General features: G+C 71.4%; 53 protein-coding genes (1 of these 53 running past the window's edge). 22 read left to right on the top strand and 31 right to left on the bottom strand.

The window, feature by feature from the left end; translation table 11 throughout:
* Positions 1-447: the 5' end (the start) of a YncE family protein gene (locus ACFYX0_RS12505; protein WP_388969630.1), read on the bottom strand. The gene continues 1494 nt to the left of window position 1, outside the view; the window shows 447 of its 1941 coding nt (coding positions 1-447); the start codon lies at positions 445-447; the stop codon falls past the left edge of the window.
* 187 nt (positions 448-634) lie between these two features.
* Positions 635-1126 (bottom strand): SseB family protein, encoded by a 492-nt coding sequence (locus ACFYX0_RS12500; protein WP_388969628.1) that lies wholly within the window; start codon positions 1124-1126, stop codon positions 635-637.
* 144 nt (positions 1127-1270) lie between these two features.
* Between ACFYX0_RS12500 and ACFYX0_RS12495 the strand changes: the two genes are divergently transcribed.
* The 3 genes from ACFYX0_RS12495 (at position 1271) to ACFYX0_RS12485 (ending at position 4915) form a co-directional block, all read left to right on the top strand.
* On the top strand, positions 1271-3097 hold the full coding sequence (locus tag ACFYX0_RS12495; protein ID WP_388969828.1) for an acyl-CoA dehydrogenase: 1827 nt from the start codon (positions 1271-1273) through the stop codon (positions 3095-3097).
* 132 nt (positions 3098-3229) lie between these two features.
* On the top strand, positions 3230-4528 hold the full coding sequence (locus ACFYX0_RS12490; RefSeq protein WP_388969626.1) for a M18 family aminopeptidase: 1299 nt from the start codon (positions 3230-3232) through the stop codon (positions 4526-4528).
* A gap of 144 nt (positions 4529-4672) precedes the next feature.
* Entirely contained in the window at positions 4673-4915 is a 243-nt protein-coding gene (locus ACFYX0_RS12485; protein ID WP_311693652.1) for a DUF6458 family protein, read from the top strand.
* 34 nt (positions 4916-4949) lie between these two features.
* On the opposite strand, the gene ACFYX0_RS12480 is transcribed toward ACFYX0_RS12485, so the two are convergent.
* Positions 4950-6797 (bottom strand): NHL domain-containing thioredoxin family protein, encoded by a 1848-nt coding sequence (locus ACFYX0_RS12480; protein ID WP_388969624.1) that lies wholly within the window; start codon positions 6795-6797, stop codon positions 4950-4952.
* Between the two features lie 505 nt (positions 6798-7302).
* Between ACFYX0_RS12480 and ACFYX0_RS12475 the strand changes: the two genes are divergently transcribed.
* Positions 7303-7554, top strand: a complete 252-nt coding sequence (locus tag ACFYX0_RS12475; protein WP_311693659.1) for a hypothetical protein — start codon at positions 7303-7305, stop codon at positions 7552-7554.
* Between the two features lie 87 nt (positions 7555-7641).
* Here the strand turns inward: ACFYX0_RS12475 and ACFYX0_RS12470 are convergent, their stop codons facing one another.
* Positions 7642-8055: a cupin domain-containing protein gene (locus ACFYX0_RS12470; RefSeq protein ID WP_388969622.1), complete on the bottom strand. Its 414-nt coding sequence runs from the start codon at positions 8053-8055 to the stop codon at positions 7642-7644.
* Positions 8056-8107: 52 nt separating this feature from the next.
* Between ACFYX0_RS12470 and ACFYX0_RS12465 the strand changes: the two genes are divergently transcribed.
* The gene (locus ACFYX0_RS12465; protein ID WP_388969620.1) at positions 8108-9106 is read left to right on the top strand and encodes a GlxA family transcriptional regulator; all 999 of its coding nucleotides are present in this window, start codon (positions 8108-8110) and stop codon (positions 9104-9106) included.
* Entirely contained in the window at positions 9103-9597 is a 495-nt protein-coding gene (locus ACFYX0_RS12460) for an LURP-one-related family protein (RefSeq protein ID WP_311693665.1), read from the top strand. Before ACFYX0_RS12465 ends, ACFYX0_RS12460 begins: the two co-directional genes overlap by 4 nt.
* Positions 9598-9680: 83 nt before the next feature.
* Here the strand turns inward: ACFYX0_RS12460 and ACFYX0_RS12455 are convergent, their stop codons facing one another.
* Positions 9681-10505 carry a maleylpyruvate isomerase family mycothiol-dependent enzyme gene (locus ACFYX0_RS12455; protein ID WP_388969618.1) on the bottom strand — a complete coding sequence of 275 codons (825 nt, stop codon included), beginning with the start codon at positions 10503-10505 and terminating at the stop codon, positions 9681-9683.
* A gap of 177 nt (positions 10506-10682) precedes the next feature.
* Here ACFYX0_RS12455 and ACFYX0_RS12450 point away from each other — a divergent pair, with 177 nt between their 5' ends.
* Entirely contained in the window at positions 10683-11477 is a 795-nt protein-coding gene (locus tag ACFYX0_RS12450) for a carbon-nitrogen family hydrolase (protein WP_388969616.1), read from the top strand.
* A gap of 31 nt (positions 11478-11508) precedes the next feature.
* Here ACFYX0_RS12450 and ACFYX0_RS12445 read toward each other — a convergent pair whose 3' ends face one another.
* Both ACFYX0_RS12445 and ACFYX0_RS12440 read right to left on the bottom strand, forming a co-directional pair.
* On the bottom strand, positions 11509-12825 hold the full coding sequence (locus ACFYX0_RS12445) for a nitrate/nitrite transporter (protein ID WP_388969614.1): 1317 nt from the start codon (positions 12823-12825) through the stop codon (positions 11509-11511).
* Entirely contained in the window at positions 12822-13505 is a 684-nt protein-coding gene (locus ACFYX0_RS12440; protein ID WP_388969612.1) for a GntR family transcriptional regulator, read from the bottom strand. Before ACFYX0_RS12440 ends, ACFYX0_RS12445 begins: the two co-directional genes overlap by 4 nt.
* Before the next feature lie 206 nt (positions 13506-13711).
* Between ACFYX0_RS12440 and ACFYX0_RS12435 the strand changes: the two genes are divergently transcribed.
* Entirely contained in the window at positions 13712-14605 is an 894-nt protein-coding gene (locus ACFYX0_RS12435) for a serine hydrolase (protein WP_355906457.1), read from the top strand.
* Positions 14606-14677: 72 nt separating this feature from the next.
* Here ACFYX0_RS12435 and ACFYX0_RS12430 read toward each other — a convergent pair whose 3' ends face one another.
* From ACFYX0_RS12430 to ACFYX0_RS12410, 5 genes are all read right to left on the bottom strand, one after another.
* A complete protein-coding gene (locus ACFYX0_RS12430; protein ID WP_388969610.1) occupies positions 14678-16087 on the bottom strand; it encodes a dihydrolipoamide acetyltransferase family protein in 1410 nt (469 codons plus the stop codon).
* 10 nt (positions 16088-16097) lie between these two features.
* Entirely contained in the window at positions 16098-17075 is a 978-nt protein-coding gene (locus ACFYX0_RS12425) for an alpha-ketoacid dehydrogenase subunit beta (protein WP_355906463.1), read from the bottom strand.
* A 1-nt stretch (position 17076) separates the two neighbouring features.
* On the bottom strand, positions 17077-18267 hold the full coding sequence (gene pdhA, locus ACFYX0_RS12420) for a pyruvate dehydrogenase (acetyl-transferring) E1 component subunit alpha (RefSeq protein WP_355906466.1): 1191 nt from the start codon (positions 18265-18267) through the stop codon (positions 17077-17079).
* Between the two features lie 625 nt (positions 18268-18892).
* The gene (locus tag ACFYX0_RS12415; protein WP_388969608.1) at positions 18893-20464 is read right to left on the bottom strand and encodes a protein kinase; all 1572 of its coding nucleotides are present in this window, start codon (positions 20462-20464) and stop codon (positions 18893-18895) included.
* Between the two features lie 770 nt (positions 20465-21234).
* Positions 21235-21780 (bottom strand): bacterial proteasome activator family protein, encoded by a 546-nt coding sequence (locus tag ACFYX0_RS12410; protein WP_388969606.1) that lies wholly within the window; start codon positions 21778-21780, stop codon positions 21235-21237.
* Positions 21781-22006: 226 nt separating this feature from the next.
* Between ACFYX0_RS12410 and ACFYX0_RS12405 the strand changes: the two genes are divergently transcribed.
* On the top strand, positions 22007-22741 hold the full coding sequence (locus ACFYX0_RS12405) for a hypothetical protein (RefSeq protein ID WP_388969604.1): 735 nt from the start codon (positions 22007-22009) through the stop codon (positions 22739-22741).
* Positions 22742-22781: 40 nt separating this feature from the next.
* Here ACFYX0_RS12405 and ACFYX0_RS12400 read toward each other — a convergent pair whose 3' ends face one another.
* The 6 genes from ACFYX0_RS12400 to pdhA (ACFYX0_RS12375) all read right to left on the bottom strand — a co-directional run bounded on the left by ACFYX0_RS12400 (position 22782) and on the right by pdhA (ACFYX0_RS12375) (position 30146).
* Positions 22782-23762, bottom strand: a complete 981-nt coding sequence (locus tag ACFYX0_RS12400; RefSeq protein ID WP_355906478.1) for an NAD(P)H-quinone oxidoreductase — start codon at positions 23760-23762, stop codon at positions 22782-22784.
* A 163-nt stretch (positions 23763-23925) separates the two neighbouring features.
* Entirely contained in the window at positions 23926-25467 is a 1542-nt protein-coding gene (locus ACFYX0_RS12395) for a molybdopterin molybdotransferase MoeA (RefSeq protein ID WP_388969603.1), read from the bottom strand.
* The gene (locus tag ACFYX0_RS12390; protein WP_388969601.1) at positions 25464-26420 is read right to left on the bottom strand and encodes an NTP transferase domain-containing protein; all 957 of its coding nucleotides are present in this window, start codon (positions 26418-26420) and stop codon (positions 25464-25466) included. Before ACFYX0_RS12390 ends, ACFYX0_RS12395 begins: the two co-directional genes overlap by 4 nt.
* 101 nt (positions 26421-26521) lie before the next feature.
* Entirely contained in the window at positions 26522-28000 is a 1479-nt protein-coding gene (locus ACFYX0_RS12385) for a dihydrolipoamide acetyltransferase family protein (RefSeq protein WP_388969599.1), read from the bottom strand.
* Positions 28000-29004, bottom strand: a complete 1005-nt coding sequence (locus tag ACFYX0_RS12380) for an alpha-ketoacid dehydrogenase subunit beta (RefSeq protein WP_388969597.1) — start codon at positions 29002-29004, stop codon at positions 28000-28002. The genes ACFYX0_RS12385 and ACFYX0_RS12380 overlap by 1 nt, the downstream gene beginning before the upstream one ends.
* A complete protein-coding gene (gene pdhA, locus ACFYX0_RS12375; protein WP_388969594.1) occupies positions 29001-30146 on the bottom strand; it encodes a pyruvate dehydrogenase (acetyl-transferring) E1 component subunit alpha in 1146 nt (381 codons plus the stop codon). The genes ACFYX0_RS12380 and pdhA (ACFYX0_RS12375) overlap by 4 nt, the downstream gene beginning before the upstream one ends.
* Before the next feature lie 189 nt (positions 30147-30335).
* Here pdhA (ACFYX0_RS12375) and ACFYX0_RS12370 point away from each other — a divergent pair, with 189 nt between their 5' ends.
* Positions 30336-30821 (top strand): Lrp/AsnC family transcriptional regulator, encoded by a 486-nt coding sequence (locus ACFYX0_RS12370; protein ID WP_388969826.1) that lies wholly within the window; start codon positions 30336-30338, stop codon positions 30819-30821.
* Positions 30822-30899: 78 nt separating this feature from the next.
* On the opposite strand, the gene ACFYX0_RS12365 is transcribed toward ACFYX0_RS12370, so the two are convergent.
* A complete protein-coding gene (locus ACFYX0_RS12365) occupies positions 30900-31490 on the bottom strand; it encodes a TetR/AcrR family transcriptional regulator (protein WP_388969592.1) in 591 nt (196 codons plus the stop codon).
* Positions 31487-33001: a 3-hydroxyacyl-CoA dehydrogenase gene (locus tag ACFYX0_RS12360; RefSeq protein ID WP_388969590.1), complete on the bottom strand. Its 1515-nt coding sequence runs from the start codon at positions 32999-33001 to the stop codon at positions 31487-31489. Before ACFYX0_RS12360 ends, ACFYX0_RS12365 begins: the two co-directional genes overlap by 4 nt.
* A gap of 148 nt (positions 33002-33149) precedes the next feature.
* Between ACFYX0_RS12360 and paaN the strand changes: the two genes are divergently transcribed.
* On the top strand, positions 33150-34841 hold the full coding sequence (gene paaN, locus ACFYX0_RS12355; RefSeq protein ID WP_388969588.1) for a phenylacetic acid degradation protein PaaN: 1692 nt from the start codon (positions 33150-33152) through the stop codon (positions 34839-34841).
* A 7-nt stretch (positions 34842-34848) separates the two neighbouring features.
* Here the strand turns inward: paaN and ACFYX0_RS12350 are convergent, their stop codons facing one another.
* The 3 genes from ACFYX0_RS12350 to ACFYX0_RS12340 all read right to left on the bottom strand — a co-directional run bounded on the left by ACFYX0_RS12350 (position 34849) and on the right by ACFYX0_RS12340 (position 37784).
* The gene (locus ACFYX0_RS12350) at positions 34849-35619 is read right to left on the bottom strand and encodes a TrmH family RNA methyltransferase (RefSeq protein ID WP_388969586.1); all 771 of its coding nucleotides are present in this window, start codon (positions 35617-35619) and stop codon (positions 34849-34851) included.
* 120 nt (positions 35620-35739) lie between these two features.
* On the bottom strand, positions 35740-36963 hold the full coding sequence (locus tag ACFYX0_RS12345; RefSeq protein ID WP_388969584.1) for an HTTM domain-containing protein: 1224 nt from the start codon (positions 36961-36963) through the stop codon (positions 35740-35742).
* Complete coding sequence (locus tag ACFYX0_RS12340; protein ID WP_355906509.1) at positions 36960-37784, bottom strand: DUF5819 family protein; 825 nt, start codon at positions 37782-37784, stop codon at positions 36960-36962. Before ACFYX0_RS12340 ends, ACFYX0_RS12345 begins: the two co-directional genes overlap by 4 nt.
* 288 nt (positions 37785-38072) lie before the next feature.
* On the opposite strand from ACFYX0_RS12340, the gene paaA reads away from it, so the two are divergent.
* The 6 genes from paaA (at position 38073) to ACFYX0_RS12310 (ending at position 42990) form a co-directional block, all read left to right on the top strand.
* The gene (paaA, locus tag ACFYX0_RS12335; protein WP_388969582.1) at positions 38073-39125 is read left to right on the top strand and encodes a 1,2-phenylacetyl-CoA epoxidase subunit PaaA; all 1053 of its coding nucleotides are present in this window, start codon (positions 38073-38075) and stop codon (positions 39123-39125) included.
* Positions 39126-39127: 2 nt separating this feature from the next.
* The gene (paaB, locus tag ACFYX0_RS12330; RefSeq protein ID WP_388969580.1) at positions 39128-39415 is read left to right on the top strand and encodes a 1,2-phenylacetyl-CoA epoxidase subunit PaaB; all 288 of its coding nucleotides are present in this window, start codon (positions 39128-39130) and stop codon (positions 39413-39415) included.
* Positions 39412-40131, top strand: coding sequence for a 1,2-phenylacetyl-CoA epoxidase subunit PaaC (gene paaC / locus ACFYX0_RS12325; RefSeq protein ID WP_388969577.1), 720 nt, complete (start codon positions 39412-39414; stop codon positions 40129-40131). Before paaB ends, paaC begins: the two co-directional genes overlap by 4 nt.
* On the top strand, positions 40125-40661 hold the full coding sequence (gene paaD, locus ACFYX0_RS12320) for a 1,2-phenylacetyl-CoA epoxidase subunit PaaD (RefSeq protein WP_388969575.1): 537 nt from the start codon (positions 40125-40127) through the stop codon (positions 40659-40661). The genes paaC and paaD overlap by 7 nt, the downstream gene beginning before the upstream one ends.
* The gene (locus ACFYX0_RS12315) at positions 40661-41725 is read left to right on the top strand and encodes a 2Fe-2S iron-sulfur cluster-binding protein (protein ID WP_388969573.1); all 1065 of its coding nucleotides are present in this window, start codon (positions 40661-40663) and stop codon (positions 41723-41725) included. The genes paaD and ACFYX0_RS12315 overlap by 1 nt, the downstream gene beginning before the upstream one ends.
* 125 nt (positions 41726-41850) lie before the next feature.
* Positions 41851-42990 (top strand): acyl-CoA dehydrogenase family protein, encoded by a 1140-nt coding sequence (locus tag ACFYX0_RS12310; protein WP_388969571.1) that lies wholly within the window; start codon positions 41851-41853, stop codon positions 42988-42990.
* Positions 42991-43035: 45 nt separating this feature from the next.
* Here the strand turns inward: ACFYX0_RS12310 and ACFYX0_RS12305 are convergent, their stop codons facing one another.
* From ACFYX0_RS12305 to ACFYX0_RS12290, 4 genes are all read right to left on the bottom strand, one after another.
* Complete coding sequence (locus ACFYX0_RS12305) at positions 43036-43365, bottom strand: rhodanese-like domain-containing protein (RefSeq protein ID WP_311693947.1); 330 nt, start codon at positions 43363-43365, stop codon at positions 43036-43038.
* A gap of 86 nt (positions 43366-43451) precedes the next feature.
* Positions 43452-44420: a hypothetical protein gene (locus ACFYX0_RS12300; protein WP_388969824.1), complete on the bottom strand. Its 969-nt coding sequence runs from the start codon at positions 44418-44420 to the stop codon at positions 43452-43454.
* 217 nt (positions 44421-44637) lie between these two features.
* The gene (locus tag ACFYX0_RS12295; RefSeq protein WP_388969569.1) at positions 44638-46116 is read right to left on the bottom strand and encodes a DUF2252 domain-containing protein; all 1479 of its coding nucleotides are present in this window, start codon (positions 46114-46116) and stop codon (positions 44638-44640) included.
* Between the two features lie 184 nt (positions 46117-46300).
* On the bottom strand, positions 46301-46915 hold the full coding sequence (locus tag ACFYX0_RS12290; protein ID WP_388969567.1) for a calcium-binding protein: 615 nt from the start codon (positions 46913-46915) through the stop codon (positions 46301-46303).
* A 432-nt stretch (positions 46916-47347) separates the two neighbouring features.
* Here ACFYX0_RS12290 and ACFYX0_RS12285 point away from each other — a divergent pair, with 432 nt between their 5' ends.
* Entirely contained in the window at positions 47348-47713 is a 366-nt protein-coding gene (locus ACFYX0_RS12285) for an MmcQ/YjbR family DNA-binding protein (RefSeq protein WP_355906534.1), read from the top strand.
* A 699-nt stretch (positions 47714-48412) separates the two neighbouring features.
* On the opposite strand, the gene ACFYX0_RS12280 is transcribed toward ACFYX0_RS12285, so the two are convergent.
* The gene (locus ACFYX0_RS12280; RefSeq protein ID WP_388969565.1) at positions 48413-49414 is read right to left on the bottom strand and encodes a hypothetical protein; all 1002 of its coding nucleotides are present in this window, start codon (positions 49412-49414) and stop codon (positions 48413-48415) included.
* A gap of 107 nt (positions 49415-49521) precedes the next feature.
* On the opposite strand from ACFYX0_RS12280, the gene ACFYX0_RS12275 reads away from it, so the two are divergent.
* Positions 49522-50094, top strand: coding sequence for a TetR/AcrR family transcriptional regulator (locus ACFYX0_RS12275; RefSeq protein ID WP_388969563.1), 573 nt, complete (start codon positions 49522-49524; stop codon positions 50092-50094).
* 142 nt (positions 50095-50236) lie between these two features.
* On the opposite strand, the gene ACFYX0_RS12270 is transcribed toward ACFYX0_RS12275, so the two are convergent.
* Together ACFYX0_RS12270 and ACFYX0_RS12265 are read right to left on the bottom strand one after the other, a co-directional pair.
* Positions 50237-50455, bottom strand: a complete 219-nt coding sequence (locus ACFYX0_RS12270; RefSeq protein ID WP_388969562.1) for a DUF1259 domain-containing protein — start codon at positions 50453-50455, stop codon at positions 50237-50239.
* 360 nt (positions 50456-50815) lie between these two features.
* Complete coding sequence (locus ACFYX0_RS12265) at positions 50816-51199, bottom strand: ArsR/SmtB family transcription factor (protein WP_388969560.1); 384 nt, start codon at positions 51197-51199, stop codon at positions 50816-50818.
* Positions 51200-51333: 134 nt separating this feature from the next.
* On the opposite strand from ACFYX0_RS12265, the gene ACFYX0_RS12260 reads away from it, so the two are divergent.
* The 3 genes from ACFYX0_RS12260 to ACFYX0_RS12250 all read left to right on the top strand — a co-directional run bounded on the left by ACFYX0_RS12260 (position 51334) and on the right by ACFYX0_RS12250 (position 55165).
* The gene (locus tag ACFYX0_RS12260; protein WP_388969558.1) at positions 51334-53313 is read left to right on the top strand and encodes a heavy metal translocating P-type ATPase; all 1980 of its coding nucleotides are present in this window, start codon (positions 51334-51336) and stop codon (positions 53311-53313) included.
* Complete coding sequence (locus ACFYX0_RS12255; protein WP_388969556.1) at positions 53310-53708, top strand: (2Fe-2S) ferredoxin domain-containing protein; 399 nt, start codon at positions 53310-53312, stop codon at positions 53706-53708. The genes ACFYX0_RS12260 and ACFYX0_RS12255 overlap by 4 nt, the downstream gene beginning before the upstream one ends.
* Positions 53709-54256: 548 nt before the next feature.
* Positions 54257-55165 (top strand): hypothetical protein, encoded by a 909-nt coding sequence (locus tag ACFYX0_RS12250; protein WP_388969554.1) that lies wholly within the window; start codon positions 54257-54259, stop codon positions 55163-55165.
* Positions 55166-55223: 58 nt separating this feature from the next.
* Here the strand turns inward: ACFYX0_RS12250 and ACFYX0_RS12245 are convergent.
* On the bottom strand, positions 55224-55793 hold a 570-nt coding region (locus ACFYX0_RS12245), incomplete at its 5' end, for a rhodanese-like domain-containing protein (RefSeq protein WP_388969552.1).

The following is a 55793-nucleotide window of genomic DNA, read 5'->3' as shown; positions in this document are numbered from 1 at the left end:
GCCCAGGTTGCCGTGGAAGCCGTCGTCACCGGTGACCCGGTACGAGAACCAGAGCCGTCCGCCCGCGAAGGCGATCTCGCGCGGGTCGGTGCCGGCGCCGAGGTCGTAGCGGGTTTTGACCTGAAGGTCCGTCGCGTCGAGGGCCACGATCTCGTGGGTGGTCGGCAGCGACGCGTACAGGGTGCGGCCGTCGTCGGAGAGCGCGAGGTCGCTGGGGCGGCCGAAGCCGACGTTCAGGTCGACCAGGGTGCCGTTGTAGTCGGTGGCCAGGATCCGTCCGTTGTCCTGGTCGGCGACGAAGACCCGCTGGAGGGCGCCGTCCGCGACGAGGCCGACGGGCTGGGTGAGGACGGCCGGCTCGGCCGAGGCGGAGCCCGCCGCAGCGACGCTCAGCGCGACCGAGCTGAACAGGACCGCGAGTGCCGTCGCGGCCGAAGTGCTGCGCATGCGCACAGTGATGAACCCCCACAAGAGATCCCGGACACCCGGGAGATGAGAGCGCCGCGCGACACCCGGCCGCGACCGCATGGGTACGGTGGCGGGCGGGGCGCGGCTGCCGGGGGAACTCTATGGCATGGCTGTGACAAGCGAGGGGGGATTTCCGGGCGGCCGCGGGCCACCCGGCACGGCACGGTCAGCCGTACATGCGCCGCATCGCGAACTCCACCATCTGCTCGACCGCCTTGGCGTCGAACACCATCCGGTGCTCCCCCTCCATGTCGAGCACGAACCCGTAGCCCGTCGGCAGCAGGTCGATCACCTCCGCCCCGGTGATCACGAAGTACTTGGACTCCTTGCCCGCGTACCTCCGCAGCTCCTTGAGCGAGGTGAACATCGGGATCACCGGCTGCTGGGTGTTGTGCAGGGCCAGGAACCCGGGGTTGTCGCCGCGCGGGCAGTACACCTTGGACGTGGCGAAGATCTGCTGGAAGTCCTCGGCCGCCATCGACCCCGTGGTGAACGCTCGCACCGCGTCCGCGAGCGACGGCGGCGACGGCTCGGGATACAGCGGAGGCTGCTGGCCGTATCCGCCGGGCATCTGCCCGCCCGGCATCTGCTGCCCGGGCATCTGCTGCTGCGGCGAGGCGTACTGCTGCTGCGCACCCGCGTTCTGGTAGCCGTACATGCCCCAAAGAGTAGTGGGCCACATAAAACCGTGAGGGGTTGATTCTTATTACCGACGGGTAGCATCATCGGTGCTACTTGTCAGTATGCGTGAACCGGTTGCGAGGAGACAGTGCCTCGCCGATCTCTCTACGGAGCCGTCGCCATGGGGCACTACAAGTCGAATCTCCGCGACATCGAGTTCAACCTCTTCGAGGTGCTCGGCCGCGACAAGCTGTACGGCACCGGCCCGTTCGCGGAGATGGACACGGACACCGCCAAGAGCGTCCTCGAGGAGCTGACCCGCCTCGCCGAGAACGAACTGGCGGAGTCCTTCGCCGACGCCGACCGCAACCCGCCGGTCTTCGACCCCGAGACGAACACCGCCCCCGTCCCCGAGACCTTCAAGAAGAGCTACAAGGCCTTCATGGACTCGGAGTACTGGCGCCTCGGCCTGCCCGAGGGGATCGGCGGCACGACGGCTCCGCCGTCCCTGATCTGGGCGTACGCGGAGCTGGTCCTCGGCTCGAACCCGGCCGTGTGGATGTACTCCTCCGGCCCGGCGTTCGCCGGCATCCTCTACGACGAGGGCAACGACGTCCAGAAGAAGATCGCGCAGATAGCCGTCGAGCGGACCTGGGGCTCCACCATGGTGCTCACCGAGCCGGACGCCGGCTCGGACGTCGGCGCCGGCCGCACCAAGGCCATCCAGCAGGAGGACGGCTCCTGGCACATCGAGGGCGTCAAGCGCTTCATCACCTCCGGTGAGCACGACATGGAGGAGAACATCCTCCACTACGTCCTCGCCCGTCCCGAGGGTGCCGGCGCGGGCACCAAGGGCCTGTCCCTCTTCCTCGTCCCGAAGTACCTCTTCGACTTCGAGACCGGCGAGCTGGGCGAGCGCAACGGCGTCTACGCCACCAACGTCGAGCACAAGATGGGCCTGAAGGCGTCCAACACCTGCGAGATGACCTTCGGCGACCGCCACCCCGCCAAGGGCTGGCTGATCGGCGACAAGCACGAGGGCATCCGCCAGATGTTCCGCATCATCGAGTTCGCCCGCATGATGGTCGGCACGAAGGCGATCTCCACGCTGTCCACCGGCTACCTGAACGCCCTGGAGTACGCCAGGGAGCGCGTCCAGGGTCCGGACCTGGCCAACTTCATGGACAAGGCCGCGCCCAAGGTCACCATCACCCACCACCCCGACGTGCGCCGCTCGCTGATGACACAGAAGGCGTACGCGGAGGGCATGCGCGCGCTCGTCCTCTACACCGCCACCGTCCAGGACACGATCGCGGTCAAGGAGGCGAACGGCGAGGACACCTCCGCCGAGCACGCCCTCAACGACCTGCTCCTGCCGATCGTCAAGGGCTACGGCTCCGAGAAGGGCTACGAGCAGCTCGCCCAGTCGCTGCAGACCTTCGGCGGCTCCGGCTTCCTGCAGGAGTACCCGATCGAGCAGTACATCCGCGACGCCAAGATCGACACCCTCTACGAGGGCACCACCGCGATCCAGGGCCAGGACTACTTCTTCCGGAAGATCGTCCGCAACCAGGGCGCCGCGCTGAACTCGCTCGCCGAGGACATCAAGAAGTTCCTGGCGATCGGCACCGGCGGCGAGGAGCTGGCGGGCGCCCGCGAGCACCTGGCCAAGGCGGCCGTGGAGCTGGAGGCCATCGTCGGCCTGATGCTGACCGACCTCGCGGCCACCGCCGAGGACGTCAAGAGCATCTACAAGGTGGGCCTGAACACCACCCGTCTGCTGATGGCCTCCGGTGACGTGATCGTCGGCTACCTGCTGCTGAAGGGTGCCGCGGTCGCCGCCGAGAAGCTTCAGACGGCCTCCGCCAAGGACAAGGCCTTCTACACCGGCAAGATCGCGGCGGCGAAGTTCTTCGCGGCCAACGTCCTGCCGGGCGTGACCCTGGCCCGCAAGGTGGCCGAGGGTGTGGACCTGGACCTCATGGAGCTGGACGAGGCCGCGTTCTAAGGTCCCGAGCCGGACGCGGGGCCGTTCGGCCGGCCGGGCCGGCCCCGGCGCCGGTCAACCTCCACATCCCCCTTACGAGGGCCCGCTCCCCATCAACGGGAGCGGGCCCTCGCCCGTCGTTAAGGTGAACCCATGAGCTCAAGCCCTCGCTTCGACCGCGGCCACACCGACGACCTCATGTCCTTCCTGGCGGCCAGCCCGTCGCCGTACCACGCGGTGGCGCACGCCGCCGAGCGGCTGGAGAAGGCCGGCTTCCGGCAGGTCTCGGAGACGGACGCGTGGGACGGGACGAGCGGCGGGAAGTACGTGCTCCGCGGGGGCGCGATCATCGCCTGGTACGTCCCCGAGGGCGCCGGCGCGCACACGCCCTTCCGGATCATCGGCGCGCACACCGACTCCCCGAATCTGCGGGTCAAGCCGCGACCGGACAGCGGTGCCCACGGCTGGCGGCAGATCGCGGTCGAGATCTACGGCGGCCCGCTGCTCAACTCCTGGCTGGACCGCGACCTCGGCCTGTCCGGCCGGCTCTCCCTGCGCGACGGCTCCACCCGACTCGTGAACATCGACAGACCGCTGCTGCGCGTGCCCCAGCTCGCCGTGCACCTGGACCGCTCGGTCTCCACGGAGGGGCTGAAGCTGGACAAGCAGCGTCATCTGCAGCCCGTCTGGGGACTGGGCGACGAGGTGCGCGACGGGGACCTCATCGCGTTCCTGGAGCAGGAGCTCGGCCTGTCCGCGGGTGAGGTGACGGGCTGGGACCTGATGACCCACTCCGTCGAACCGCCCGCCTACCTCGGCCGGGACAAGGAGCTGGTGGCTGGCCCGCGGATGGACAACCTGCTGTCCGTGCACGCGGCCACCGCCGCGCTCGCGGCCGTCGCCGGCTCCGGCAGCGCCCTCTCCTTCATCCCGGTGCTCGCGGCCTTCGACCACGAGGAGAACGGCTCCCAGTCCGACACCGGCGCCGACGGCCCGCTGCTCGGATCCGTGCTGGAACGCTCGGTGTTCGCCCGGGGCGGTTCCTACGACGACCGGGCGCGGGCCCTCGCCGGCTCGGTCTGTCTGTCCTCCGACACCGGGCACGCCGTCCACCCCAACTACCCGGAGCGGCACGACCCGACCCACCACCCGCGTGCGGGCGGCGGCCCCATCCTCAAGGTGAACGTCAACAACCGCTACGCCACGGACGGTTCGGGCCGCGCGATCTTCGCCGCGGCCTGCGAGAAGGCGAACGTCCCCTTCCAGTCATTCGTCTCGAACAACGCGATGCCCTGCGGCACGACCATCGGCCCGATCACGGCGGCCCGCCACGGCATCAAGACGGTCGACATCGGCGCGGCGATCCTGTCGATGCACAGCGCCCGCGAACTGTGCGCCGCGGACGACCCGCACCTGCTGGCGAGCGCACTGGTGGCGTTCCTGGAGGGCTGACGCGCCCGGCGGCCGCCCGGACCGGCCCGGCCCTTCGGACCTGCCGTTCGGGCGCCCGTGCGATCACCCCGGCATGCCCACCGCCCTCCCGGGTACCCGGGTTCGGGGCCGGAAGGACCGGACCCCACAGGGAGGGCAGGACTCATGGGCCTGGGTGGATGCATCATCCTGATCGCCGTGGGGGCCATCCTCGCGTTTGCGACCGACTGGCACATGCAGGGCGTCAACCTTCACCTCGTCGGCGTCATATTCATGATCGTCGGGTTCATCGGTGTCGCCACGTTCAGCAGCATCTACCGCCGGAGGCGGGTCGTGGTGCCGCCCGCCCCCGTCGTCGAGGAGGAACGGCACCGTCCCGGTGACGGATACGGCGGGTACGGGGTCTGACCCCGCGCCCGGCCGTCCCGGCCGCCTCGCCGGCCTACTCCGCGTCCATGCCCGCCAGCACCAGCGGAAGCCGGTCCGCCCCGCCCTCGGTGACCCGGACCGGGACGCCCCAGTCCTGCTGGTGGACGTGGCACGCCGGATACTCGTTCGCCGGATCGTCGTCGCAGGACGCCGCCATCGCCGAGACATGCAGCACACCCTCCGACACGGACGGGTTCAGCTCCAGCTCGCGGGCGAGATCCGTACCGGCTCCCTCGCCCTGGAGCAGCAGCTCGGGCGGGGCCGAGGACACCAGCAGACGGGTCGAGGGGCCGTAGCGCGTGTCCAGCTTCTGTCCGGCCGGGGCCTGGAAGACGACGTCCAGCCGGAGCCTGCCGGGCGCCACGTCGGTCGCCGCGCGCTGGGTGCGATGGGCGACCGAGGCGACCTGCACCGCCTCCTCGGGCAGCCGCAGCCGGGTCAGCCGGTGGCGGGCCGACTCCACCACCACGATGTCCTCACCGGCGAGCACCGCGTCCGACGGCTCCCGCAGGTCCGTCGCCAGCGTCGTCACCTCGCCCGTCGCCGGGTCGTAGCGCCGCAGCGCGTGGTTGTAGGTGTCGCTGACCGCCACCGAACCGTCCGGCAGCGCGGTCACGCCCAACGGGTGCTGGAGCAGCGCCTGTTCGGCCGCGCCGTCCCGGTGCCCGAAGTCGAACAGCCCCGTGCCGACCGCCGTGTGGACCGTGCCGTCCCGGTCCACCCAGCGCAGGGCGCTCGTCTCGGAGTCCGCGAGCCACAGACGCTCCCCGTCGGCCGACACCGCGAGACCCGACGGCTGCGCGAACCACGCCTCGGCTCCCGGGCCGTCCACCAGCCCCTCGTTGGTGGTGCCCGCCGCCACCGCGACCGTGGCCGTCTCCGGGTCGTACGTCCACAGCTGGTGCACGCCCGCCATGGCGATCCACACCCGGCCGCCGAAGACCGCCACGTCCCACGGCGAGGAGAGGTCCACCTCCCGGGCGGGACCGGAGGTGGGCGACCCCTGCCACCACTGGGCACCCGTGCCCGCGAGCGTGGTGACCTCCCCGGTCGCCAGGTCCAGGCGGCGCAACGCGTGGTTCACCGTGTCGGCGACGACCACCGCGCCCTCGTCCAGCAGCGCCAGACCCTGCGGCTCGCTGAAGGCCGCCGCGTCCGCCGGGCCGTCCGAGAAGCCCCGCAGGCCCGATCCGATGCGCCGCACCACCGTCTCGCCGTCCGCCGCCAGCTCCACCAGCCGGTGCCGGGTGGTGTCGCTGACCAGGAAGGTGCCGGCCGGCAGCAGGAGCGCCTTGCCCGGGAAGCGCAGGGTCGTGGGCTCCGGCTCCGGCGCCACATAGGGGCCGTCGCCACGGCGCAGGGTGCCCTTCGCCGCGTGCTCCTCCTCCAGCTCCTCGACGAGCCGCGCTATCGCGTGGGCATGGCCCTCGCCCGCGTGCTGGGCGACCACGTATCCCTCGGGGTCGATGACGACGAGCGTCGGCCAGGCGCGGACGGCGTACTGCTTCCAGGTGGCGAGCTCCGGGTCGTCCAGGACGGGGTGCTCCACCCCGTACCGCTCGACGGCGTCCACGACTGCCTCGTGCTCCGCCTCGTGGACGAACTTCGGCGAGTGCACGCCGATGATCACCACGGTGTCGCGGTGCTTCTCCTCCAGCTCGCGCAGCTCGTCCAGGACGTGCAGACAGTTGATGCAGCAGAACGTCCAGAAATCGAGGACGACGATACGTCCTCGCAGATCGGCGAGGGTGTACTGCTTTCCACCCGTGTTCAGCCAGCCGCCCTTGCCGATCAGCTCGGGGGCACGGACACGGGCACGTCGGCGGGGCGTCGGGGTGGGCGCCGGGGCGGCATCGTTCATGCTTCAAGCTTGCCATCCTGGTATGAACGTCGGATCACACGCGTGCGGCACCCCCTGGGACATGGGAGCGACGGTTGGCCGGAGACGGGAACGAGACGACTGCCGGTGGGACGGCTCGGGCGCCGCAGGTGTTCATGGCACTGCCGGAACGTACGGAGCCGTCAGTTCATCGAGCCGGCTCTGAATGCCTTCGGACACGGACGCGTCCGAACCGCGCTGCTGGGGTGTCTGCGGACGGGCACGAACGCGGAGCGGGCGGGCGCCGCGCGGGCCTGGTACCGGTCGGCCCTGCCCCTGCGGACGCCCCTCGTACGGGCGCGGAACACCGGCTTCTCCGGCCCGACGGAACCCGATGACGGCGCGGCCGTGTCGGCGCACGGAGCCCGGTACGGAACCGAACCTGTGGACAACGCGGTGACGGTCCGTACACGTACGGGATGCGCACATGCCGTCACGGGGAGATGCTCGTCGCAGACAGGGGGGCCCATCGCAAGGGAGCAGTTCCATGCCACGAGACATCGACGACCAGACCCGCCGACGGGACCGTGAGCGCGAGCACGGGGAGATCACCGGTGAGGACAGGCGCGACCGGAGCCGGCGCGACCCTGACATGAGCGGGTCCGGCCGGGCGGACGGCGATGTGGAGGGCGCCGGCCTGCGCCGGGAGCGCGACGACAACCGTTCGTCGTGGGACGAGGACGACGAGGACCTGCGCGACAGACGGGACATGCGGGACACCCGGGACGGCTACCGGTAGTCCGGCCTTCCGAACGGTCCGTGCGCGAGTCCCCCGCCGGCGGCGGGGGACTCGTCCGCGTCCGGCGCGACGTCCGGTGCCGCCCCCTCAGGCGAGCCGGTGCCCCGTCGTCGCGTCGACGTGGTCCGGGACCTCCTCGTGGCGGTCGCCGACTGTCATCGTGCCGGTGGGCTCGAACAGCAGGATCGATGCTCCGGCCGGCGCGGAGGGCTTGTGCTCGGTGCCGCGCGGGACGGTGAAGACCGAGCCCCGGGAGAGGGTGACCGTGCGCTCGCCGGCCGGCTCCCGCAGCGCGATGCGCAGTTCGCCGTCCAGGACGAGGAAGAACTCGTCGGTGTGGTCGTGTGTGTGCCACAGATGCTCGCCCTCGACCTTGGCGACGCGCACGTCGTAGTCGTTGACGGTGGTGACGATGCGCGGGCTCCACAGCTCGGAGAAGGAGGCGAGGGCCGCGGCGAGGGCGACGGGCTCCGGGTGCTGCCGGGGTTCCTGGGATTCCATGGGGCCATCGTGCGGGGTGCCGTCAGGGGCAGGCGAGTGCTAGGAATCGCATATGCCGCAAGGATCCTCTCAGCCGCGCCCCACCCATCGCGTGGTCCTCGTCGTGGACGAGAACTCGAACCCCTTCGAGATGAGCTGCGCCATCGAGGTCTTCGGACTGCCGCGGCCCGAACTCGGCCGGGAGCTGTACGACTTCCGGCTCTGCGCCGCCGCGCCCCGCACCCGGATGCGGGACGGCTTCTTCACGCTCACCGACGTGGCGGAGCTGGACGCGGCCGACGAGGCCGACACGTTGATCGTGCCGAACCGGCCCGACACCGACACCCCGCGCTCCCCGGAGGTCCTGCGGGCAGTTCGCCGGGCGCATGCGCGAGGCGCACGGCTGGTCGGCTTCTGCTCCGGTGCGTTCACCCTCGCGGAGGCCGGGCTGCTCGACGGGCGGCGGGCGGCCTGCCACTGGATGTGGGCGGACGCGTTCCGGGCACGTTTTGCGCAGGTCAGGCTGGAGCCGGACGTGCTGTTCGTGGACGACGGCGACATTCTCACCGCCTCCGGCAGCGCCTCCGCGCTCGATCTGGGGCTGCATGTCGTCCGCCGCGACCATGGCGCCGAGATCGCCAACGCCGTGTCCCGGCGGCTGGTGTTCGCGGCGCACCGCGACGGCGGGCAGCGGCAGTTCGTGGAACGCCCGGTGCCCACGGTGCCCGACGAGTCGCTCGCCCCGCTGCTGGCCTGGGCACAGGAGCGCCTGGACGAACCACTCACGGTCGCCGGCCTCGCGGCACGCGCCGCGGTGAGCCCCGCCACCCTGCATCGGCGCTTCCGCAGCCAGCTGGGCACCACGCCGCTCGCCTGGCTGACCGGGGAGCGGGTCGCCCTCGCGTGCCGGCTGATCGAGCGCGGGGAGGAGCGGCTGGACGTGGTCGCCGCCCGCAGCGGCCTCGGCACCGCCGCCAATCTGCGGGCGCGGCTGCGGCGCGACACCGGGCTCAGTCCGTCGGCCTACCGGCGGCGTTTCGGACCCGCCGCGGGGGAAGCCCTCTTCGTATGAGATTCCTCGTACGCGACCGGCTCCTCGGCTTCGGTGACGACTACTGGATCGAGGACCAGCACGGCAACAAGGTGTTCCTGGTCGACGGCAAGGCGATGCGGCTGCGGGACACATTCGAGCTGAAGGACACGCAGGGGCGCGTCCTGATCGACATCCACCAGAAGATGTTCGCCCTGCGCGACACGATGGTCATCGAGCGCGACGGCGAACCGCTCGCCCGGATCAGGCGCAAGCGTCTGTCCCTGCTGCGCAACCACTACCGCGTCTCGCTGGCGGACGGCACGGAACTCGACGTCAGCGGCAAGATCCTCGACCGCGAGTTCGCCGTCGAGTACGAGGAGGAGCTGCTGGCGCAGATCTCCCGCCGCTGGCTGACCCTCCGCGAGACGTACGGCGTGGACATCGTGCGCGAGGACGCGGATCCGGCGCTGCTGATCGCGGTGGCCGTGTGTGTGATCCATCTGGCGGACAAGGAGCGGGAGGAGGACTGAACGGCCCACGGCGGCAGGGGCGCGCGCCTTCCGCACCGCGCCCCCCGCGGCGCGGCGCGATCCGCCGGTCCGGTCCCGGTCCGCTACTTGGTGACCGCGAACGCCAGCAGGATCGCCGCCGTCAGTTCCGGGTCGCCCTCCGCCTTGATGCGGTCCGCCACGACGTCCGCGGTGACGCGGCCGCAGGCGAGACGGACGTACGTCTCCCAGTCCAGCGTGAGCGACACCGCCGGGCCCAGCGAGGGCGTGCCGTCGATCGTGCCGCGCCCCTCCGCGTCGACGCGGACCGTGCGCATGAACTCGACGGGGCCGTGGACGTCGAAGACGATCGCCGAACCGGCGGGCGCCCCGGCGCTCTCGGCCACCACCTTCGGCAGCGCGGCCAGCAGCTCGTCCCGGGTGATCAGCGCGCCCGGCGAGTCCAGGTTCCCCGGGCGCCCCAGCGCCGTCCGCAGGTCCTGCTCGTGCACCCAGACGTCGAACGCGCGGTACCGCATGGCCTCCTCGAGCGTCTGCTCGATGCCGAACGGGCCCCGCACCTTGGTACCCGGGTCCCGCGACTCGTTCCGCAGCTGGCGGTTGCGGCGGATGATCGTGTACTCCAGCTCGGACGTCATCTCGGGCGCCGTGTGGTGGCGGCGGACGTCGACCTGCATCTCCGTGTACCGCTGGTGCTCGTTCGTGACGTGGAAGAGGTCGCGCGGGAGCGTGTGGATCGGGCGGGGGTCGCCGAGCATCTCGCAGTCCATGCCGATGACGTGGGAGACCACGTCCCGCACCGACCAGGCGGGGCAGGGCGTCCGCCGGTTCCACTCGCCCTCCACGAGTGGCTGCACCAGCTCCGATATCGCTTCGATCGAGTGGGTCCAGGCGTCGGCGTAGGGCTGGAGGGTGGGATGCAGACTCACGGAACGGGACCCCTCGGGCGGTCGGTGCGCGGGCGGTTGACAGCGGTGTCGACGGGAGGCGACTGTCGGCGGGTGTCTTGGGACGTTAAGTTACGCTCCTGTGAGGCACCCCGGCAGTGCTTTCGTGTGACGATCGTAGGCCTGAAGAGAACCCTCGAATGCCAGGACGGTGGTAGTGTGCGCGCCTCCCTGATCCAGATCCGGGTAGACGAGGACGAATCGGCCGAGTCACGCCGACGACGGGCCGCCTCCCTGGTACGAGATCAAGCCGGAGCCGACCTCGTGGTGCTGCCCGAGCTGTGGACCACCGGCGCGTTCGCCTACGAGGAGTTCGGGACCGAGGCCGAACCGCTCGACGGGCCCACCCACGAGGCGATGGCGAAGGCGGCGAGCGACGCGGGCGTGTGGCTGCACGCCGGCTCGATCCCCGAACGCGACCCCGAGGGCCCCCTCTACAACACGTCTCTCATCTTCTCCCCCTCCGGTGAACTGGCCGCCGCCTACCGCAAGATCCACCGCTTCGGCTTCGACAAGGGCGAGGCGGTGCTGATGGGCGCGGGAAGCGAGCTGGTGACCGTGCGCCTGCCGGAGACGACCGTCGGCGTGGCCACCTGCTACGACCTCCGCTTCCCCGAGCTGTTCCGCTCACTCGTGGCCGGGGGGGCCGAGACGCTGGTGATCCCGGCGGGCTGGCCGGAGCGCCGCCGGTCCCACTGGACGCTGCTGGCCCAGGCGCGGGCGATCGAGAACCAGGCGTACGTCCTTGCCTGTGGAACGGCCGGGACGCACGCGGGGGTTCCGCAGGCGGGTCACTCGATCGTGGTGGATCCGTGGGGCGAGGTCCTCGCGGAGGCCGGCGCCGACGAGGAGATCCTCACGGTGGAGTTCGACCCGGGGAAGGTCGCGTCCACCCGAGAGCAGTTCCCGGCGCTGAAGGACCGGGTGCTGGGCCTGGAGCCCCCGCGGCGCTGACGCCCGGGCGTGCCGGGCGGCCGCGCGGGACCTAGGCCGGCACGTGCACCGTCTCCACCCGGCTGGCCACCAGCCGCTCCTGCTCCCTGCGCGCCGCCTTTCCGCGCAGCCGCAGGATCTGGCTCAGCCCCAGCGCCTGCAGCACGAACACGGCGGAGAACGCCACGGTGTAGTCGTCGCCGGTCGTGTCCAGCAGCACGCCGATCGCCAGCAGCGTGGTCATGGACGCGATGAAACCGCCCATGTTGGTGATGCCGGAGGCCGTGCCCTGACGCTCCGGTGGGTTCGCCGGACGCGCGAAGTCGAAGCCGAGCATCGAGGCCGGGCCGCAGGCCCCGAGCACCGCGCACAGCATGACCAGCAGCCACATAGGTGCGTGCGGGCCCGGGCAGTACAGCGTGGCCGCCCACAGCAGCGCCGTCGCCCCGACCGTGCCGAGCGCCAGCGGCAGCCGGGCCCGGTGGTGCCGGGCGACGATCTGCCCGTAGACCAGGCCGACGACCATGTTCGACAGCACCACGAGCGTGAGCAGCTCCCCGGCCGCCGCCCGTGACAGGCCCTGCGCCTGGACCAGGAACGGCAGGCCCCACAGCAGCAGGAACACCATCGCCGGGAACTGGGTCGTGAAGTGCACCCACATACCGAGGCGGGTGCCGGGTTCCCGCCAGGACGCCGCGATCTGCCGTCGTACGTACGCCGACCCGTGGTGCGGGAACGGCTCCGGCTCGAAGCCCTCGGGGTGGTCCTTCAGGAACAGGAGGAGCAGGGCGAGGACGACGACCCCGGCGAGCGCGCTGCCACCGAACGCGGCCGTCCAGCCGATCCCGTGCAGCAGCCGCGCCAGCACGAGCGTCGAGACCAGGTTGCCCGCCATGCCCACCAGACCGGCGAGCTGCGCGATCAGCGGACCGCGGCGGGCCGGGAACCAGCGGGTGCCGAGGCGCAGCACGCTGATGAACGTCAGGGCGTCACCGCAGCCGAGCAGTGCGCGGGAGGCGAGCGCCGTGCCGTACGACGGGGAGAACGCGAACCCCACCTGGCCGGCCGTGAAGAGCACGACGCCCATGGTCAGCACCTTCTTGGTGCCGAGCCGGTCCACCAGCAGGCCGACGGGTATCTGCATGCCCGCGTACACGAGGAGCTGGAGGATCGAGAAGGTGGACAGGGCGGACGCGTTCACATGGAAACGGTCCGCGGCATCGAGTCCGGCCACCCCCAGGGATGTGCGGAAGATCACAGCGACGAAGTAGACCGCGACACCGATGGCCCACACCCCGACCGCACGACGGCCGCCCGGCGGGTCCCCGGGCAGGGAGACCGAACGGGAGTTCAGGGAACGGAAGCTCATCGCACCTCACCCCGCGCCAGGTGGGAGAACCAGCTGACGTGCCGATGGACGACCTCGACGGCCGCCTCGGCGTCCCCGGACCGCAGGGCGTCGAGGATCTCCTCGTGCTCGGTGAGCGTCTTGGCGATCCGGTCGGGGTGGGAGTGCATGACCGCCACACCCATCCGCAACTGACGGTCGCGGAGCTGGTCGTACAGACGGGAGAGGATCTCGTTGCCGCCGCTGCGCACGATCTCGGCGTGGAAGGTGCGGTCGGTGAGCGCCGCCCCGGCCAGGTCCTCGGCGGCGGCCTGCTCCTTCTGGCGTGCGAGCAGTTCTTCCAGACGGTGGATCAGGGTGGGCGGGGCGGGCACGGCCTTGCGGGCCGCGTGCGTCTCCACCAGCTGACGCGTCTCCACCACGTCCGCGATCTCCTGCGCGGAGACGGGCAGGACCAGGGCCCCCTTCTTCGGGTAGAGCCTGATCAGCCCCTCGACCTCCAGCCGCAGCAGCGCCTCGCGCACCGGCGTCCGGGAGACCCCCACCGCCTCGGCCAGCTCTCCCTCGGTGAGCAGCGTCCCGCCCTCGTAACGGCGCTCCAGGACGCCCCGTTTGACGTGCGTGTACACGCGGTCGGCAGCAGGCGGCTGTTTGGCGGACGGCTTCTCGGGAGCGGGGGCGGCGGACGGCGCTGAAGGCATGCGCACATCATAGATACAACAGGTACGCAAGCCGATGCGCGTCCACGATGCGGACCCGACAGAACCCGCTCCACATTCGTCCCGGCAACCGCACATCCTTCTGTGCTAGTTACGTGTCTCACTATGAAGCGGCCCTGTCATCTGGCCGCTCGCCAGGGGCATTTGGATGTACACAGTGCATCAGAGACGCAATCGGAGCGTTCAACTTGATTACCGGCATTAAGGGCGCGCGAGTTCGCCGAGCCGCCGCGGCAGTGTTCACCACCGGCGCCGTGCTGACCGCCGCCGCCCTCACCGCGGCCCCCGCGCAGGCCGTCACGAAGCCCACGATCACCGCCAAGGGCGGGTTCGTGATGAACAACGGCACCGGCAAGAGCCTGTTCACCAAGGCCGCCGACACGGAGCTGTCCACCGGCTCCACCACCAAGATCATGACCGCCAAGGTGGTCCTGTCCCAGTCGAACCTGAACCTGAACTCCACGGTCGTGGTCCAGAAGGCCTACAGCGACTACGTCGTCGCGAACAACGCCTCCCAGGCTCACCTGATCGTCGGCGACAAGGTCACCGTCCGTCAGCTGCTGTACGGGCTGATGCTGCCCTCCGGCTGTGACGCGGCCTACGCGCTCGCGGACAAGTTCGGTTCCGGCTCGACCCGCGCCGCGCGCGTGAAGTCGTTCATCGGCAAGATGAACAGCACCGCGCGGAGCCTCGGCCTGACGAAGACGCACTTCGACTCGTTCGACGGCATCGGCAACGGCAACAACTTCTCCACGCCGCGGGACCTGACGAAGCTCGCGAGCAACGCGATGAAGAACTCCACCTTCCGCTCGGTCGTCGACACCAAGTCGACGCAGCAGAAGGTCACCACCAAGAGCGGTGGCTACCGCTACTACAACTGGACCAACACCAACCCGCTGCTCGGCACCTACAGCGGCGCCATCGGCGTGAAGACGGGCTCGGGCCCGGAGGCCAAGTACTGCCTGGTCTTCGCCGCGACCCGCAACGGCAAGACGATCATCGGTACGGTCCTGGCGTCGACGTCCATCGACAACCGCACGGCCGACGCGAAGAAGCTGCTGAACTACGGCTTCGCCGTCTGATCCTCGCGCACCACGACGAAGGGGCCGACCGCATCCCGCGGTCGGCCCCTTCGTCGTGCTCTGCCCCGGGGGCTAGCCCCAGGTGATCAGCCGCTTCGGCTGCTCCAGGATGGCCGCCACGTCCGCGAGGACCTTCGAGCCCAGCTCGCCGTCCACCAGGCGGTGGTCGAAGCTGAGCGCGAGGGTCGTGACCTGGCGGGGCTTGACCTTGCCCTTGTGGACCCAGGGCTGGAGCTTGATCGCGCCGATCGCGAGGATCGCCGACTCGCCCGGGTTGAGGATCGGCGTGCCCGTGTCGACACCGAACACCCCGACGTTGGTGATCGTGACCGTGCCGCCCTGCATCGCCGCCGGGGACGTCTTGCCCTCGCGGGCCGTCCCCACCAGCTCACCCAGGGCCTCCGCGAGCTGCGGAAGAGTCTTGTCGTGCGCGTCCTTGATGTTCGGCACGATCAGACCGCGCGGGGTGGCCGCCGCGATCCCGAGGTTCACATAGTGCTTGCGCACGATCTCCTGGTTGGCCTCGTCCCAGGAGGCGTTGATGTCGGGGTTGCGCTTGATCGCGACCAGCAGGGCCTTGGCGATCAGCAGGAGCGGGTTGACCCGCAGACCCTGGAGGTCCTTGTCCTGCTTCAGCTCCTCGACCAGCTTCATCGTGCGGGTCACGTCGACCGTGACGAACTCCGTGACGTGCGGCGCGGTGAACGCGGAACCGACCATCGCCTGCGCGGTGGCCTTGCGGACGCCCTTGACGGGGATACGGGTCTCCCGCGCGGTGTCGTACGTCACCACGGGCGCCGGGGCGGCCGGGCGCTTCACCGCCGGAGCGGGGACCACCACGGCGGGCGCCACGGGCGCGGGGGCCGCGGCCGCGTGCACGTCCTCGCGGGTGATGATCCCGTCCGGGCCGGAGGGGATGACCGTCGTGAGGTCGACACCCAGATCCTTGGCCAGCTTGCGCACCGGAGGCTTCGCCAGCGGGCGGGACTTGCCGCCGTGCCCGTTCAGCTCGCCCTGGAGCGCCGCCGCCGCGAGGCCGGGGGCCTCGGCGACGGCCGCGGTCGTCTTGCGCGGGCGGCGCTTGGTGGAGGACTCGGCGACGCCGTACCCGACGAGGACCGGCTTGCGGCCCTCGGGCTTGGGCTCCTCCGCCACGGGCTGCTCGACCGCGGGCTCCGGTACCGAGGGCGTCTCGGCCGGCGTCGGTGCGGCGGGGGCGGCCCCGGCCACGTCGACCGCGATGATCGCCGTGCCGACGTCCACCGTGGTGCCCTCGGGGAAGCGCAGTTCCCGGACCACCCCGTCGTACGGGATGGGCAGTTCCACGGCCGCCTTGGCGGTCTCCACCTCGCAGACGACCTGCCCGTCGGTGACCGTGTCGCCGGGCTGGACGTACCACTTGAGGATCTCGGCCTCGGTGAGACCCTCGCCCACGTCGGGCATCTTGAACTCGCGCACGGACGCGTCAGTCATCGTCGTCACGACCCTCTCCTCAGTACGCCAGGACGCGATCGACGGCGTCCAGCACCCGGTCCAGGCCCGGCAGGTACTCCTCCTCCAGCCGCGCCGGCGGATACGGGGAGTGATAGCCACCGACCCGCAGCACGGGCGCCTCCAGGTGGTAGAAGCACCGCTCCGTGATCCGGGCCGCGATCTCCGCGCCGGAGCCGAAGAACACCGGCGCCTCGTGCACCACCACCAGGCGGCGGGTCTTCTCCACCGACGCCTGTACGGAGTCGAAGTCCAGGGGCGAGACCGAGCGCAGGTCCAGGACCTCCAGCGACCGGCCCTCCTCCTGGGCGGCCACGGCGGCCTCCTGGCACACCTTCACCATCGGGCCGTAGGCGGCCAGCGTGACATCCGTGCCCTCACGCACCACGCGCGCCTTGTGCAGGGGGTACGGGATCGCCTCGGGGTCCACCTCGGACTTGTCCCAGTAGCGCCGCTTGGGCTCGAAGAAGATCACCGGGTCGTCGCTCTGGATCGCCTGCTGCATCATCCAGTACGCGTCGGACGCGTTCGCCGGAGAGACGATCTTCAGGCCGGCCACATGCGCGAACAGCGCCTCGGGGGACTCGCTGTGGTGCTCGACCGCACCGATGCCGCCGCCGTAGGGGATACGGACGACGACCGGCAGCTTGACCTTGCCCAGGGAGCGGGCGTGCATCTTCGCCAGCTGGGTGACGATCTGGTCGTACGCCGGGAAGACGAAGCCGTCGAACTGGATCTCCACCACCGGGCGGTATCCGCGCAGGGCCAGGCCGATCGCCGTGCCGACGATGCCGGACTCGGCGAGCGGGGTGTCGATGACCCGCTCCTCGCCGAAGTCCTTCTGCAGACCGTCGGTGACACGGAAGACACCGCCGAGCTTGCCGACGTCCTCGCCCATCACCAGGACCTTGGGGTCCGACTCCAGGGCCTTGCGCAGCGACTCGTTGATCGCCTTGGCGAGTGCCATCTTCTCGGCCATGTCACTTGCCCCCTTCAGCGTCCGCGAACGACGCCTGGTAGGCGGCGAACTGGGCCCGCTCCTCGTCGACGAGCGCATGCCCGTCCGCGTACACGTTCTCGAAGATGGCGAAGTGGTCCGGGTCCGGCATGGCGCGGACCGCTTCACGCACCCGCCTTCCCAACGCTTCGCTCTCCGCCTCGAGTTCCGCGAAGAATCCCTCGTCCGCGTGGTTCGAGGCAAGGAGGTAGGCCCGCAGGCGGGCGATCGGGTCCTTCGCCTCCCAGGCGGCCCGCTCGTCGTCGTGTCGGTAGCGGGTCGGGTCGTCGGAGGTCGTGTGCGCGCCCATGCGGTACGTGAACGCCTCGACCAGGGTCGGGCCCTCGCCGTTGCGCGCCCGCTCCAGCGCCCACTTCGTGACCGCGAGACAGGCCAGCACGTCGTTGCCGTCCACGCGCACGCCCGGGAAGCCGAAGCCCTGCGCCCGCTGGTAGAGCGGCACACGGGTCTGCTTCTCGGTCGGCTCGGAGATCGCCCACTGGTTGTTCTGGCAGAAGAACACCACCGGCGCGTTGTAGACCGCCGCGAACGTGAACGACTCCGCGACATCGCCCTGGCTGGAGGCGCCGTCACCGAAGTACGCGATCACGGCCGAGTCCGCCCCGTCCTTGGCGACGCCCATGGCGTAGCCCGTGGCGTGCAGCGTCTGCGAGCCGATGACGATCGTGTAGAGCTGGAAGTTGTTGCTGTTGGGATCCCAGCCGCCGTTGTTCACACCGCGGAACATGCCGAGCAGGTTGGTGGGGTCGACCCCGCGGCACCAGGCCACGCCGTGCTCGCGGTAGGTCGGGAAGACGTAGTCGTCCTCGCGGGTGGCCCGGCCCGAACCGATCTGGGCGGCCTCCTGGCCGAGCAGCGAGGCCCACAGACCCAGCTCTCCCTGGCGCTGCAGGGAGGTGGCCTCCGCGTCGAAGCGTCGGGTCAGCACCATGTCCCGATAGAGGCCGCGCAGCTGCTCGGGCGTGATGCCCTCGACATACCGGTCGTACTCCGGGTTCTCGACGCGCTCGCCCTCGGGCGTCAGCAACTGAACGAGATCCGCCTCGGCACCCTTCTTGGGCGTGGTGCGGGTGGTGCGCTTGCTGCCGGTGGTGCCGGCTTTGCTTCCGGCGCTGCGTCGCGGCTTGCGCGCGGCAGTGCTCTCCACGGTCACGTGTGCTCCTCCGTCGGTCCGGCCCCCGGGTTCGCCGGGTGCCTGGGGATCCCCTCGGCCCGCTTGGGGCCGGTGAGAGCGGCTCGCCTGCAGCGCACGGACGCACGGGGTGGGTGCGACGCGTTCGAGACAGACGTGACAGGTGCCCCGGCGAGCGCCCTGCAAAGGGCACGTTACCCAGTGCGCCACATTTCTGTGAAACCCCTCCTGACCTGGGATTTTACTTGGATATCCAAGTAAATCGAGTAAGTCGGGCACAGATGCTGGTCACAGCCTTGCAGGGGGCCGGAACAACGGCACGTTATCCCGCTCACCTGGAGCACGGGAAGACTCATTCTGAGGTGGTGCTGGTGTCGTCGCGTGACGATCACCCCGCTCGCGCGGGCTCCGTCCCGTCCCCGACCGCGCCCGGCTTCTTCTCCGCACGCGCGCGTGGAGCCCCGTGAAAGCACACGCGCGCGCGGAGCCCGTCTCCGGGTCCCACGCGCGCGTGGCGGCCGTTTTCGCGGGGCGGCCCCCCTCGTGTCGTCGGACGGGAGCCGGTCACGCGGCGGCCGTCGCCCTGCTCTCGTCCCACCGGTCCTTCCGTGACGTCCCGGCGGGCTCCGTCAGGCCCTGGGGCCCGTCAGGGCACCTGCGGGTCGCCCACGCCCGTGGTGTCCCCGCCACCGCCGGTCGCCGTCGGGTCCGAGGGCTCGCCGCCGCCCGTGGGCGTGTCCGTCGGCTGGTTCGAGGGGGCCGACTGGGTGGGCGGGGTGCTCGGCTGGTCAGGCGTCGTCGACGGCTGCGTCGACGGCTGCTCGCTGTAGGTGTACGACGGCTTGTACGAGGGCGTGTAGTCCGAGCCGGCGCCCGGGTCCGAGTTGCCGTCCGTGGACGTGTCGGTGGCCTCGTCGCTCGGCGTCTGCTCGGACTGCTTGTCGTCCTTGCTCTGGGTCGCGGCCGGTGACTGCGTGGTGCCCGTTCCGCCGCCGTTGCCGCCCGTGTTGTGCAGCGCCAGCGCGACGCCCGCCGCGACGGCGATGATCGCGAGGACCGCGAGGATCCACAGCTTGCCGCGTCCGCTGCCGTGGTTGCCGTGCCCCTCGAAGCCGCCGTCGTCCCGGGAGCCGTACCCCGTGGGCAGGATGGGCTGCGGAATCTGCGTGGTGCCGGACTCACCCGGGTGCGGCATCACCGTCGTACCGGCGAAGCCTCCCGCGGGGGTGTGCCGGCCCTCGTGCATCTCGACCGGGCCGGTGTTCCAGGTGCCGGTGTGTCCGCCCTGGTCGTACAGCATCTGCAGGGCGTACTGGGACAGACCGCGCATCTCCTCCGCGGTCTGGAAGCGGTCGTCCGGCTCCTTCGCCAGGGACCGCATCACGAGCCCGTCCAGCTCCGGCGGCGAGGCGCTCTCCGGGAGCTGGGATGGGGGCACCGGGATGTCCTGGACGTGCTGGTACACCACGGACAGCGGGGTCTCGCCGACGAACGGGGGCCGCAGCGCGAGCAGTTCGTACAGCAGACAGCCCGTCGCGTACAGGTCCGAGCGGTAGTCGACGGCCTTGCCGAGCGCCTGCTCCGGGGAGAGGTACTGCGGCGTGCCCATGACCATGCCGGTCTGCGTCATCGTCGTGGACGCCCCGTGCAGGGCGCGCGCGATGCCGAAGTCCATCACCTTCACGGCGCCGTTGTTGGTGATGATGACGTTCGCCGGCTTGATGTCGCGGTGCACGATGCCGTGCTGGTGCGAGTAGGCGAGCGCCTCCAGGACGCCCGAGACGATGATCAGGGCCTGCTCGGGTCCGGGTGCCTCCGCGTTGAGCAGCAGTTCGCGGATGGTACGGCCCTCGACCAGCTCCATCACGATGTACGGCACCGACTGGCCGCCCACGTGGTCCTCGCCGGAGTCGTACACGGCGACGATCGCGTGGTGGTTGAGGCCGGCCACCGACTGGGCCTCGCGCGTGAAGCGGGCCTTGGAGACCGGGTCCTCGGCCAGGTCGGCCCGGAGCAGCTTGACCGCCACCGTCCGCCCGAGGCGCACGTCCTCGGCCGCGAACACCTCGGCCATGCCACCCCGGCCGAGTCTGCGCGTCAGCCGGTACCGGCCGTCCCCGACAAGCCCGCCGTTGCCCCAGTTCTCCGGCGCGTCTGACATCCCGCCGCCAGTCGCCTCGGGGTCGGACGGGCCCTGGGCGCGCTGCGTCTGTGCCATCAGTCCTCGCCGTCGTTTCTGCCCGCGGTCTGCGCGGTGGTTGTTACGGTCTCCGACGGGCCACGCTACAGGCTCCGCGCAAGGCCCCGGTCCGAGATGCATCCGAGACGGACCGGTCATCAAACCGTGTGCCCGGTCCCATGTGCAAATTCCGTCCACAGGCCGTACGACCCCCGTAACGCTTACGCGATGCTTCTTGCGCGTACGGTCACGAACGGGCACCGGGCCGGGCATGTCGGTGCCACCGGACAGACATGGCCGGAAGAGATCCGTCGATCACGGAGCAACCGCTCCGGATCGGCGACGGCACGCCTGTCGATCGCGGAGGGCGGGAGCACGGCGAGCCGCCGCCGGCGCGCACGAGGGGGGACCACGGGACCCGGGCCGGGCATGCGCCACGACGGCGCACCAGGCCGGTGTGCGGGGCGATCCCCCGGTCGGCGGCCGGCGACAGCCACGCGCCTCGCCCGGCGGGAGCCAGGGCTTCGATGCGTCTCCTACAGGACGCGGTGCCGGATTGCCAGATTCCGATCAGGACACTTCACACCGGGCCGGGGTCGCGAACGGGCCGCCCAGGGGCAGTTCCGCCGCGAGGCGGCGTCCGTGGCGAAACTCACGCGCGCGAACACCGCCTGTCGTCGTCGGGCACGTTGCGGGCCGCCGCTCCTGGCACAGTGCAAAGGGCCCGGCACCGTCGTGGTGCCGGACCCTTCTCATGAACGGGGTCGGGGACTCGTGCGGCCGGGCTCGACCGGCCCGCACGGCCGGGATCACAGGTACGGGCCGCCCGCACGGCCGCCCGTGCGGAGGTCCTCCTCGCCGTCGGGGGAGCCGACGCCGGGCGGGAGGGCGCGGCGCATCTGCTCCAGCTGGGCCCGCGCCGCCATCTGCTGGGCGAACAGCGTGGTCTGGATCCCGTGGAAGAGGCCCTCCAGCCAGCCCACCAGCTGTGCCTGCGCGATGCGCAGTTCCGCGTCGCTCGGGATCGCCTCGTCCGTGAAGGGCAGGGAGAGCCGCTCGAGCTCCTCGACTAGCTCGGGAGCGAGACCGTCCTCCAGCTCCTTCACCGAGCTGGCGTGGATCTCCTTCAGACGCTGTCGGCTCGCCTCGTCCAGAGGAGCGGCGCGCACCTCCTCCAGCAGCTGCTTGATCATGCTGCCGATCCGCATGACCTTCGCCGGCTGCTCCACCTGCTCCGTCACCGGGATCTCGCGGGAGTCATCGTCTCCGGTGCCGCCGAGAGCCATTCCGTCCTGGCCTACGACCAGGATCTTCTGGGGGTTCTCCGACGACCTGTCGTTCCTCGGCATCTCCATGCGGCCATTCTCTCGTACCCGTACACGACATCAGCCATGTGCCCTCGGTGAAGGGTGATCCACCCTCCGAACGCCACCGGACAGGCGCCGGCCGCACTCGCCGGGGCCGGGCGGGGCCGGGACCGGGGGCGACTGAGCGGCGGGCGGTCGAGATGCCGGACACGGGGGGCCGTGTGACGCTGGTTCCGTTGATCTTGCCCTCCGAGCACGGGAGGGGGTCACGCGCGTGACTCCATGGCTGCGTACGCCGTCCACGTTCCGCACACTCCGCGCCGCCGTCCTGCCACCGGTCCTGACGACGACCGCCGTCCTCACCGCGTACGGGATAGCCGCCGCATACGTCATATCGCCCGGCTTCGGGATACGGCCCGCACACGACGACCGGACCGGCTCGTACTCCGTTCAGCCCCTGCCCTCGGGAACGACCGCGGCGTCCCCCGCAGCGGCCGCGGGCCCCCCGTCATCCATGTCACCCCCCGGGACGGCGGCGCTGGGGTACCCGGTGACCGCTCCACCCCCTCACCCCGCCGCTCCGCTCTCGCTCCCGTCCCCCTCGTCCTCTCCCTCCCAGCCCTCGGCCGACCCCTCCCGGCCCGGCAACTGGGCCGGTGAGGGGCGGGTACAGCCCGGAGAGACCGGCACCGAGCCGGGGGAGGACGAGGGCGACGGCGCGTACACGGACCCCGCCGAGACGGCACCGGACGAAGAGGGCGCCACGACCTCGACGGAACCCGACACGGAGGACTCCAGCGCGGACGCGGGGGCCTCCCTCGGTGCGGCCGTCCCCCCGGGAACCCTGCCCGCCCCTTCCCAGACCTCCGCCCAGGCCTCCGCGCTGCCCGCTCAGCAGGCCGCCGCGCCGAGACCGATGGTCGAGGTCCTTCCCCTCGGCAGCGGCCTGATGCTCATCGGCCTCGGCCTGGCGATCGCGCTGCTCGGTCTGCGCCTGCGCCGGGAGTGACCAGGCCACCGTCCCTCGCCGGTGCCGAACCGGCCATCCCTCAGGGCTTGACCAGCAGCACCTTTCCGATGTGACCGCTCTCGTCCAGCACCCGGTGGGCCTCGGCCGCGTCGCTCATCGGGATCTCGCGGTCGATGACCGGACGCACATGGCCCGAGGAGATCAGCGGCCAGACGTGTTCCCGCACCGCTGCCACGATCGCCGCCTTCTCCCCCAGCGGGCGCGCTCGGAGCGAGGTCGCGGTGATCGCCGCCTGCTTCCGCAGCAGAGCGTTGATGTCCAGTTCGCCCTGCACACCGCCCTGCATGCCGATGATCGCCAGCCGGCCGTTCAGCGCGAGGGCCTGGACATTGCGGTTCAGGTACTTGGCACCCATGTTGTCGAGGATGACGTCCGCACCCGCCCCGGCCGTGGCCTGCCGGACCTCCTCCACGAAGTCCTGCTCGCGATAGTTGATCAGCACGTCCGCGCCCAGTTCGGCGCAGCGCTCCAGCTTCTCCTTGCTGCCCGCCGTGACCGCCACCTTCGCGCCCACCGCCTTGGCCAGCTGAATCGCCATCGTCCCGATACCGCTGGTGCCGCCGTGCACAAGCAGCGTCTCACCCGGACGGAGATGGGCGACCATGAACACATTCGACCAGACCGTGCAGGTCACCTCCGGCAGCGCGGCCGCCTGACGCAGTTCCAGGCCCTTCGGCACCGGCAGCAGCTGTCCGGCCGGGACCGCGACCTTCTCGGCATAGCCACCGCCCGCGAGCAGTGCGCACACCTCGTCACCGACGGCCCATCCGGAGACACCGGGACCGAGGGCGGCGATCCGGCCGGAGCACTCGAGTCCGGGGTACGGGGAGGCACCGGGCGGCGGGTTGTAGTGGCCCGCACGCTGGAGGAGGTCGGCGCGGTTGACGGCGCTGGCCGCCACCTCGACCAGCACCTCTCCCTCGGCGGGTACGGGGTCGGGGACCTCCGCCCACACCAGCGCCTCGGGCCCACCGGGTTCAGGAATCGTGATCGCGTACATGAGAGGGACGCTACTCCTGGCGGTCGGCCGCCCCGTCGAGCAGTTCCCGGTGGCGGACGAGAGATGCCTCAGGTGGGGCAGGGTTGCGCCCCGTCGGGGCGGTGCAAGGGCGCCGGATTCCGATGTTTCACGTGAAACACTCCCCATCTCCCCCGGTTCCGGATCACTGCGCCCACACCCAGGGCAGGTCCAGCAGTTCCAGCTCCTGACCGGGCTGGGCACCCCCGGGCGGTACGACCGCCAAGGCGTCCGCGGCGGCGATGCCGCGCAGCATGGCCGGACCGTTGTAGTGCAGCGGCACCGCATGGTCGGCACGAACGGCGACGGGGACGAGCCGGGTGTCATACGGGTGACCGTGGGTGGAGCCCTTCAGGGGCAGCGTGTACGGCTCGGGGGCCACACGCCCCGTCAGGCCGCGCAGCAGGGGCTCGGCGAGGGTGAGCAGGCCGGAGACGGCCGCGAGGGGGTTGCCGGGCAGCCCGACGAGGTGCTGGTCGTCCCGGGTGCGGGCCAGGAGCATGGGATGTCCCGGACGCACCTCCACGCCGTCCACGAGGAGTTCGGCGTCCATGCGGCGCAGGGTGGGGTGGACATGGTCGACGGGTCCCCCGGCCGTCCCCCCGGTCGTGACGACCATGTCGGCCGTCGAGGAGGTGACCGCCCGGTGCAGGGCCTCGGCGTCGTCGCCGAGTCGGCGAACGGCCACCACGTCCGCGCCGAGCGCACGCAGCCAGGGCGGCAGCATCGGGCCGAGCGCATCCCGGATCAGACCGTCCCTGGGCGGCCCCTCGGTGAGCAACTCGTCTCCCAGGACCAGAACTTCGACCCGGGGGCGGGGCCACACAGACAGCGTGTCGTACCCGGCGGCCGCGGCGAGCCCGAGCACGGCCGGGGTGATCAGGGCCCCCGGGGGGAGCAACTGGTCGCCCGCGTGGCACTCCTGGCCGCGCGGCCGGATGTCCTGGCCGTGCGCGACCGTGGGAGTGCCCCCGGTCCGCGCGGAGCCGAGAGCCGGGGGCAGGGCGGCGTGCAGCCGGCCCTTGTCGTCCGTACGCCCGTGTTCGCTGCGCAGTACCGCGGTGGTGTCCGGAGGGATGCGCGCACCGGTGGCGATCCGCACGGCCTCCCCGTCCTCGAGGGGAGCGGGCTCCGTGTGCCCGGCGAGGACTCCCTCCTCCCGTACGTCCCAGGGGCCGGGGCCCGCGACCGCCCAGCCGTCCATGGCGGAGGTGTTGAAGGAGGGGAGGTCGGTCAGCGCGGTGAGGGGGTCGGCGAGAACCAGGCCGAGGGCGGCGTCGAGGAGCACGTCGATCGGGTCGCGGCGGGGCACGGAACGGGCAGCGCGCGCGGCGACTGCACGGGCCTCGGGCCAGGGCGTGGCCTGGTGGCCCGGGTGGTGCTCGGACGAGGCTGCCGAGCCGTCCTGGCCCCCGTCGCGGGCGCCGGAATGCCGGGGGGTGCTGGGTCCGGTTCCGGGCGTACGCGGATCGGACCGGCCGTCGCGCGGGCCGAGGTCCCGTACCAGGGCGAGGGCCTCGTCGAGGTCCCGGTCGTGCTGTTCCGGGTCGTGCCGCTGCTCGGCCGGGCGGGCGGAGCGGACCTCGCCCGGACGGCCGCGCCCGCCGCTGTCGTCGACCACGGCCAGAGCCTCCTCCACATACCGTTCGTCGGTGTCCGGGCCTCCCCGGACGCCTCTCCCTCTCATCCGGCGTCCGGCTTGGCCTCGGCGGCCTCCTCGTCCGCCCAGCGCAGGGCCAGGGCGGCGGCCTTGCGGGCGGCCTCGGCGACCGCTTCGGGGCCTCCCTGCGCCTGCGCGGCGGCGTAGCCGACGAGGAACGTCGTCAGCGGGGCCGCGGGCCGGGCCACTCCGTGCGCGGCGTCGCGAGCGAGGTCGAGGAGGACGCCGGTGTCGACGTCGAGGTCGATGCCCAGTTCGTCCTTGACTGCGGAAATCCATTCATCCAACACGTGCCCATGCTCCCTGATTCGTGATCGGGCGGCGGCGATGTCGTCCCAGGTGTCGCAGTCGAAGGACGCGACGGGGTCGGCGACACGGGTGAGGCCGAGCCCGGCGACCAGCCGCCGCAGCGGAAGCCCGGCAAGACCGGGGCGCGCGGGGAGTTCCGAGGGATCGCCGGGTTCTGGCGGACGGGGGAGTCCCGGTGTGCCGGGAGGGCCCTGTTCCGCGGCCAGCCGTGCGAGTTCGCGGTGCAGTGCCGCGCTCCGGTAGGCGGCGACGAGGGGCTGGTCGCGCCCCTCGGGGTCGGTGAGCACCGCCCCTTCGGCGCCGCTCGCCCGCAACGCGGCCAGCAGCCGTCGTACCGTCCCCGTCTCCAGGAACGGCAGATCGGCGGAGAGCACCACCACACACGGGGCCGTGGTGCGTCGCAGCCCCGCGTCGAGCGCGGCGACGGGGCCGGCGCCCGGTGGCTCCTCGCGGGCCCAGAGCACGGGGTACGCGGTGGGCCGGGGGCCGGCGACGACCACCGTGGTGGCCGCGCCGGCGCAGGCCCCCAGGACGCGGTCGAGCAGCGCCCGTCCGCCGACGCGCACACCCGGCTTGTCGGCCCCGCCGAGCCGCCGGGCGGCGCCGCCGGCCAGGACGACGGCGTCGTACACATCGGCGCCCGGGTCGCCCGAGGGCTCGTACTCGGTCATGTTCCCGAGTATGGGCGCCGCTTCGATCAGTGACACCCCCGCACATCGGCCGGGTGCGGGAACTTGCTCACGGTTTCACGGCCGATGTGCCGGGACCCGCCTCAGAGCGTGCGCAGCAGCACCGCCGGCTGTTCCACGCAGTCCGCCACGTACCGCAGGAATCCGCCCGCCGTGCCGCCGTCGCACACCCGGTGGTCGAAGGTGAGCGAGATCTGCACGACCTGCCGCACCGCCAGCTCGCCCTCGTGCACCCACGGCTTGGGGACGATCCGGCCGACGCCGAGCATGGCCGCCTCCGGGTGGTTGATGATCGGTGTCGAACCGTCGACGCCGAACACTCCGTAGTTGTTCAGCGTGAAGGTCCCGCCGGTGAGTTCCCCGGGGGTGAGCGTGCCGGCGCGGGCCGCCTCGGTCAGCCGGGCGAACTCCGCGGTGAGCGACTCGGCGTCCCGTGCGTGCGCGTCCCGCACGACGGGGACGACGAGTCCCCGTTCGGTCTGGGCGGCGAACCCGAGGTGCACCTGGTCGAGCCGGACGATCTCCCGGGCCTCCAGGTCCACGGTGGAGTTCAGCTCGGGGAACCGGGCGAGCGCGGCGGTGCAGATGCGGGCCAGCAGGGCGATCAGGGCGATCTTGGAGCCTCCCGCCGCGTTCATGGCCGTCCGCGCGCGCATCAGTTCCGTGGCGTCGGCGTCCACCCAGCAGGTCGCGTCGGGGATCTCACGCCGGCTCCGGGAGAGCTTGTCGGCGACGGCCCCGCGGACGCCCTTGAGGGGGATCCGGGTGCCGGAGGTGGTCGCCGCGCCTGCCGCTGCGGGTGCGGGCGCGGCGGGAGCGGATCCGGCGGGAACCGGGGAGCCGGCCGCGACCGCCGTGGTCCTCGTCGCACCGCCGCGGGCCGCAGCCACCCTCAGGGCGTCCTCCACGTCCGCCCGCAGGATCAGCCCGTCGGGCCCGGAGCCCGTCAACTGCCGCAGATCGAGCCCGTTGTCGCGGGCGAGCCTGCGGACGAGCGGGGAGATCACCGGGATGGGACCGTCGGGATGCCGGTGGCCGTCCGCGCGGTGGTCGGGGGCCGCGACCGCCGTGGCCGAAGCCACCCGGGTCAGGGCGGCGGAGCCCGTGGGAAGCGCCGATGCCCGGGTGGCGGGCGCGGGTCCGGCGGCGGCCGGGAGCGGAGCAGCCGCGGCCAGGGAATCCACCGCCCGCGAGGCTCGGTCCGCGGGGCGGGCGCCGGGCTGGGGCGGCCGGACGCGGCGGCGCCGGGCGGGAGCCGCCGAGGTGCCGTACCCGACCAGCACGTTCCCGGACGATTCCTCGCCGTCGTCCGCGGGGGCACCCACGGCGACCGTCAACAGCGGTGCGCCGACCGGGAGTTCCGTGCCCTCCTCGCCGAAGCGGGCCGTGACCACGCCCTGGTAGGGGCAGGGCACCTCGACCATGGCCTTGGCCGTCTCGACCTCGACGACCGGCTGGTCGACCGCGACGACGTCCCCGACCTTCACCAGCCAGCGGACGATCTCCGCCTCGGTCAGCCCCTCCCCGAGGTCGGGCAGCCTGAACTCGAACACCTGGGCCATCAGCTCCCCGCCTCCCATTGCAGGCGCCCCACGGCGTCCAGGATCCGGTCGACGCCGGGCAGGTGGTGCCGCTCCAGCATCGGCGGCGGGTAGGGGATGTCGAATCCGGCCACGCGCAGCACCGGCGCCTCCAAATAATGGAAGCAGCGCTCGGTCACCCGCGCGGCGATCTCCCCGCCCGGCCCGCCGAAGCCGGTCGACTCGTGCACCACCACGGCCCGGCCCGTGCGGCGCACGGACGCGGTCACCGTCTCGTCGTCGAACGGCACCAGGGAGCGCAGATCGACGACTTCCAGGTCCCAGCCCTCGGCGCGTGCCGCCTCGGCCGCCTCCAGACAGACGGAGACCGAGGGCCCGTAGGTGATGAGCGTCGCGCTGCGGCCCGAACGCCGCACCGCGGCACGGCCTATCGGCTCCACCGTGTCGGGCTCGTCGGGGTTCCAGGAGGCCTTCGACCAGTACAGCCGCTTGGGTTCGAGGAAGACGACGGGGTCGTCGGAGGCGATGGCGGCGCGCAGCAGCCCATAGGCGTCGGCGACCGTCGCGGGCGTGACGACATGCAGGCCCGGGGTCGCCATGTAGTAGGCCTCGGAGGAGTCGCTGTGGTGCTCGACGCCGCCGATGCCTCCCCCGTAGGGGACCCGGATCGTCAGGGGCAGCGGCATCGCGCCGCGAGTGCGGTTGCGCATCCGCGAGACATGGCTGACCAGCTGCTCGAAGGCGGGGTAGGCGAAGGCGTCGAACTGCATCTCCACGACCGGCCTGAGGCCGTACATCGCCATGCCGACGGCCGTGCCGAGGATGCCCGCCTCGGCGAGCGGTGTGTCCGTGCAGCGATCGTCGCCGAACTCCTTGGCGAGCCCGTCCGTGACCCGGAAGACACCGCCGAGCGTGCCGACGTCCTCGCCCATGACGTGCACGGACGGGTCGGCCGCCATGGCGTCGCGCATCGCGCGCGTGAGGGCCTGCGCCATGGTGGCCGGCTTGAGGGCAACGGTCGTCATCGCCCGGCTCCTTCCGGTCCGGCCGCCTCGGCGTCCAGCTCCGCCCGCAACTGCTCCTGCTGTTCGATCAGTTGGGTGGTGGGCTGGGCATACACATGGGTGAAGAGATCCATGGGGTCGAGCGCCGGGTCCTGGTTCATACGCGCCCGCAGATCGGCCGCCATGGCCTCGGCGTCCTCGCGCGCGGCCCGTATCCCGTCCTCGTCGAGGAGGCCGCGCTGCGTCAGCTCACGCTCCAGCAGCACGACCGGGTCGTGCGCCTGCCAGGCCTCGACCTCGGCGTCGCCGCGGTAGCGGGTCGCGTCATCGGCGTTCGTGTGGGCGTCGATGCGGTACGTCACCGCCTCGACGAAGGTGGGGCCGCCGCCCGCGCGGGCGTGCCGTACGGCCTCGCCCAGGACCTCGTGCACGGCCGCCGCGTCGTTCCCGTCGACCAGTCGGCCCGGCATGCCGTAGCCGACCGCTTTGTGCGCCAGGGAGGGCGCCGCGGTCTGCTTGGCGAGCGGGACGGAGATCGCGAAGCCGTTGTTCTGGACCAGGAAGACGACCGGCGCCTGCCACACCGCGGCGAAGTTCATCGCCTCGTGGAAGTCGCCCTCGCTGGTGCCGCCGTCGCCGACCAGGGCGAGCGCGACCACGTCGTCGCCCTTGAGCCGGGCGGCGTGGGCGAGCCCCACCGCGTGCGGCAACTGGGTGGCGAGCGGGGTGCTCAGGGGGGCCACCCGGTGCTCGTAGGGGTCGTAACCGGTGTGCCAGTCGCCGCGCAGCAGGGTCAGGGCCTCGACGGGGTCGACGCCGCGGGCGACGGCCGCGAGCGTGTCGCGGTAGCTGGGGAAGAGCCAGTCGCGCTCCTCCAGGACGAGCGCCGCGGCGACCTGGCAGGCCTCCTGCCCGGTGCTGGAGGGGTAGACGGCCAGGCGGCCCTGCTTGGTGAGCGCCGTCGCCTGCGCGTTGTACCGGCGGCCGCGCACCAGCTGGGTGTACAGCCGACCGAGCAGCTCCGGGTCGGCCTTGGCGGCCGCCTCGGTGCCGAGGACGCGGTACGGCAGGGGATCGGGCAGCAGCGGAGCGGGATCGGTACGGGGCTGCCAGGCGGGCGGCGGGGTCGGCCGGTAGGCACCCCGCTGCTCCATGACCGTCATGACGGCACCTCCTCGTGGGAGCGGCTTCGGACGCGCCACGGGAGTGATGCGCCTCACCTACCGATTGTTCGGTCGCCGGCACATTTTGGCTACAGGCGCCTCAGGGCTGTGGACAAACGGTTCTCCACAACCTGAGATGGACGCAGTACGTCCATGGTAGAGAGGCGGGGGCACATGGCACCTGAACAAATGGCCGAGCCACCGGAGCACGGCCCGGCCCTGCCGCCCCCTCGCCCCCTGGACGCCATCGACCGGGACATCCTGCAGATACTCCAATCGGACGGCCGCGCCTCGATACGGTCGGTCGCCGAGCATGTGCACGTCTCCCGCGCCAACGCCTACGCACGGATCAACCGGCTCATCGACGACGGCGTGATCCGCGGCTTCGGCGCCCGGGTGAACCATGAACGCGCCGGTCAGGGCACCTCGGCGTACATCAACCTGAAAATCGTCCAGAACTCCTGGCGCACGGTCCGCGAGCAGCTGCGCCTGCTCCCCGGCGCCTCCCACATCGCTCTGGTGGGCGGCGACTTCGACGTCCTGCTCCTGGTGCACACGCCCGACAACAGGGCCCTGCGCGAACTGGTCCTCACCCGGCTCCAGGCGATCCCCGAAGTGCTCAGCACGCGCACGCTGCTGGTGTTCGAGGAAGAGGATCTGGAACCGGACAGCTGACCGGGCGGACCAGGTGGACGAGGCAGACCCGGCAGACCACGAGCCGTACAGGAGCGGGCCTCGGTCCGATCCGGCCCCTCAGTGCTCGGTGCGCAGCCCCGAGAAGACCAACTGCACGACCGCGTCGGCCACTTCGCGCTCACCCATGCCCCGCCCCTCGGGCCGGTACCACTCCACGATCGAGTTGATCATCCCGAAGACGAGCCGTGTCGCGAGCCGCACCTCGATGTCGCCGCGTACGTCCCCGTCGGCGGCGGCGGCCTTGAGCAGCTCGGCGACCTGGTGGTCGAACTCGCGGCGCCGCTCCAGCGCCCACCGCTCGGTGCCGGTGTTGCCGCGCACCCGAAGCAGCAGCGTCACATAGGGCAGCTCGGTGATGAGCACCTCGACCATGCGCCGCACGACGTACTCCAGCCGCTCCACGGAACGGCCCACGCGCGCGTGGTCCTCCTCGAGGATCCCGAAGAGACCGTCCAGCGCCCGGCTGACGGCCCGGCGCAGCAGCTCCTCCTTGCCCGAGACATGGTGGTAGATCGACGACTTGGAGATGCCGGCGGCCTTGGAGAGGTGCTCCATGGAGGTGCCGTCGTAGCCGCGCTCGTTGAACACCTGCACGGCGACGGAGAGCAGGCTCTCCGGGGTGTACGTGTCGCGCCTGGCCGTGGTCATGAGGTGCCCTCCCGCTTCTCGGAGGCGTACGCGTGGCGGTAGAGCGCGAGGGACGGGGCGTACCGTCCGGAGGGGTCGCGCATGTGCAGGTCGTCCAGGAGGTCGTAGGCCCAGCCGCGACCGAGCCGGCGGCTCCACTCGAAGGGGCCGAGGGGGTAGTTGACGCCGAGCCGCATCGCGGTGTCGATGTCCTCCTCGGTGGCCACGCCCTTGGCGACGGCGTCGTGCGCCAGGTCGACGATCCGGGCCACCGTCCGGGCGACGATCATGCCGGGCACGTCCCCGATGACGCTGACGTCCTTGCCGAGCGCCTGGAAGAGCCCGACGGCCTCGGCGAGGGTCCGGTGCGAGGTGTCCTGAGAGGCGGACAGGGCGATCCGGGTCGCCCTGCGGTAGTCGAGCGCCAGGTCGAAGTAGACGACGTCCCGGAACTCGACAGAGGTCTGTCCGTCCGCCAGAGCCAGCTGACCGCCGCCGGGCAGCACCAGACGGGTGCCGTGGTCCTCTTCGTCCTCACGGAAGCCGATGCCCGCCTCGCGGATCAACGCGAGCAGTTCCGAGGCGGGGCCCAGATCGCCCTCTGCGACGACGTACGCGGGTGCCTGCGCCGGCTCCGCGGTGTGCGGCTCGGGCCGCTCGGCGGCGTCCCCGTAGCCGTACCAGCCCTGCCCGGCCTTGCGGCCGAGCCGGCCGGACTCCACCAGCCGCCGCTGGGCGAGGGAGGGGGTGAAGCGGACGTCCTGGAAGAAGGACTCCCACACGGAGCGGGTGACGGATTCGTTGACGTCCTGCCCGATGAGGTCGGTCAGCTCGAACGCGCCCATCCGGAAGCCGCCCGACTCGCGCAGGACCGCGTCGATGGTGGCGGGGTCGGCGGCCTGCGCCTCGTACACCGCGAACGCCTCGGCGTAGAAGGGCCGCGCGATGCGGTTGACGATGAAACCGGGGGTGTCCGCACAGGCGACCGGCGTCTTGCCCCAGGCGCGGGCCGTCTCGTACGCGCGCGTGGCGGACGTGACGTCGGTGGCGAACCCGGAGACGACCTCCACCAGCGGCATCAGCGGCGCGGGATTGAAGAAGTGCAGGCCGACGAAGCGGCCCGGGTGGCGCAGCGCGCCACCGACGGCGGTCACGGACAGGGACGAGGTGTTGGTGGCGAGCAGGCAGTCGTCGCCGACGACGTCCTCCAGGTCCCGGAACAGCTGCTGCTTGGCGTCGAGACGCTCCAGGACCGCCTCCACGACGAGCGAGCAGTCCGCGAGCTCGGCCAGGTTCTCGACGGGCAGCAGGCGGGCGCGGGCCCCGTCCCGCTCGGCCGGGGTGAGCCGGTCCTTCTCCACCAGCCGGTCCAGGCGGGCACCGATCGCGGCGGCGGCCTCCTGGGCGCGGCCCGGGGCGACGTCGTACAGCCGTACGGGGTGACCAGCGACCAGCGCGACCTGGGCGATGCCCTGGCCCATGGTGCCGGTGCCCACGACGGCCACAGGGCTGCTGAGGTCGAGTGCTGTCATGTGCGCGATCCTCCCGCACGCCGTTTTCCACAGATACGGCAGGCCCCCTTGTCCCGACCGATCGTTCGGTTACTCTAACCCTGTCCGCCTGTTCCTGCCCAGGTCATGAGCTCGACGAAGAGTTCTTGAGACGAGGAGTTGGTCCCCCATGGCCGCCGAACTCACCGCGCAGCAGCTGATCGCCCAGCACCGGCCCACTCTCGACCAGGCGCTGGAAGCCATCCGCACCCGCGCGTACTGGTCCCCGCACCCCGAGCACCCCAAGGCCTACGGGGAGCACAGCAGCCTGGACGCCGCGGCCGGCAAGGCCGCCTTCGACGCCCTCCTCGGCACCCGCCTGGACCTCGGCCAGCCGGGCACGGACGACTGGACGGGCGGCGAGGTCTCGCCGTACGGGATCGACCTGGGGATCACCTACCCCCACGCGGACATCGACGTCCTGCTGCCCGCCATGCGCGCCGGCCAGCGGGCCTGGCGGGACGCGGGCCCCGAGACGCGCGCGCTCGTGTGTCTGGAGATCCTCAAGCGCATCAGCGACCGGACGCACGAGTTCGCGCACGCGGTCATGCACACCAGCGGCCAGGCGTTCATGATGGCGTTCCAGGCGGGCGGCCCGCACGCCCAGGACCGCGGCCTGGAGGCGGTGGCGTACGCGTACGCGGAGCAGGTCCGCACGCCTGAGACCGCGGAGTGGACCAAGCCCCAGGGCAAGCGCGACCCACTGGTCCTCACCAAGGCGTTCCGGCCGGTCCCGCGGGGCATCGCCCTGGTCATCGGCTGCAACACCTTCCCGACGTGGAACGGCTACCCGGGCCTGTTCGCCTCCCTGGCCACCGGCAACGCGGTCCTCGTCAAGCCGCACCCGCGCGCGGTGCTGCCGCTCGCCCTCACCGTGCAGATCGCCCGCGAGGTGCTCGCCGAGGCGGGCTTCGACCCGAACCTGGTGGCACTGGCCGCCGAGCGCCCGGGCGAGGGCATCGCCAAGACGCTCGCGGTGCGCCCCGAGATCCGCATCATCGACTACACGGGCTCCACGGCGTTCGGCGACTGGCTGGAGACCAACGCCCGCCAGGCCCAGGTCTACACGGAGAAGGCCGGCGTCAACACGGTGATCGTGGAGTCGACCGGCGACTACAAGGGGATGCTGTCCAACCTGGCGTTCTCCCTGTCGCTCTACAGCGGGCAGATGTGCACCACCCCGCAGAACCTGCTGATCCCGCGGGACGGCATCACCACCGACGAGGGCCCGAAGTCGTACGACGAGGTGGTCGCGGATCTCGCGCGCTCGGTCGACGGCCTCCTGGGCGACGACGCGCGGGCGAACGCACTGCTCGGCGCGATCGTGAACCCCGACGTCAAGGCCCGCCTGGAGGCGGCGGCCGGACTCGGCGAGGTCGCCCTGGCCTCCCGGGAGATCGCCAACCCGGAGTTTCCGCAGGCGGTCGTGCGCACCCCCGTGATCGTGAAGCTCGACGGCGCCAAGCCGGACTCCGAGGCCGCCTACATGAGCGAGTGCTTCGGTCCGGTCTCCTTCGCCGTCGCGGTCGACTCGGCGGCGGACGCGGTGGAGCTGCTGCGCCGCACCGTCCGGGAGAAGGGCGCGATGACCGTCGGCGCCTACACCACATCCGAGGAGGTCGAGCAGGCCGTCGAGGAGGCCTGCCTGGAGGAGTCCGCGCAGCTCTCGCTCAACCTGACCGGCGGGGTGTACGTGAACCAGACGGCCGCCTTCTCCGACTTCCACGGCTCGGGCGGCAACCCGGCGGCCAACGCGGCCCTGTGCGACGGCGCGTTCGTGGCGAACCGCTTCCGCGTGGTGGAGGTCCGCCGGGAGGCGTAGCGGCGGCTCAGGCGGGTGCGCCCCCGGTGGCACTCCAGTGGTACAGCGTCATGGCCACACTGGTGGCGAGGTTGTAGCTGGAGACCTGGGGGCGCATCGGCAGGGACACCAGGTGGTCTGCGCGGGCGCGCAGGTCGGCCGACAGACCGGTGCGTTCCGAGCCGAAGGCGAGCACGGCGTCGTCCGGCAGCTTCAGGGCACGAATGTCGTCGCCCTCCGGGTCCAGGGCGAACACCGGGCCCGGCGGCAGCTCGGCCACGGACAGCCGCTCCACGGCGGTCGCGAAGTGGAGCCCCGCCCCGCCCCGCACCACCGTGGGATGCCAGGGGTCGAGGGTGCCGGTGGTCACCACGCCCGTCGCGCCGAACCCGGCCGCGAGCCGGATCACCGCTCCCGCGTTGCCCAGGTTCCGCGGGTTGTCGAGGACGATCACGGGGGCGGTGCGGGGCATGCGCCGCAGCGCTTCGAGCTGGGCCTCGCGCGAGGGCCGCTCGGCGAGGGCGGCGACCGCGGTGGGATGGGGGCGCGGCACGAGAGCCCGATAGCGTTCCTCGGGCACCTCCGTCAGCAGCGCCTCCAGCGCTTCGCGCACATCGGGCGCCAGCTCGTCGGCCAGGGCGAGCGCCGCCCGCCGGTCGGTGGTGACGGCGACCGGCACGCGCGCGTGGAAGCGGACCGCGTGCTTGAGCGCGTGGAAGCCGTCGAGCAGGACCAGGTCGTCGGCGAGCCGGTGCCAGGTGCCCAGCGGATCGGCGGTGCTGCGATACGGGTCCGTCATGCCGTGCAGCCTACGTGCGCCGCAGGGCGCCGGGCTTCCGGGCGGCCGGGCCATGGCGCCTCGGCCCGGCCCTTACGACGGACCACGGTGCCGAACCGCCGGGCCGGACCGCCGACGCACTCATGTCGCCGGGCTCGCCTGCGGCTGCTCGGCCGGCTCCTCGGCGGGCGGCCGGGGCCCGCGCGGGCGGGGCAGCGGGAGCCGGACGGCGGGCCTCGTGAGCCGTCCACGCGCGCGTGCCGCCCAGCCGCCCAGCCGCCGCAGGAAGGACGTCGGCAGGAACACGGCGTCGGCGGCGATCATCGCGAGCGAGAAGAAGGGCAGCCCGAGCACCACGGCGATCACCGCGTGCTCGGTCATCATGACCGCCAGCAGGACGTTCTTCACCCGCCGGTTGAACAGCGTGAACGGGAACGCGACCTGCGCGGCGACCGTGCCGTACGTGATCAGCAGCACGGTCGCACCGTGCGCGGACAACAGGTCGGACAGGGCGGGCCAGGGCGAGAAGTAGTCGATGTGGAGCGGGTAGTAGACCGCGGTGCCGTCCTGCCAGCGCGATCCCTGGATCTTGTACCAGCCGGCGGTCGAGTAGATCAGACACGCCTCCGCCATGATCATGAGCAGGGCGGCGTTGTGGACCAGGTTGGCGACGACGTCCAGCAGGATGCGCGGTTCCCCATGGGGGGCGCGCCGGCCGACGTACCACCACAGGCCCTGCACGGCCCACAGCCCCCAGAACACGACGAGCCAGGCCCCGCTGATCCAGCCCGCGACCGACGGCACGGCCAGCACGAGACCGAGCACGACCCACAGGGCGGGGCCCGCCCGGTCGGACCGCGGCTCCTCGGCGCGCGCGCGTGCCGCGGCGGAGCGCCGGGCGCGCCGCGCGTCCAGCGACCACACCTGCCCGCAGCGGGTGAACACCAGGTAGATCGCCATCAGGTGGATGACGTTGTCACCGCCGTCACCCATGAAGACGCTGCGGTTCTGCAGCGACAGCACGCCCACCATGAACAGCAGCGACATGGTGCGGGTCCGCCAGCCGACCAGCAGCAGGGCGCTCGACAGCAGGGCGAGGGCGTACACGGTCTCGAACCACATCTGCCCGTCGGACCACATCAGGACCGAGAAGGCGTGGTTGTTCGCGGTCAGCTGCCGGGCCAGGTCCCAGCTCCAGGGGCCGTCGGGCCCGTACAGCTCCTGGCGGTGCGGCAGCTCGCGCAGCAGGAACAGCAGCCAGGTGGTGGCAAAGCCGATGCGGACGATCGCGGTCTGGTACGGGCCGAGGGCGGCGTCGGTGACACGGGCGACAGCGCGTGAGACGCACACGGCGAACCGGTTCATCGGGCGCTCGCCTCCGTTCGCTCGCCGTCCGGCAGCGGCCACCAGGGCAGCCGGTGGTACACCGGCGCCGTGCTGACCTTCTCACCGCTCCACTTCGGGGGCGGCACCTCGGTTGCGCGGGAGCGGACCTGGACGCTTTCGACACTCTCGCCCTGCTGGGCCGCGTGCTCGCGGCCCAGGCGCAGCGCGACGGCCCGGCGGAGATAGTCCTCGGCCAGGGTGCCGCGCAGGCCGACGGGACGATTCTGGCCGTCGTGCGAGGTGACGTAGAAGTCCCAGGCCCGGCGCAGTTCGTTCTGCTGGGTGTGGCTCGGCAGCGGGTTGCCGTCGATGGCGGCACCGTCGAGCGCGGACAGGTCGTACCAGCCCGTCGTCCGCCGGTCGCCGTCCCCGGTGAGCAGTTCGGCCCGTGCCTGGACGTCGATGTTCTGCTGTAGCGGGTCGGGCGCGAACAGTTTCCAGTTCTGCTCGAACTCGGGGTATATCCAGTCGTTGATCGCCTTGCTGTGCTCCTTGCTGACCACGTTCGTGGGCGCGACGTGCAGGAACACCATGCCCAGGTGCACACAGGCGGCGACGGCGACGACCGCGAGCACCAGCGCGGCGGCTATCTGGTAGCGCAGGGACAGGGCGGCGACACCGGTGCGCGCGGCCGCCGGGTCCGGCGCGGACCCCTCCGTCTCCCGCACGCCCGTGGCGTCCCCGGGGCGCGGGTCGTGAGACACGTCGCGGTCGGTGCCGACGGGCAGGGGGGACACCGGGTCGGCCGGGTCGCCCGGCTGTTCCCGCCGGGCGACCGGCTCCTCGTCGTACGTGTCCATCCCGCCCCGTCTCCCGAGCTTCCGTGCCCTCGGTGCCGTCCCGTGCCGCAGGCGCTGTCCGACGACCGTCTCCGACCCGGGCCGGCCGGGTCACCCGTTCGCAGCACCCCACAGTGTGCGCACGGGAACGGTACTCAGACCCGCCCGCCCCGCACAGCGCATCGGTCACAGCGGCGGAGGGCTGCCCGGAGATTGTCCACAGCGGTTGACACCCTACGGCGCCACGTCCCACCATTGAACCGACACGACCGAACGATCGGTCGGGAGAGAGTGGTCGAGGGGGATCGCATGGCGACAGCAGCAGCGCACCGAACGGCCCGCGCCGACGGCACGGCACAGACGGACACAGCGGCCTACGAGGCCGGCTTCGACGCCGCCGTAGCCGCCGACGAGCGCATCGAGCCGCGCGACTGGATGCCAGACGCCTACCGCGCCACCCTGGTCCGGCAGATCGCCCAGCACGCGCACTCCGAGATCATCGGCATGCAGCCGGAAGCCAACTGGATCACCCGCGCGCCCTCCCTGCGCCGCAAGGCGATCCTGATGGCCAAGGTCCAGGACGAAGCAGGCCACGGGCTGTATCTGTACAGCGCGGCGGAAACACTCGGCACCAGCCGCGGCGAGCTGCTCGACAATCTCCACTCAGGCCGCCAGAAGTACTCCTCGATCTTCAACTACCCCACGCTGACCTGGGCGGACGTCGGCGCCATCGGCTGGCTGGTCGACGGCGCCGCCATCACGAACCAGGTCCCCCTGTGCCGCTGCTCCTACGGCCCCTACGCACGCGCGATGGTCCGTATCTGCAAGGAGGAGTCCTTCCACCAGCGCCAGGGATACGAACTGCTGATGGCCCTCAGCCACGGCACACCGGAGCAGCACGAGATGGCCCAGGACGCGGTAAACCGCTGGTGGTGGCCCTCCCTGATGATGTTCGGCCCGCCCGACGACGAGTCGTCGCACTCCGCGCAGTCGATGGCCTGGAAGATCAAGCGGCACTCGAACGACGAGCTGCGCCAGCGCTTCGTCGACATCTGCGTCCCCCAGGCCGAGTCGCTGGGCCTCACCCTCCCCGACCCGGACCTCGTATGGAACGAGGAGCGCGGACACCACGACTTCGGGCCCATCGACTGGACCGAGTTCTGGGACGTCCTCAAGGGCAACGGCCCCTGCAACGAGCAGCGGCTGACCCAGCGCAAGCAGGCGCACGACGAAGGCGCCTGGGTGCGGGAGGCAGCCGCGGCGTACGCGGCCAAGCACAACAGGACGGGCGCGGCCGGCGAGCACGCGCACACCACGGGCGCAGGATCGGCGACCAGAGCCGACGAGAACGGAGAGGCGTGACCATGACGACCGAAGAGTGGCCGCTGTGGGAGGTCTTCGTGCGCTCCCGCCGAGGGCTCTCGCACACCCACGCCGGCAGCCTGCACGCCCCGGACGCAGAGCTGGCCCTGCGCAACGCACGTGACCTGTACACCCGGCGCGGCGAGGGCGTCTCGATCTGGGTCGTGCCGTCCACCGCGATCACCACCTCCTCACCGGACGAGAAAGACCCCTTCTTCGAGCCCTCCGCCGACAAGCCCTACCGGCACCCCACGTTCTACGAGATCCCGGAAGGGGTGAAGCACCTGTGACCGTCACCCGGCACACCACGGCCGCCCTGGCCCTCGGCGACGACGCCCTGGTGCTCTCGCACCGCCTGGGAGAGTGGGCGGGCCACGCGCCCGTACTCGAAGAGGAGGTCGCGCTCGCCAACATCGCCCTGGACCTGCTGGGCCAGGCCCGCGTGCTGCTGTCCATGGCCGGCGACGAGGACCAACTCGCCTACCTCCGCGAGGAGCGCGCCTTCCGCAACCTCCAACTGGTGGAACAGCCCAACGGCGACTTCGCGCACACCATCGCCCGCCAGCTGTACTTCTCCACCTACCAGCGGCTCCTGTACACCCGGCTGGCCGCCCCGGAGAGCGAGTTCAGCGGCCTCGCCGCCAAGGCGGTCAAGGAGGTCGCCTACCACCAGGACCACGCCGAACAGTGGACCCTGCGGCTCGGCGACGGCACGGACGACAGCCACGAGCGGATGCAGCAGGCGTGCCAGGCCCTGTGGCGGTTCACCGGCGAGATGTTCCAGCCCGTCGAAGGCCTCGACATCGACTGGCCCGGGATGAGCGCCGCCTGGCTGGACTCGATCGGTGACGTCCTGCGCCGCGCCACCCTGGACATGCCCGAAGGACCCCGGTCCGGGGCATGGGCCGCGGGCGCCGGCCGGGAGGGACTGCACACCGAACCCTTCGGACGGATGCTCGCCGAGATGCAGCATCTGCATCGCAGCCACCCGGGGGCGTCATGGTGACAGCCACCGCCCTCGAAGAGGAATTGCGCCTGCTCGCCGGCTCGGTCCCCGACCCCGAGCTGCCCGTCCTCACCCTGGAGGAACTGGGCGTCCTGCGAGCCGTCCATGTGCAGGGCCCCGACACGGTGGAGGTCGAACTCACCCCCACCTACACGGGATGCCCCGCGATCGAGGCCATGGCCCTCGACATAGAGCGCGTTCTCCAGGAACACGGCGTACCCCACGTCACGGTACGCACCGTGCTCACCCCCGCCTGGTCGACGGACGACATCACCGCCGAAGGCCGCCGCAAGCTGCGCGAGTTCGGGATAGCACCACCCCGCACCCTGCCGACGTCCGCACCCGTCCCCCTGGAACTCGGCCCCACCCGCACGGCCACGAACGCCCCCGGACCCGAGGAGCCCGTGCGCTGCCCGTTCTGCGGATCCGACGAGACCGAGCTGCTCAGCCGCTTCTCGTCCACCGCGTGCAAGGCGCTGCGCCGCTGCCTTGCCTGCCGTGAGCCCTTCGACCACTTCAAGGAGCTGTGATGGCCCGGTTCCACCCGCTCCCCGTGGCCGCCGTCGACCGGCTCACCGACGACTCCGTGGCCCTGACCTTCGCGGTGCCGCCCGCACTGCGCGAGGAGTACCGGCACGCACCCGGCCAGCACCTCGCCCTGCGCCGCACCGTCGACGGCACCGAGGTCCGGCGTACGTACTCGATCTGCTCCCCCGCACCGGCCCCGGACGACGAGGGCCCGCGCACCCTGCGAGTCGGGGTCCGGCTGGTCGACGGAGGCGCCTTCTCCACCTACGCGCTCAAGGAGATCACCGTCGGCGACGAGCTGGAGGTGATGACCCCCGCGGGACGGTTCACGCTGGAGCCCGCACCCGGGCTGTACGCGGCGATCGTCGGCGGCAGCGGAATCACCCCGCTGCTGTCCATCGTCTCCACCCTGCTGGCACGGGAACCCCGCGCCCGGTTCTGCCTCATACGCAGCGACCGGACGTCCGCCTCCACGATGTTCCTGGAGGAGGTCGCCGACCTCAAGGACCGCTTCCCCGAGCGGTTCCAGCTGGTCACGGTGCTCTCCCGGGAGGAACAGCAGGCGGGGCTGCCGACGGGCCGGCTAGACGAGGACCGGCTGTCCGGGCTGCTGCCGGCGCTGCTCCCCGTGGACGAGGTCGCGGGCTGGTTCCTGTGCGGACCGTTCGGGCTGGTGCAGTCGGCGGAGCGGGCACTGCGCGGGCTCCGGGTGCCGCGGACGCGGATCCACGAGGAGATCTTCCATGTGGAGGCGGCCGCCGCGGTCACCTCGTCCGCACCGGTCCCCGCACACAGCGCCGTGACCGCCCGGCTCGACGGGCGCGGCGGCACCTGGCCGGTCCGCGACGGCGAATCGCTGCTGGAGACGGTACTGCGCAACCGGCCCGACGCCCCCTACGCCTGCAAGGGCGGAGTGTGCGGAACCTGCCGGGCCTTCCTGGTCTCGGGCGAGGTGCGCATGGACCGCAACTTCGCGCTGGAGCCCGAGGAGACCGACGCGGGATATGTGCTGGCGTGCCAGTCGCACCCGGTCACGGAGAAGGTGGAGCTGGACTTCGACCGGTGAGCGGCACCGGCACCGGCGCACCGCCGGAACCGTGCCGCTCCCCGCCCCCGGACCGTTCCCTTCTCATAGAACCTGTTCTATCTTGACGCTCCGTCAGATCAGCGGAGCCGCCGGGAGGACAGGCCGTGGACTTCACCTTCAGCGAGGAGCAGCAGGCGGCACTCGAGGCAGCGAAGGCCCAGTTCGCCGGGGTCGCGCCGGACGGGGTACCCAGCCCCGCACTGACCCCGGGCGCCGTCGCCGACGACTTCGACCGCACGCTGTGGGCCCGGCTTGCGGACGCGGACCTGCTCAGCCTGCTCCTCGACAGCGAGTACGGCGGCGCCGGCCTCGACCCCATCACCCTCTGCCTGGTCCTCCGGGAGTCCGCCAAGGCACTGGCCCGCGTCCCCCTTCTGGAGCACACGGCCGCGGCCACCACCGTCCAGGCCCACGGCAGCACCGAAGCCAAGGAGGAGCTACTCGCCCAGGCGGGCCGCGGAGAACTGACCCTGACGGTCGCCGCCCACGGCCGCACCGGCCACGACCCGGCCGAACTCGCGGTCGTCGCACGCCAGAGGACAGACGACACCTGGGTGCTGGACGGAACCCAGACGGCGGTCCCCTGGGCCCACACCGCCAACTTCGTCCTCGTACCGGCACACACCCACGACTCCGGCCGCACCGTCCTCGCCCTCGTCCCACGGGCACACGAAGGCGTCGTACTCGCCGACCAGTTCTCCACCACCGGAGAACGCCTCGCGGAACTCCACCTGGACTCCGCACGCGTCGCCGCAAAGTACCTGCTCGACGCCGACGGGGCCTGGGAGGAACTCCGACTGCTCCTCACCACCGGGACCTGCGCACTCGCCCTCGGCCTCGGCGAGAAAGTACTGGAGATGACCAGCGGGTACACCGCCAGGCGAGAGCAGTTCGGCCACCCCATCGCCACCTTCCAGGCGGTCGCCGTACAGGCCGCCGACCGGTACATCGACCTGCGCGCCATGGAGGCCACGCTCTGGCAGGCGGCATGGCGGATCAGCTCCGGCGCACCGGGCGCACTGCCCGCCGCCGGCGACGTGGCGACCGCGAAAATCTGGGCGTCGGAAGGCATCCGACGGGTCGTGCAGACCGCGCAGCATCTGCACGGAGGATTCGGCGCCGACACAGACTACTCCCTGCACCGCTACCACGCCTGGGCCAAGCACCTGGAGCTCTCGCTCGGCCCCGCGGCGGCACACGAGGAAACCCTGGGCGACCTGCTGGCGGCACACCCCCTGGGCTGACCGCCACCAGACCCACCCGCAGCCGGCAGAGCCGGCCCTCCGGAACTACAGCACGAAGCCCGGCTCGCCCTTGCCGTCCACGACAGGACGGCCCTCGGCGGCCCAGACCTGCATGCCACCGTCGACGTTCACCGCGTCCACACCCTGCTGGGCCAGGTACATCGTGACCTGGGCCGAACGCCCACCGGAACGGCAGATCACATGGACCCGCCCGTCCTGCGGCGCCGCCTGCGTGAACTCACCGAACCGAGCCACGAACTCGCTGAGGGGGATGTGCAGCGCCCCCTCGGCGTGACCCGCCTGCCACTCGTCGTCCTCACGGACGTCCAGCAGAAAGTCGCCGTCCTTGAGGTCCGCGACCTCGACCGTGGGCACACCAGCTCCGAAATGCATACCCCCGACGCTACCCGACGGGCGCACGGACCTGCCCCGCCCCGCTCCACCGGGCCGGACCCGGCGGATCAGCCGTGCAGCGCCGCCAGCTCGGCTTCCTTCTGCGCGACCTGGGCCAGCAGCTGCTCCGCGATCTCGTTCAGAAGACTGTCGGGGTCGTCGGGGGCCAGCCGCAGCATCGAGCCGATCGCGCTCTCCTCCAGCTCCCGCGCCACCAGCGTGAGCAGGTCCTTGCGCTGGGCGAGCCACTCCAGACGGGCGTACAGCTCCTCGCTGGGGCTCGGCCTGCGCTCCTCGGGCACAGGACCGGCCGCCCACTCCTCGGAGAGCTCCCGCAGCAACGCTTCGTCACCGCGCGAGTACGCGACGTTGACCCGGGAGATGAACTCGTCCCGCCGCTTGCGCTCGGTCTCGACCTGAGCCAGGTCGGGGTGCGCCTTACGGGCCAGCTCGCGGTACAGCCTGCGGGCCTCCTCGCTGGGGCGCACACGCTGCGGGGGCCGCACGGGCTGGTCCGTGAGCATCGCCTGGGCCTCCGGGAACAGCCCCTCGGAGTCCATCCAGCCGTGGAACAGCTCCTCCACACCCGGCATCGGCATGACCCGGGCCCGGGCCTCGTGAGCGAGCCGGATGTCCTCCGGATCCCCGCTCCGGGCGGCCCGCGCCTCGGCGATCTCGGCCTCCAGCTCGTCGAGCCGCGCGTACATCGGGCCCAGCTTCTGGTGGTGCAGCCGCGAGAAATTCTCCACCTCGACGCGGAAGGTCTCCACGGCGATCTCGTACTCGATCAACGCCTGCTCCGCGGCCCGCACGGCCTGCTCCAGCCGTTCCTCGGGCCGCGACCCGGGGGCCTCGCCGCTACCGCCCTCGCCGGGCTCCCCGGCCGCAGGGGAGGCGGTGGAGCCCTCGCCGGTCGCTGCGGCCTCAGGGGAGGCGGTGGATTCTTCGCCGGTCGCTGCGGTCTCACCGGACTCGGTCCGGTCATCGCCAGTCTCCACGGCTTCACCGGAAGCGGCGCTCACCGCCCCGGTCCCCATGGCTGACCCGGAACCGGCGCCCTGGGCGAGCGGCTCCTCGGCAGCGGACACAGACTCGCTCTGCTCGGCTTCGGGCGTCGTCACCGCACCAGCGTATGACACGGGGGAGGGCGGCTGCGGGGGCTGTCGGGGTCCTGGGCCTTCGAGCGGATCGCCGCAGCTTCTGGGGGGCTCCCCCTCCCCCCACCCCCTCCCTCCCCACCCCCCTCAAGCCCCCTCAGACCCCCATCTCCCCCGCCAAACGCCCACTCCGCACAGCAGCCACCAACTCCGCGTGGTCCGCCTCCGTGCGGTCCGCGTAGGCCACGGCGAACGTGCCGATCGCCTCGTCCAGTTCCTCGTTCTTGCCGCAGTAGCCCGCGATCAGGCGCGGGTCGGCGCTGTGGCTGTGGGCGCGGGCCAGCAGCGCTCCGGTCATGCGGGCGTAGTCGTCGATCTGGTCGGCGGTCAGCGCCGCGGGGTCGACGCTGCCTTTGCGGTTGCGGAACTGCCGTACCTGGTACGGGAGTCCGTCGACCGTCGTCCAGCCCAGCAGGATGTCGCTGACGACCTGCATCCGCTTCTGGCCGAGGACGACCCGGCGCCCCTCGTGCTCCGTCTCCGGTATCGGGTGGCCGGCCGTCGCCAGATGCGGGAGCAGGGCGGACGGGCGGGCCTCCTTGACCTGGAGGACCAGCGGTTCGCCGCGGTGGTCGAGGAGCAGCACCACGTAGGAGCGGGTGCCGACGCTGCCCGTGCCGACCACGCGGAACGCAACGTCGTGCACCGCGTACCGCCCGAGCAGCGGGTGGCGGTCCTCGGACAGGGTCGTCAGATAGTGCTCCAGCGAGGCGGCGACCGCCGCCGCCTCCGCGTCCGGTATGCGGCGCAGCACCGGCGGTGCGTCCACGAAGCGGCGGCCTCCGCCGTCGACCGGCTCGGTCGACTTCGCCGCGAACCGTCCGCTCGTGTTGGCCCGGGCCTTCTCGGAGACCCTCTCCAGGGTGCCGAGCAGGTCGTGGGCGTCGGTGTGGGAGACCAGTTCCTCGTCCGCGATCGCGTTCCACGCGTCCAGGACGGGGAGTCTGGCCAGCAGGCGCATCGTGCGGCGGTAGGCGCCGACGGCGTCCTGGGCCGCCGCCCGGCAGGTGTCCTCGTCGGCTCCGGCCACGCGGCCGGCGAGGACGAGGGAGGCGGCAAGGCGCTTCAGGTCCCATTCCCAGGGGCCGTGGACCGTCTCGTCGAAGTCGTTCAGGTCGATGACGAGGCCGCCGCGGGCGTCGGCGTAGAGGCCGAAGTTGGCCGCGTGGGCGTCGCCGCAGATCTGGGCGCGGATGCCCGTGGTCGGGGTGCGGGCGAGGTCGTAGGCCATGAGGCCGGCGGAGCCGCGCAGGAACGCGAAGGGCGTGGCGGCCATTCTGCCGACGCGTATGGGAGTGAGTTCGGGGAGGCGGCCGTGGTTGGACTCCTCGACGGCGGTGACCGCGTCGGGGCGGTCGGTGTCCACCACGAGTTCGGCGTGTGCCCGGCGCCGTATCCGGGCGCGCAGTGCCTTGCCCTCGTCCTTGGGTGCTTCCGGTGCGGGCCATGGTGCGAAGCCCCGCACCGCGGCGATCCTGCTTGTCTGCAGCGGCAGCGCCGCTCCGGTCACCGTGCCGGTCTCGGTCACGTCGACCGCCTCCCCCGTCGTCCGCTGTTCTTGCAGCTGTACGAACATCAACTGCGAATGACCGTACAGCCGGTGGGCGGGGAGCGTCAGACCCTGTGGACAACTCGGTAGTTGTGGACAAGCTGGTCAGAGCCGGTTCGTGTGCGGCGCGGCCGGCAGGCGACCGGACGGCGTGCCCCGGGAGACCGCGGCGGACGGTGCGGCGGTGTCCCGGGCGGGCGGGGGCGAACGGTCAGTCCTGGTGGACGACGTTCCTGCCGGGGCCGCCGGAGAGGATGTCCTTGCCGGGGCCGCCGTACAGCCAGTCGTTGCCCTTGCCCCCGTACAGCAGGTCGTTGCCGGATCCGCCGTAGAGGGTGACGTCGCCGTCGCCGCCAGACAGGTTCTGGTCGCCCGCGCCGCAGTGGATCACGTCGTCGCCCTTGCCGGCGTCGACGATGTCGCCCGTCGAGTAGACCGTGTCGTTGCCGTCACGGGCGAAGACCACGGAGGCCACGCCTGCGGTGATGGTGTCGTCGCCCGCGTCGCCGGAGACGAAGCTGCCGTCGACGGTGCCGGTGTCGGTCAGTCGGTCGTTGCCGCTGCCCAGGGAGATCTCGTTGAGGTAGTAGGCCTCGCCGGTGTTGTCGTGGACGGTGACGGTGACGGTGTCGTTGCCGTCGCCGGCGTTCAGTGTGAGGGCGGCGAAGGGGTCCTGGCTGTCCACGGTGGTCACAGTGCAGGAGACCTTGGTGCGGTCGGTGCCGATGGGGTAGGCGCAGCCGGTCCCGGCCTTGATCGGGACGATGTCGTCGATCACATAGGTGATCTTCGCGGTGCTGCGGGTGGAGGACTCGGTGACGGTCACCTTGTTGGTCTGGCCGGAGGCAGCCGTGTAGTAGAGCTGGCGGCCGTTGGCTCCGAGTGCGGCGGTGGCCGACGGCGCGCGGCACCTGCCGTGGTGGCCAGGGCGACGGAGGCCGTGAGGCCGACGACGAGGGCCAGCGTCAGCACCGGTGCGGCACCCGACACACGGCGGCTGACGAGGGGAGAGCGCATTGCGTAACCTCCAAGAGGCACAGGCGAGTTGAGCGACATCCCATGTGACTTCCGACGCATGCACCTGGTTGTCCACCGCCTCGTACGCGACAGCGTCCAGGGCCCCTTTCCGGCCGGTCGTGTTCCAATTGGCGCGTGACGTCCCGCCAGTGGGCGCGTGGCGTCCCGCCAGGCGTTCACGCTCGCGTTCGGCTCCGGCGGGGCCGGCAGGCCCCGCCGCCGAGGACGAGGAGACTCCGGATTGACCCCCGAGCAGTTGCGGTCCTTCTGCCTTTCCTTCAATGCGGCTGTGGAGGAGTTCCCCTTCCCCTCGGCCCAGGAGCTCTCCGTGTTCAAGGTGGAGGGCAAGGCCTTCGCCCTGACGAGCCTGGGCGCCCGCCCGCTCACCGTGAACCTGAAGTGCGACCCGGAGGACGCGCTGCGGCAGCGGGGTGAGCACCCGGCACTGATCGTCCCGGGATGGCACATGAACAAGCGCCACTGGAACACGGTGACGGTGGACGGCGAACTGCCGGACCAACTGGTCCGGGAACTCATCGAGGACTCCTACGACCTGGTCGTCGCGGGCCTGCCCCGGGCCACCCGCCTGCGCCTCGACCGCCCCTGAGCGAACGAGGACCCGAAATCACGTGCCGCGGCCCAGGCACGTGAGATACGTCACGCGACTAGCCCCGCCGTCCCTCGGGGGCCGGTGCGGCAGTGCGAGGACTCACATCGGGCACCGCATAGAGGACTCACACCCGGCACCGCCTAGAGGAACGCATCTCCGCCCCAGGCCGCCCAGTGCCAACGCGAAGTCGATCACGCCGGTCATGAGGGTGCCGCCGCCGCGGTGCGGTTCGAAGCGATGCGTGTGCCGCCGGTGCCTGCCCGAGCACGAGCTTGCCCTGTGTCGTACGGGCCCCGCCGCGGGGTCATCTGTGCCTCCGTCACCACGCCCATCCCGGCCACCGCCGCCGGAGTCCCCCACAGAACCACTGCCCCGCCCGTGAGATAGCTCATTGACGGGGCGGCTGCGTCCAGGTCGGGCGGTGTGCTGTCCCACAACTCCGAGCACAACGAGAAACGGGCCCCTGCGGTGACTTCCGTCACCGGCAGGGACCCGTTCGTCACTATCTGGTGGTGGTCGTGGTGGGGGACCGGCGAAATGCGCTGATCAGGGGCTGTACCGTCCTCATCAAGATCTTTTCCCGCGCACCTCGAGATCGTTTCCCACAGTCCAGATCGGAGCGTGCCCCGATACCTGCGCTCCGCGCCGCCATGGGAGCGGTCTACGGTCGGCGGCTATCGCAGCGGACCGCGTGCGTCACTGCCTGACGGTGAAGTACTGCCATGCGCCCCAAGTGCTGAGATTGCCGGTGTCCTTGCTGCTGTGGACGTACTCGGCCCGCATGCGGAACTTGCTGTTGACCGCCTTGGTCAGGCTCAGCGTCGCGTAGCCGGTGCTCGAGGTGCTGAGCGTGCGGCAGGAGGAGGTGCTCTGTGTGTGCCAGGCACCGCCGTAGTACCGCTGGATCTGGAATTGCACGCACTGGCCGGCCTTGTCGGGCGTGACCGTGACGTTCAGCTTGGCCTCGGCGGTGTGGTGGTAGACCCGGTAGAGGAGGCCGGCGTAGTGGGTGCTCCCGTAGTAGCCGCTGAGCGACTCGGACACCTTGGCGTAGGACGACGCGGTCGTAACGGGCGTGGCCGGGGCGTAACGGTAGTCACCGGCGAAAGCCGCGGTGAAGGTGGTCTTGCGGGTGAGTTTGTAGGTAGTGGCCAGGTCGCCGTGGCTGTCCACCGTGCCGGTCTCGATCAGCGCCTTCTTGCCGCCGTAGGGCTGTGCGTAGATGGCGAGGGTGCGGCCGTTGTAGGTCGTGCCGAGATGGGCGGTGACCTTTGCGGTCCCGCCGTAGGCGTACGACGGAGCGTCGGTCTTGATGGACACCGCAGTGGCACTGCGGGAGACCTGGACGGTCGCGGACGCGCTGACGGCCTGATGGGTTGAGTCACCCGCGTAGGTCACGGTGTAGGTGTTGGCTCCCCCGACCTGCGGGACATCGGCGATGTGGAACGTGCCGTCGGCGGACAACGGCGCGTCGGGCAGCGCCACACCGGCGGGGTGGGCCAGGTCGCTCTTGACCACGTGAACGACCTCACCGGATGAGTACGGAGCCGCCGACAGCTGCCCGGAGACGGTCAGTTGGGCCGCCCGGTCGGATGGTCGTCCGATGTCCCATGGCGGCAAGGCCGCATACAGAGCGTCCAGAGACTGCGGCCCGGCGCCGGTCGGGGCGGCGGCGTGGGTGGGTGGCGCCTCGGACATGGGAACACCTCTTTTCCTCGTCCGGCTCGACCCCTCCAGCTTTATCGATACACTCTGTCTACATCAAGACAGAGCGTCGCGGCATCGGCGTTGCGTATCCTTGAGGCATGCCGAAGCTGTGGGACGAGACGATGGACGCGCACCGCCGCGCCATGCAGGACGCAGTCCTCGAGACCACCGTCGCGCTTGTGGCCGAGCACGGCCTGGCGTCAGTGACGATGTCGCAGATCGCGAAGGAAGCCGGGATCGGGCGCGCGACGCTGTACAAGTACTTCCCGGACGTCCAGTCGATCCTGATCACCTGGCACGAGCGCCACGTCGCCGCCCACCTGGGCCAGCTCGCCCAAGCCCGGGAGCACGCCGACGGACCCGTCGAACAGCTCGAAGCGGTCCTGCGCGGGTACGCGCACATCACGCACAAGCGACGCCAGGACGGCGAGATCGCCGCCTTCGTCCACCGGGACCAACATGTCGTCCAGGCCCAGCAGCAACTACACGCCCTGGTGCGCGACGTCATCGCCGAAGCCGCCACGGTGGGTGCGGTCCGCGGCGACGTCTCTCCCGGCGAGCTGGCCGACTATTGCCTGCACGCGCTGTCCGCCGCCGGAGGGCTGTCCTCCGGGGAAGCCGTCCACCGTCTCGTCGAGGTCACCCTCTCCGGGCTCCGGCCGTCGCGCTGAGAAAGCCGAACCGCTGGGGAGCTCACGTTCCGATCCGCCGCGCTACCGCCCCAGCGACCTTGGAGTCCGGTGCATGCGGCGGCGCGGGCCCCTGCGAAGACGGCCGACAGCGCAGCGCCGTAGGCAATCCGGCCCCAGCCGATCACGACGTAGGAGCCAGGGCTGTCGCATTCAGGGCCGGTCGGAGTGCCTTGGCCAGCGTGACGCCGTCACCGGTTGCCCAGAAGTGCATGTAGAACAGGCGCGGCTGGTCGGTGAGCGAGTGGTTGTGGAGTTCGACGATGTCGATGCCCGGAGCCCGCCAAAGGAGGAGCGCGGCCGCCGTGCCCGCAACCGGCTTCATATGCGAACGGGGTGACATGATCACTCCTCATCGAATCGTGTCGATGGTGCCTGTGTGACCACACAAACCGCCGCTGATGAAGCCGGCGCGACGAGCCCACCCATCCGGGTGACTTCATGACGCCTTCATATGGGATTCCTTCTGATCAATATGGGCCTGGTGGGCCGGTCGCCCTGCTTCACACAAGCGTGATCTCCCCATCCGGCAGCCACCCCTCCCAGTAACCGTCCATGAGTCGAGCCGCCCGGACCGACCTCAGCTCGGCCGGCGCCCACCAGCGCGCTTCACGGTCCAGTGCGGAGCGGAGGCACGAAGGCCGGCTTCCGGCAGCAGGGCGCACCACGACGAGGATCGGGTGAGATGACCGGAACAGTCTGCTCAGTGCGCCTCGGCCGCGGCGACCGCCGCGGCCGGGGCGTCACGCAGGCCGAGGCGCAGGTGCTCGACGTGGTACAGGGCCTGTTCCAGCAGCTCGGCTACGTGGTTGTCGTACAGCGCGTAGATGACCGAGCGGCCCCGGCGCTCGGTGGTGACCAGGCCGAGGTTGCGCAACAACCGCAGCTGGTGGGAGCAGGCGGACTGCTCCATCCCGACGGCGTCGGCCAGCTCGGTCGCCGCGCACGGACCTTCCTGAAGGCGGGACAGGATCCGCAGCCGGGACGGCGTCGCCAGGGCCTGGAGCGTAGCGGCCACGTCGGCGGCGCCCACGGTCTCCAGGCGCTCGCGCGCAGTGGCGGTGTTCGCGTCAGGTCCATGGCCCATGGCCCTCATCCTACGGAGAGCGACGCATGAACGCATGAATGACTATTCATTTGATCCTGTACGGTGGGGAGCGCGATGCCGGTGTCCCGGCAGTCCGCTGTCTTGTCATGCCGTCGTGAAGGACCTGCATCCCCGTGACGTCCACACTCATCCCGCCCTCGACCGACCGCGCCGACCTGGCACAGGAGGGCAGCGCACCTCAGCGTCGTACCCGTGTCCTCGCCCTGCCCGAGGCCCGCTGGGCGTCTGCCGCCCTGGTCCTCTTCTTGATCGCGCTGCCGCTGCAGCTGACCGGCGCCCCCGCCTGGGTGTGGGGGACCCTGTACGCCCTGGCCTATGCGGCCGGCGGCTGGGAGCCGGGCTGGGCGGGACTGCAGGCGCTGAGGGAGAAGACGCTGGACGTCGATCTGCTGATGGTCGTCGCGGCTCTCGGTGCGGCGGCGATCGGGCAGGTGATGGACGGGGCGCTGCTGATCGTCATCTTCGCCACCTCCGGCGCGCTGGAAGCTCTGGCCACCGCCCGCACCGCCGATTCCGTTCGCGGGCTGCTCGACCTGGCCCCGGCCACCGCCACCCGCATCGAGGCCGACGGAAGGGAGGCTGCCGTCGCGGTGGAGCAGCTGGCCGTCGGCGACACGATCCTGGTGCGGCCCGGAGAGCGCGTCGGCGCGGACGGACGCGTCCTGGACGGGGCCAGCGATGTCGATCAGGCGACCATCACCGGTGAGCCACTGCCCGTGGCCAAGGTGAAGGGCGACGAGGTCTTCGCCGGCACCCTCAACGGCACCGGCGCCCTGCGTGTGTGCGTGGAGCGCGACACGTCCGACACGGTGATCGCCCGGATCGTGCGCATGGTGGAGGAGGCCTCCGAGACCAAGGCGCCCACACAGCTGTTCATCGAGAAGGTCGAACAGCGCTACTCCCTGGGCATGGTGGCGGCGACCCTGGCCGTCTTCATCGTCCCGCTCGCTTTCGGCGCCGCGCTGACGGGCTCGCTGCTGCGGGCGATGACATTCATGATCGTGGCTTCGCCGTGCGCGGTCGTCCTGGCAACCATGCCGCCGCTGCTCTCGGCGATCGCCAATGCCGGGCGGCACGGTGTGCTGGTCAAGTCCGCGGTCGTCATGGAACGGCTCGGCGAGGTCGACGCGATCGCGCTCGACAAGACCGGCACACTGACCGAGGGCACCCCGCGCGTCATCGAGATCCGGCCGCTGACGGGCTCCGGGCTCGACGAGGCGGCACTGCTGGCGCTGGCCGCTGCGGTCGAGCACCCCAGCGAGCACCCGCTGGCCCGGGCCGTGGTGGAGGCGGCGCGGGAGAAGGGCCTTGCTCTGCCGGTGGCCGAGGACTTCGCCTCGACACCCGGCGTCGGAGTGGAGGCCCGTATGGAAGGCCGCGTGGTCGCGGTCGGGGCTCCCACGCGGCTGCTCGCCGGTGCCGAGGACGCCTCCTCCGCGCGCGCGGCGACCGTCGCCGGCGGGCTGGAGGACGGGGGCCGGACCGCCGTTCTGGTCACCGTGGACAAGACACCGGCCGGGGTCCTCGGCGTCTCCGACCGGCTGCGCCCGGACGCCACCGCCACCGTCGCCTCCCTGAACTCCCTGACCGGGAGCGCGCCTGTGCTGCTGACCGGTGACAACCCGCGTGCGGCCGCTCGCCTGGGCGCCGAGGTGGGTATCGAGGACGTGCGCGCCGGGCTGCTGCCCGAGCACAAGGTGCACGCGGTCAGGGAGCTGGAGGAAGCCGGCCGCAAGGTGATGGTCGTCGGCGACGGCGTCAACGACGCGCCGGCGCTGGCCGCCGCGCACGCCGGTGTGGCGATGGGACGGGCGGGCTCGGACCTGGCGCTGGAGACCGCCGACGCGGTCATCGTCCGCGACGAACTGGCCACCGTGCCCGCGGTGATCTCCCTGTCCCGGCGAGCCCGCAGGCTCGTCGTGCAGAACCTCGTGATCGCCGCGGTGTTCATCGCCGGTCTGGTCGTCTGGGACCTTGCCGGAAACCTGCCCCTGCCGCTCGGCGTCGCGGGCCACGAGGGCTCCACGGTCATCGTCGGCCTCAACGGACTGCGGCTGCTGCGCGAGGCCGCCTGGAAGCGGGCCGCCGAGTGAGCCGCCGCAAGGCGCCCGCCGCGCAGGCGGCGCCCCGGTGCACGGTCACCGTGTGCCGGGGCTGCTGCTGCGGCACCGCCAAGATCCCCGGCGTTGACCACGCCGCCCAACTCGCCGCCCTCAAAGCCGAGCTGGGCTCCGTCGCGCAGATCCGGGTCGTGCACTGCCTGGACGCCTGCGAGCAGGCCGACGTCATCGTCGTGCAACCGTCGTCCCAGGGCCGGGCCGCGGGCGGCCGGCCGGTGTGGCTCGGCCTGGTCAACGACCCTGACGCGGCATCCGACATCGCCACCTGGGTGCGCCGGGGTGGCCCGGGGCTCACCGAGGCACCGGACATCCTGGGCCTGTACGAGTTCAGCCCGTCCCGGCGGATCCGGCGGGCCGTGGAGGACTGAACGCCGCGGCTCTCACCGGTGGGCGTGGAGCGCGTCGGCGAGCAGACGATGGCTGTGCTGCCAGCGGTCCGGTCTTTGCCTTCGTGCGGCGCCGTCTCGCCGGGGGGTGAAACCCGCACAGCGGACGGCACCGAGCACGACGGCGGGTTTCAGTGCCCGTCGACGGCGAGTTCGTAATCGCCGATCAGGTCGCCGAGGAGGGTTCCGGCGGTGATGTCGCTGGTGACGTGGCCGGCCATGTAGAGGCCGGGAGTAGAGAACCTCGGCCCCCATCCACTCGTAGTCCGCGGTGCGGTGCGGGGAGAGAGCACTGAGGTAGGTGACCGCGGCGGCCGAGAGGGTGGCGTGTCGGGACGGGTAGGAGTACGGGCCCTTGGTGCCCGGCTTGATGTGCTTGTCCGGGCGCGGGGTGGGGTCCAGGACGTACGGGGCCGGCCGCTTGTCCTTGGCCGCCACCTGCTCGCTGATCGTCTTGGCCAGCTTCAGCGCCGACTTGAGCTCCGTCTTCTCGGCCGTGCCCGCCGGGCGGGGACCAGTTCACGCCGGTCATGAAGGTACAGCTTCCAGATGTCCTTCTTGCCGTGGAGCTCCAGCCAGGTGGCGGCCTTCTTCCCGGCCACCGTGCGGGTCTTGGCGAGCTGCTGGTCCTGACGGAGTTCGGCGGTGCGCTGCGCCGCCGAGGGCGGGGCGGGTACCTGCTGGGCGGCCCAGGCGGCGAACGCCTCGTCGTCGCGGGTGGTGCCGTGTGCCTTCTTCCACTGGGCGAAGAGGGGTCCGGCTGCTTGCGCTGGGCGTCCGCCTTCTCGCCGATCTCGGCGATCTCGGCGTCCGTGAAGAGCGTGGGCGGTGGGCTCTGCTTGATCTTTTCCGTCGCGCCGGGCTTCTTCCGCATCGTCGACCAGTCCCTGCTCACCCCGGGCCTGCCCGGCAACGACCTGCGCCGCCTCGCCCGCGCCCACTTCAGCACCGAGAGGCGAGGTGCGCAGTGTGGGCAGGTGAGCGACGCGGCGAAGCTGCCGGATCGCTGCTCTGCGGCACGTCTCACCGGGACCCCTGAGGATGATCGGCGGCGTCCGGCGGATGTCGCGAGCGGTGGCTCGCCGAATCAGAATGAGCCGGCGTTTCGGGGAGTCGATGACAACGGTACGTACGACGTCGCGGCGATTCGGCACGGCATCAGCATGACTCCACCCGGGCTGCCTAAGGTTGCGCCGCAGGGGGCAGTGAAGAGCGGCACGGAGCACCAGCGTGGGTCGGGCTCGGGCCAGGCGAATCCCGAAGTAGTTCCGTCTGAAGGGGAGTCGCTCGCCCGCTGGATCAATGCCGTGGCCGAGCATCGAGGAACAGAACTGAAGACGCTTCTCCCGGAACTCCACCTACGCAAGCTCGGAACGCTGTCCATGGCGGAGATCCGGCTGTCACAGCCGTCATCCACAGTGACGCGGTCCGCGCCATGACGGAAAAGGGACATCACACAACCCCTCGAAAGTTCTGGAGACGGCCGAGCGGATCGGGTCAGCCGGTGGTGACGGCCAGCCCGGCGCGCTCTGCGGCATCGAAGCCGTCGTCGACGGCCACGACGTCACGGCCCGCGGCGTCCAGCAGCGAGGCGGCGATAGCGGCCCGCATCCCGCTTCCGCAGTGCACCCAGACGGTGCCGGCCGGCACCTCGCCGAGCCGCTTGTGCAATTGGTGGATCGGGATGTGAATGGAGCCCTCGATGTAGCCGGCGGCTCGCTCGGAGTCGCGCCGTACGTCCAGGACGACGATGTCGTCCGTACCGTGCTCGGCCAGGCCGACGAACGTCGAGCGGGGGAAGGAGGCGGGGCTGCCACCCTCGGGCACCCATTCCTGCGGTGTACCGGTCGCGGCGGCAGCGGGCCGGTCGATGCCGACCCGGACGAGTTCGCGCTGGGCGGCGGCCAACTGCTCCGGGGACTCGGCGAGCAGCGTCACGGGCTTGCCCCACGGGATCATCCAGGCCAGGTACGTGGCGATCTTGCCGTCGGCCTCGAAGTTGAAGGACCCCGCGACGTGGCCCTCGGCGAACGCGACCCGGCTGCGCAGGTCCACGACCCACTCGCC

It is taken from the genome of Streptomyces sp. NPDC002573, assembly GCF_042889625.1.
Lineage (GTDB): Bacteria > Actinomycetota > Actinomycetes > Streptomycetales > Streptomycetaceae > Streptomyces > Streptomyces gibsoniae.
The sequence above is the reverse complement of the archived record's forward strand: the minus strand, read 5'-3'. Positions and strand labels throughout refer to the sequence as shown.

Coding starts and splice junctions, on each gene's coding strand:
- ACFYX0_RS12490 (WP_388969626.1), top strand. CDS start 3,230: ATGAGCTCAAGCCCTCGCTTCGACCGCGGCCACACCGACGACCTCATG.
- ACFYX0_RS12445 (WP_388969614.1), bottom strand. CDS start 12,825: ATGAGCTTCCGTTCCCTGAACTCCCGTTCGGTCTCCCTGCCCGGGGAC.
- ACFYX0_RS12500 (WP_388969628.1), bottom strand. CDS start 1,126: ATGTACGGCTACCAGAACGCGGGTGCGCAGCAGCAGTACGCCTCGCCG.
- ACFYX0_RS12495 (WP_388969828.1), top strand. CDS start 1,271: ATGGGGCACTACAAGTCGAATCTCCGCGACATCGAGTTCAACCTCTTC.
- ACFYX0_RS12400 (WP_355906478.1), bottom strand. CDS start 23,762: ATGTACGCGATCACGATTCCTGAACCCGGTGGGCCCGAGGCGCTGGTG.
- ACFYX0_RS12425 (WP_355906463.1), bottom strand. CDS start 17,075: ATGGCCGAGAAGATGGCACTCGCCAAGGCGATCAACGAGTCGCTGCGC.
- ACFYX0_RS12280 (WP_388969565.1), bottom strand. CDS start 49,414: ATGTCCGAGGCGCCACCCACCCACGCCGCCGCCCCGACCGGCGCCGGG.
- ACFYX0_RS12295 (WP_388969569.1), bottom strand. CDS start 46,116: ATGTTCGTACAGCTGCAAGAACAGCGGACGACGGGGGAGGCGGTCGAC.
- ACFYX0_RS12395 (WP_388969603.1), bottom strand. CDS start 25,467: ATGAGAGGGAGAGGCGTCCGGGGAGGCCCGGACACCGACGAACGGTAT.
- ACFYX0_RS12250 (WP_388969554.1), top strand. CDS start 54,257: ATGAAGGTACAGCTTCCAGATGTCCTTCTTGCCGTGGAGCTCCAGCCA.
- ACFYX0_RS12480 (WP_388969624.1), bottom strand. CDS start 6,797: ATGAACGATGCCGCCCCGGCGCCCACCCCGACGCCCCGCCGACGTGCC.
- ACFYX0_RS12385 (WP_388969599.1), bottom strand. CDS start 28,000: ATGGCCCAGGTGTTCGAGTTCAGGCTGCCCGACCTCGGGGAGGGGCTG.
- ACFYX0_RS12360 (WP_388969590.1), bottom strand. CDS start 33,001: ATGACAGCACTCGACCTCAGCAGCCCTGTGGCCGTCGTGGGCACCGGC.
- ACFYX0_RS12345 (WP_388969584.1), bottom strand. CDS start 36,963: ATGAACCGGTTCGCCGTGTGCGTCTCACGCGCTGTCGCCCGTGTCACC.
- ACFYX0_RS12300 (WP_388969824.1), bottom strand. CDS start 44,420: ATGGGGACCGGGGCGGTGAGCGCCGCTTCCGGTGAAGCCGTGGAGACT.
- ACFYX0_RS12460 (WP_311693665.1), top strand. CDS start 9,103: ATGAGATTCCTCGTACGCGACCGGCTCCTCGGCTTCGGTGACGACTAC.
- paaA (WP_388969582.1), top strand. CDS start 38,073: ATGGCGACAGCAGCAGCGCACCGAACGGCCCGCGCCGACGGCACGGCA.
- paaD (WP_388969575.1), top strand. CDS start 40,125: ATGGTGACAGCCACCGCCCTCGAAGAGGAATTGCGCCTGCTCGCCGGC.
- ACFYX0_RS12315 (WP_388969573.1), top strand. CDS start 40,661: ATGGCCCGGTTCCACCCGCTCCCCGTGGCCGCCGTCGACCGGCTCACC.
- paaB (WP_388969580.1), top strand. CDS start 39,128: ATGACGACCGAAGAGTGGCCGCTGTGGGAGGTCTTCGTGCGCTCCCGC.
- ACFYX0_RS12265 (WP_388969560.1), bottom strand. CDS start 51,199: ATGGGCCATGGACCTGACGCGAACACCGCCACTGCGCGCGAGCGCCTG.
- ACFYX0_RS12270 (WP_388969562.1), bottom strand. CDS start 50,455: ATGTCACCCCGTTCGCATATGAAGCCGGTTGCGGGCACGGCGGCCGCG.
- ACFYX0_RS12415 (WP_388969608.1), bottom strand. CDS start 20,464: ATGGCACAGACGCAGCGCGCCCAGGGCCCGTCCGACCCCGAGGCGACT.
- ACFYX0_RS12390 (WP_388969601.1), bottom strand. CDS start 26,420: ATGACCGAGTACGAGCCCTCGGGCGACCCGGGCGCCGATGTGTACGAC.
- ACFYX0_RS12475 (WP_311693659.1), top strand. CDS start 7,303: ATGCCACGAGACATCGACGACCAGACCCGCCGACGGGACCGTGAGCGC.
- ACFYX0_RS12380 (WP_388969597.1), bottom strand. CDS start 29,004: ATGACGACCGTTGCCCTCAAGCCGGCCACCATGGCGCAGGCCCTCACG.
- paaN (WP_388969588.1), top strand. CDS start 33,150: ATGGCCGCCGAACTCACCGCGCAGCAGCTGATCGCCCAGCACCGGCCC.
- pdhA (WP_388969594.1), bottom strand. CDS start 30,146: ATGACGGTCATGGAGCAGCGGGGTGCCTACCGGCCGACCCCGCCGCCC.
- ACFYX0_RS12410 (WP_388969606.1), bottom strand. CDS start 21,780: ATGGAGATGCCGAGGAACGACAGGTCGTCGGAGAACCCCCAGAAGATC.
- ACFYX0_RS12465 (WP_388969620.1), top strand. CDS start 8,108: ATGCCGCAAGGATCCTCTCAGCCGCGCCCCACCCATCGCGTGGTCCTC.
- ACFYX0_RS12470 (WP_388969622.1), bottom strand. CDS start 8,055: ATGGAATCCCAGGAACCCCGGCAGCACCCGGAGCCCGTCGCCCTCGCC.
- ACFYX0_RS12275 (WP_388969563.1), top strand. CDS start 49,522: ATGCCGAAGCTGTGGGACGAGACGATGGACGCGCACCGCCGCGCCATG.
- ACFYX0_RS12370 (WP_388969826.1), top strand. CDS start 30,336: ATGGCCGAGCCACCGGAGCACGGCCCGGCCCTGCCGCCCCCTCGCCCC.
- ACFYX0_RS12350 (WP_388969586.1), bottom strand. CDS start 35,619: ATGACGGACCCGTATCGCAGCACCGCCGATCCGCTGGGCACCTGGCAC.
- ACFYX0_RS12365 (WP_388969592.1), bottom strand. CDS start 31,490: ATGACCACGGCCAGGCGCGACACGTACACCCCGGAGAGCCTGCTCTCC.
- ACFYX0_RS12485 (WP_311693652.1), top strand. CDS start 4,673: ATGGGCCTGGGTGGATGCATCATCCTGATCGCCGTGGGGGCCATCCTC.
- ACFYX0_RS12340 (WP_355906509.1), bottom strand. CDS start 37,784: ATGGACACGTACGACGAGGAGCCGGTCGCCCGGCGGGAACAGCCGGGC.
- ACFYX0_RS12440 (WP_388969612.1), bottom strand. CDS start 13,505: ATGCCTTCAGCGCCGTCCGCCGCCCCCGCTCCCGAGAAGCCGTCCGCC.